The following is a 48,039-nucleotide window of genomic DNA, read 5'->3' as shown; positions in this document are numbered from 1 at the left end:
ACGGTCGCCCTGAAGTTCACCGGGACCGAGGACTCCTCGCTCCAGACCAGCTTCGTCGTGGACGACACCGCCCTGACGACGAGCTGACGCACCGCCGATCGGAGGACCCCGGCCGGAGCGACCCGGCCGGGGTCCCCGTGGATCCGGACGCCGTGGTGGAACGTCACATCCGTATCAGCACCGGATTCCGGGAAGGACGGTCAGCCATGCGCCGTACGACGCTCGTCCGCACGACGGCCGCCGCCGCGGCGGCCCTGATCCTCATGGGCTGCGGGGGCGAGGGCGGCGGGAAGGCGGGCGCCGGGAGCGGCGACTCGGCACCCTCGTCGGCCTCCACTCCCACCCCACCTGCCTCGTCCACCCCGCCCACCTCACCTGCCTCGCCCACACCACCGGCCCCGTCCACCTCCGGCGGCCCGGCCGGGTGCACCGAGGACGTACCGCTCACCGCCGCCGACAACGGCCGCACCGTCTGTCTGACCCGCGGTGGGCGGGTCCGGATCATGCTGGACGGCACCAAGGACCGCCCCTGGAAGCAGCTGGCCGTGCGCGGGGACACGCTCAAGGCCATCAACGCGGGCATCGTGCTGCTGCCCGGCGACGTGAACGCCGCCTACGAGGGCGTCGCGCCCGGCACCGAGACCCTCACCTCGTCCCGCCCGCTGTGCGCGAGCCCCGAACCGGGCCACGTGTCCTGCCTGGGCATCCAGGACTGGTCGGTCACCGTACGGGTGGAGTGAGGCCGGACGGGGGCCGGGCGCTCACCCGGCCAGATGGCGCACCTGGTCCCACAGAACGGGGTCGACCACACCCACCCGGCGCCGGAACTCGCCCACCGGGACCTGCCGCAGCTCGTCCGTCTCCAGGAAGCTGGGCCGGCCCCGGGCGTCCCCGACCGAGCCCGGCGGCAGCGGGATCACCCCGGCCCGCTCGTCGTGGTACTTGCTGGTGATCTTCGCGACCGTCACCCGGCCGCCGCGCACGGCCAGCACCAGGCACGGCCGGTCCTTGGTGCCCGGGCCCTGCTCGTAGGGCACGTTCGCCCACCAGATGTCCCCGGGCCTGGGCGCCGTCGCGCGCCCCGCCGGACGCTCCCTGCGGCCGGGCGGCCGGGTCCGTTCGCGCCGCGGCCGGTGGCCGCGCCCCCAGCCGTCGACGAGCGTGGCGATCAGCGCGAGCAGCACCACCGCCGCGAGCGCCAGCCACCAGGACGTGTCCATAGCGACGACGTTACCGGCGTGCGATCCCCGGCGCGCGCCCTCTCGCAAGCCTTCCGCGCCCCTGGTCCAGCCGAACCGGTGACACCACAGGTGAGTTCGCCCACAACGGCCCCTGGCGGAGGAGCGACCGGACCTTTTGCGCCTTACGCTCGACGGACCGCACGACCCCTGTCCACACCCCTTTTCCGACCCCTCTCACCACCTGTCCCATCCGTCCCTTCCGGATTCCCGCCAACGGAGGTTTCTGCTTCATGAAGCTCACCGTCGTCGGCTGCTCGGGGTCGTTCCCGTCCGCGGAATCGGCCTGTTCGAGCTACCTCGTCGAGGCCGACGGCTTCCGGCTGCTCCTCGACATGGGCAACGGCGCCCTGGGCGAGCTGCAGCGCCACTGCGGTCTCTACGACCTCGACGCGATCTTCCTCAGCCATCTGCACGCCGACCACTGCATCGACATGTGCGCGTACTTCGTGGCGCGCTACTACCGGCACGACGGCGGTCGCGCCGCCCCGCTCCCGGTCTACGGACCCGAGGGCACGGAGCACCGGCTGACCACCGCCTACGCCGACACCCCCACCGCCTCCTCCATGAGCGAGGTGTTCGACTTCCACACGGTCAAGCCGTCCACGTTCGAGATCGGCCCCTTCACCGTGCACACCGAGAAGGTGCGGCATCCGGTGGAGGCGTACGGCATCCGCGTGGAGCACGGCGGGAAGTCGCTGACGTACTCGGGGGACACGGGCGTCACCGACACGCTCGACGAACTGGCCCGGGACACCGATCTGTTCCTGTGCGAGGCCGCGTTCACCCACGGCAAGGAGAACATCCCCGACCTCCACCTCAACGGCCGTGAGGCCGGGGAGACGGCGTCCCGCGCGGGTGCCCGCCGACTGGTCCTCACCCACATCCCGCCGTGGACCGATCCGCAGGTCAACCTGGCCGACGCCCGTGAGGCGTACGCGGGTCCCGTGGAACTCGCGACGCCGAGGGTGACGTACGAGATCTGAGTCCGTACGGGGTTCAGGCCCGTACGCACAGAAAAGGCCCCGAAACCCAACAGGTTCCGGGGCCTTCGCCGTGCGGCAGGACCGCTGGGGCCCGGGGCTACTTGGACTCGGCCTTCAGCAGCTCCGCCAGTTCCTCGTCGGACTCGCGGCCCGGCGTCGGCAGGTTGAACCTGACGATGGCGAAGCGGAAGACGGCGTAGTAGACCACCGCGAAGCACAGGCCGACCAGGACCAGGCCCCATGGGTTGCTCGCGATGCCGAGGTTCAGACCGAAGTCGACCGCGCCCGCCGAGAAGCCGAAGCCGTCCTTCATGCCCAGCGCCCAGGTCAGGGCCAGCGAGACACCGGTGAGGACCGCGTGGATCGCGTACAGGACCGGGGCGATGAACATGAACGTGAACTCGATCGGCTCGGTCACACCGGTCACGAAGCTGGTCAGGGCGATGGAGAACATCATGCCGCCGACCGCCTTGCGGCGCTCCGGGCGGGCGCAGTGCACCATGGCGAGGCAGGCGGCCGGCAGGCCGAACATCATGATCGGGAAGAAGCCCGTCATGAACTGGCCCGCGGTCGGGTCGCCGGCCAGGAAGCGGGCGATGTCGCCGCTCTTGCCGTGGTACTCGCCGGCCTGGAACCAGGGGAACGAGTTCAGCAGGTGGTGCATGCCGATCGGGATGAGCGCGCGGTTGGCGACACCGAAGATGCCCGCGCCGACGGCGCCCGAACCCACCAGCCACTCACCGAAGTTGTGCAGCCCCGTGCCCAGGACCGGCCAGATGTAGCCGAAGACGATGCCGATGATCAGGCCCGCGAAGGCCGACAGGATCGGGACGAGGCGCCGGCCGCCGAAGAAGCCCGCCCAGTCGGGCAGCTTGGTGCGGTAGAAGCGCTGGTAGAGGAGGGCCACGACGAGGCCCATCACCACACCGCCGAGGACCTTGGCGTCCACGGGGGCGTTCACCATCTGCACCTTGCCGTCGACGACCGTGGCCACCTGCGGCAGGTTCTTGTCGGTGAAGGTGGCCAGCACGTTCTTGAAGACGAGGTAGCCGACCACCGCGGCGAGCGCCGTGGAGCCGTCCGACTTCTTCGCGTAGCCGATCGCGATGCCGACGGCGAACAGCAGCGCCATGTTGTCGAGGATCGCGTTGCCGCCGGCCGCCATGAACGAGGCGATCTTGGTGAGGAAGGCGGGGAACTCGGGGCGGCCGAGCATGTCGTTGTTGCCGAGGCGCACCAGGAGGGCGGCGGCGGGCAGCACCGCGACCGGCAGCATCAGGCTGCGGCCGATGCGCTGGAGCACCGCCATCACCGCGGCGCCCTTCTTCTTGTCGGCCGCGGGAGCGGCGCTGGCCGTGGTCACAACTTCCTCCTGGGGATGCCCCCGGCGGCGGCCGGGAGAGGGCAGGGCGCCGCCCGGGAACCGAGGAGGGGAACGCCTGCGTCGCTGGTCTACACCACTGAGTGGTGTAGACCTGTTGTACACGATGAAGGCGGCATAAGGAACCCGTGAATTCCGCCACCGGAACGCTACGCTCCGTGCTCCCGCGAGGGGGGCCGCGGCCTTCGTGGGGGTCGACGGGCGGGCGTCACGGCTTGGTGACGTCTTCCATCTCGGTCTCGCGTTCCCTTCCCGGTGTGTGTAGGTCGAAGCGGGTGATGGTGAAGCGGAAGACGGCGTAGTACACCGCCGCGAACACCAGCCCGATCGGCACGATCAGCCACGGCTTCGTCGCCAGGTTCCAGTTGATGACGTAGTCGATCAGCCCCGCCGAGAAGCTGAACCCGTCGTGCACCCCCAGCCCCCACGTCACCGCCATCGACACCCCCGTCAGCACCGCGTGCACCGCGTACAGCAGCGGCGCCACGAACAGGAACGAGTACTCCAGCGGCTCGGTGATCCCGGTGACGAACGACGTCAGCGCCACCGACAGCATCAGCCCGCCCACCTCCTTGCGGCGCTCCGGCCGCGCGGCGTGCGTGATGGCCAGCGCCGCGGCCGGCAGCGCGAACATCATGATCGGGAAGAACCCCGAGGTGAACTGCCCCGCGTCCGGGTCCCCCGCCAGGAACATGTTGATGTCGCCGTGCACCACCGACCCGTCCGGCCTCGTCCAACTCCCGAACTGGAACCAGATGGGCACGTTCAGGAACTGGTGCAGCCCCACCACCAGCAGCGCCCGGTTCGCCACCCCGAACACCCCCGCGCCCCACGCCCCGAGCCCGCTCATCCAGTCGCCGAAACCCTCCAGCGCGTCACCCACCGGCGGCCACACCCACAGACACAGCGCCGCGACCACGATCGCCACGAACGCCATGACGATCGGCACCAGCCGCCGCCCGTTGAAGAAGCCGAGCCAGTCCACCAGCCGGGTGCGGTGCAGCCGCGCCCAGCAGAACGCCGTCAGCAGCCCCAGCACGATCCCGCCGAACACCCCCGGGTTCTGGAACGTGAACGCCGTCACCGACCCGTCGCTCACCCGGCAGCCCACCTGCGGCACCGCCGTCGAACCCTCGGGACAGTCCTCGGGGAACTGGTGCAGCACGTTGTAGTAGACGAGGAACCCCGCCACCGCCGCCAGCGCCGTCGACCCGTCCGCCTTCCGCGCCATCCCGATCGCCACCCCGACGCAGAACAGCAGCGGCAGCCCCAGCGAACCGTCAAGCAGCGCACCGCCCGCACCCGTCATCACCCGCGAGACGTCCGTCCAGCCGAGGCCCTCGTCCCCGAACACGTCCGGCTGTCCCAGCCGGTTGAGGATGCCCGCCGCCGGCAGCACCGCGATGGGGAGCTGAAGGCTGCGGCCCATCTTCTGCAGTCCCTGGAACGCCGTGTTCCACCGGGCGCGTACCGGGGTGACCGTGCCGTCGGCGCTCATGGGCCTCCTCGCAGCCGCCCCGCCCGGAAGCGGGTTTGGCGACCGTCCGACGGCTGGTGTAGACCAGTTGGCGGACGGTTCCGCTGTCGTGATCGCCATCATTCGATACGTACGACATGACCGCTCGCGAAGATGGGCCAACTGTGGGTTACTGCGACAAAGCGGTTCGGATCAGGGAGAAGCACCATGGCCAGCAAGGCTGAGAAGATCGTCGCCGGACTCGGCGGCATCGACAACATCGAGGAGATCGAGGGCTGCATCACACGGCTGCGCACCGAGGTCGCCGACCCCTCGCTGATCGACGAGGCCGCCCTGAAGGCCGCGGGCGCCCACGGCGTCGTCAGGATGGGCACCGCCGTCCAGGTCGTCATCGGCACCGACGCCGACCCCATCGCCGGGGAGATCGAAGACATGATGTGAGCCCGGCCGCCCCGGGTCACGACGGGCCCTCCACCAAGCGTGTGGGGGGCCCACCCGTGCGGGTACCGGGCTTCACCCGCGGGGACCGCCGGACCTTGCCAGGGGACTAGGCTCGACGGCATGTCTCGCATCGACGGCCGCACCCCCGAACAGCTCCGCCCCGTCACCATCGAACGTGGCTGGAGCAAGCACGCCGAGGGCTCCGTCCTCGTCTCCTTCGGCGACACCAAGGTGTTCTGCACCGCATCCGTCACCGAGGGCGTGCCCCGCTGGCGCAAGGGCAGCGGCGAGGGCTGGGTCACCGCCGAGTACGCCATGCTGCCCCGCGCCACCAACACCCGCGGCGACCGCGAGTCCGTCAAGGGCAGGATCGGCGGCCGTACGCACGAGATCTCCCGTCTCATCGGCCGCTCGCTGCGCGCCGTCATCGACTACAAGGCCCTCGGCGAGAACACCGTCGTCCTCGACTGCGACGTCCTCCAGGCCGACGGCGGCACCCGCACCGCCGCCATCACCGGCGCGTACGTCGCCCTCGCCGACGCCGTCACCTGGGCCCAGGGCCGCAAGCTCATCCGGGCCGGCCGCCAGCCGCTCACCGGCACGGTCTCCGCGGTCTCGGTCGGCATCGTCGGCGGCATCCCGCTCCTCGACCTCTGCTACGAGGAGGACGTGCGCGCCGAGACCGACATGAACGTCGTCTGCACCGGCGACGGCCGCTTCGTCGAGGTGCAGGGCACCGCCGAGGCCGAGCCCTTCGCCCGCGCCGAACTCGACGCCCTGCTCGACCTCGCGGTGACCGGCTGCGCCGACCTCGCCGCGATCCAGCGCACGGCGCTCGAAGCCACGCTCGAAAAGTAAAGGGAAACCCAAAAGCGAGGCAACCCCGTCCGCCTCCCCGACGTCCCTAGGAGTACGGGCGCGCGGCCTACCCCCGCGCGCCCGGCCAGCCGTACACGGGGAGGGAACCCAGCCATGGCCGCGAGCCGACGCCGACGTCGGGCCCGTATCACCGCTTTCGCCGCCACCGCGGCGGCCGTCGCACTCACCGCCGGACTGACCGCCGGCTGCTCCGCCGTCGACAAGGCGCTCGACTGCGTCCAGACCGCCGACTCCATCGCCGACAGCGTCACCGATCTCCAGCAGGCCGTCGAGAACGCCGCCGCCGACCCCACGCGGACCGACGAATCCCTCACGTCGATAGAGAAGAACCTCGACAAGATCGGCGACCGCACGGACAACGCGGACGTCAACAAGGCGGTCGACGACCTGAGTCGGGCCGTCGGCAACGTCCGCACCGCCGTCCGCAACGGCGACGAGACCCCCGACATCAGCCCGGTGACGGACGCGGCAGGCGAACTCACCAAGGTCTGCACACCGTAGGACCACGGAGTGCGTTGCGGGGCCGCGAGGAACCGGCCACCGTCGGGGGATACTGGCCCCCATGACCCGCCTGATCCTCGCCACCCGTAACGCCGGGAAGATCGTCGAACTCCGCGCCATCCTCGCCGACGCGGGGCTGACGCATGAACTCGTGGGCGCGGACGCCTACCCGGAGGTGCCGGACGTCAAGGAGACGGGGGTGACGTTCGCCGAGAACGCCCTGCTCAAGGCGCACGCCCTTGCGCGGGCCACGGGACTTCCGGCGGTCGCCGACGACTCGGGGCTCTGTGTCGACGTCCTCGGCGGCGCCCCCGGCATCTTCTCCGCCCGCTGGTCCGGCCGGCACGGCGACGACCGGGCCAACCTGGAGCTGCTGCTGGCCCAGTTGGCCGACATCGACGACACCCACCGGGGCGCCCACTTCGCCTGCGCGGCGGCCCTCGCGCTGCCCGACGGCACGGAACGCGTGGTCGAGGGCCGACTGTCCGGCACCCTGCGCCACACCCCGTCCGGCACCAACGGCTTCGGCTACGACCCGGTGCTCCAGCCGGACGGCGAGACCCGCACCTGCGCGGAACTGACCCCCACCGAGAAGAACACCATCAGCCACCGAGGCAAGGCCTTCCGCGCCTTGGTACCGGTGGTACGAGAACTGCTGGGCTGACACTGCCAAGAAGCCCCACACCTTTGAATCGAAGGTGTGGGGCTCCTTTCATTTGTGCGCCCGGTCGGATTCGAACCGACAAACACGACCACCTAAAGATCGCCGCTCGGCCGTTGGCGTACGGGCGCTCGGACCGGAGACTACTTTACTGGCCTATGCCGTCCGCCGTCCGCCCCCTCGGCACCAGGTGCTGGTGACCGCATGACAGTTGGGGCACAGCAACCGCAGATTCTCGCGCCGGTCGTCACGCCAGTCCCCGTTGATGTGATCGACCTCCAGCGTCATGGGCTTGCCGAGCCACTCGGAACCGACACCGCACTGCGCGCACTGCTCGGACACGCCGACTTCGCGGAGCGCCCGGCGCAGCAGATGGGTCCTGGTGCGCTGTTCGCCGTCGTGCTGGATCAGGATGTCCTCGGCTCGCCTGACGCTGCTCGGCCCTGCCTTTCCTCGCCGATGGGCCTGCCCGAGGAAGTGGTCGGTCGGGAGACGCTCCTCCGCGATCCATTTCCTGAGGTCGGCACGTTGCCGGCCGTTGTCCGGGCGGCCCAGACGGCGAAGCACCTCCGCCACCGAAGCCGACTCGACCACTGCGTCACGTAGTTCGTCGGATGTGGGGCGGGGGAGTCTTCCGGCGGGACGGAAATGTGAGACGTCGATGCCGAAGTGGGCGAACCGCTTCGTGATGTATTGCCGGAGACGCCCGTACGGCCTGGTGCCGAAGAAGGCGATGACCTCGTCGATGTCGCGGCAGTGCGTGGCGGCTTCGGTCAACCGCTCTCGGGTGTACAGCACTCCGTTGCTCATGCGGCGCCACCCGCGGTCCGTCCCTTGCCGCGCCCTCGGTAAGTGTCCGTCGTCGAGTGGCAGTTGGGGCACAGCAGCCGCAGGTTCTCGATGCGGTTGTCCCGCCAGTCGCCGTTGACGTGGTCGACCTCCAGCGGGAGCGGGCTGCCCCGCCAGAACGGCTCCGTATCGCACAGGGCGCAGCGTTCCCTCATGCCTGAAGCCGTCATCGCCCACTTGAGCCGGTCGCTCGGGATGCGCCGGGCCCGGTCGGTGGGCTGCACCACCAGGAGCCCCTCGGGTGTCCGGGGGTGCCTGGGCCTGCCGCGCCGGGTCGGTACCTGGAAGTGGGACGTGTCGATGCCGTACGCCTTGATCCGTCGGCTGATGTGCGTGTGATGCCCACCGACCACCTCCAACCCCAGGAAGCGCAGCACCTCGCACACGTTCGTCGAGGCCGACACCGCCTCCTGGAGGATGTCCCGGGTCCACTTGACCTCGCGCTCGAAGTGCGACGTGTCCACTCCGAGCCTCCGCATGCGATTCCGTACGTACCGCCGCGTGGAACTCTTCGGATCCACCCCCAACCGTCGCAGCGCCTCCGACAACGTCCGCGCCTCCCGGGCCGCCGCCTCCAGTCGTTCCTTGCCGTACGCGCTGACTCCCACGTCGTGCCCCCTCCGTCCCGGCCGCGTGTTCGCCGCCTCGTACGGAGTAACGAACCGTTTATCGGACGGTCACGTCCGGAATGTGGAACGGCCCGCACCAGGTTCTCCCGGTGTGGGCCGTTCCGTCGGTGGGAGCGTGTTGTCAGATGCCGAGGTCCTTGATGATCTTGGCTACGTGGCCGGTCGCCTTGACGTTGTAGAGGGCGCGTTCGACCTTGCCCTGTTCGTCGACGATCACCGTGGAGCGGATGACCCCGACGACCGTCTTGCCGTACAGCTTCTTCTCGCCGTAGGCGCCGTACGCCTCCAGGACCGCCTTGTCCGGGTCGGCCAGCAGCGTGACCCGCAGGGACTCCTTGTCGCGGAACCTGGCCAGCTTCTCCGGCTTGTCGGGCGAGATGCCGACCACGTCGTAACCGGCGCCGGCCAGGACGTCGAGGTTGTCCGTGAAGTCGCACGCCTGCTTGGTGCAGCCCGGTGTGAGGGCCGCGGGGTAGAAGTACACGATCACCTTGCGGCCCTTGTGTTCCTCCAAGGTCACCTCGTTGCCGTCGGCGTCGGAGAGGCTGAAGGCGGGGGCCACGTCCCCGGGCTGGAGTCGCTCGCTCATCGCACTAGCGTAACGGGGGGTCCTGGCAGTGCGGCGGCGGCGAGAACTGACAGACTGTCCAGGAAAGGCACCCAAGACTTCGGAGGCGGTACGGTGGCGGACACGTCGGACACGTCGGACACCAGAACCCCGGCGCAGATCGAGGCGGACATCAGGCGCCGCCGCGAAGTGCTGGCCGAGACGCTCGACGAGATCGGGGTGCGGGTGCATCCGAAGACCATCGTCGGGGACGCGAAGGCGAAGGTCGCCGCCAATGTCGATCACACCCTGGGCAAGGCGTACGTCCAGGTCAACCGGGTGGTGACCGACGTAAGGGCGCAGTTCGTGGACGAGGAGGGGGCACCGCGCGTGGAGCGCATCGTGCCGGTCGCGCTCGTCGCCGTGGGCGTCGTCGGCCTGCTCCTGCTCGGCACCCGCCGCCGCGGGCGCTGAGACGCGCGGCACCCGGCGGCGTACGGACGCGGTGAAGGCAGGTAGGTTCGGGGTGTGAGCGCCAACAGAAACAGCACCCAGCACGACAAGCTCCCCATCCGGATGCTGCACGACCGGGTTCTCGTGCGGCAGGACACCAGCGAGGGCGAGCGGCGTTCGGGCGGCGGGATCCTGATTCCCGCGACGGCGGCCGTGGGCCGTCGGCTGGCCTGGGCCGAGGTCGTCGCGGTGGGGCAGAACGTGCGGACCGTGGAGCCGGGCGACCGGGTCCTGTACGACCCGGAGGACCGCGCCGAGGTCGAGGTGCGGGGCGTGGCCTACGTGCTCATGCGCGAGCGCGACCTGCACGCCGTGGCCGCGGACCGCTTCGAGGGGTCGGAGGACTCCACCGGCCTGTATCTCTGACGATCCGAGCAGCTGAACGGCCGAGGGGCCGGTGACCATGGTCACCGGCCCCTCGCCGTACGTCCGGGCGCGTCCCGTCACTCCCTGAACAGGGAGGGCTGCACGCCGCCTGGTCCGACCGTGCCGCCGGTGTTGCCGCCGGGCGTGCCCCCGCCCGTCGTGTCGCCGCCGTCGCCCGTGCCCCCGCCGGTGGTGCCCCCGGTCGTGCCGCCGCCGGTGGTCCCGCCGTCGGAGCCGCCGCCCGGGGTGCCGCCGGTGGTGCCGCCCCCGTCGGTCGGGCCGCCGCCGCCCGTGGGCCCGCCGTCCGTGGGTCCGGCGTCGGTCCCGCCGTTGTCCTGGCCCGCGTTCTGCCCCGCGGTGCCGTCGTCGCCGCCCTCGCCGCCGGTGGTGCCGCCGTCGTCCTGGCCGCCGTCGCCGGGCGCGGACGGGGTCTCGCGGACGGGCGGCTGGACGACGTCGGCGCCCGCCTGGAGTTCGAGGTCGAAGGAGCTGACCGGCTTGCCCTTCAGGGCGCCCTTGGTGAACTGCGCCCAGATCTGGGCCGGCGCCCCGCCGCCGTTGATGCGGTCGAGGCCCATCGCGCCGTAGAGGGACTTGTGCTTGGCGGTGACCGGGTCCTGGCCCATCACGGCGACCACGGTGGCGAGCTCGGGGGTGTAGCCCGCGAACCAGGCCGCCGTGTCCTCCTCGGCGGTGCCGGTCTTGCCGGCCGCGGGCCGCCCGGCGGCCTGCGCGGCGGTGGCGGTGCCGTTGTCGACGACGCTGCGCAGGACGGAGGTCGTGGTGTCGGCGGCCTCGCGGCTGACGGCCTGCTTGGTCTTCCGCCCGGGCAGCGCGATGTCCTCGGTGCTGTCCTTGGTGATCTTCTTCACGAGGGTGTAGGAGCCGTGCCGCCCGTGGTTGGCGAGCGTGGCGTACGCCTCCGCCATGTCCAGGACGCTGGCGGTGGCGGTGCCGAGCGCGATGGACGGGTAGGGGTTGAGGTCCCTGGTGTCGGAGGGGATGCCGAGGTCGACGGCGGTCTGCTTCACCTTGGCGGGGCCGACGTCGACGGCCATCTGCGCGTACACCGAGTTGACCGACAGGTCGGTGGCGTTGCGGACGGTGACGTCGCCGTACGACCGCTCGTCCTCGTTCTCCGGGGCGTACGCCCCGCCGTTCCAGCCCTGGACCGGCCGCTTGCTGGTGCCGTCGTAGTAGGTGTTCGGTGTGATGGCCTGACCCTCCTGGGTGGTCGAGTCGTTCTCCACCGCCGAGGTGAACACGAAGGGCTTGAACGTCGAGCCGACCTGGAAGTCGCCGCGGGTCGCGCCGTTGGTGTACTGCTGCACGTAGTCGATGCCGCCGTACATCGCGACGACCTCGCCGGTCTTCGGGTCGACGGAGGCGCCGCCCGCGCGGACGTAGGTGTCGACCTTGCGGTTCTTCTTGTCCAGCTTGGACATCAGCTGGTCGTCGACGGCCTTGACGAAGGCGTCCTGCTTGTTCTTCTGGAGCGTGGTGGTGATGCGGTAGCCGCCGGCCGCCAGCGCGTCGGAGTCGACGATGTCGTTGGTGACGAGGTAGTGCTTGACGGCCTCGACGAGGTAACCGCGCTGCCCGGACATGCCGGTCGAGAGGGTCTGCTCCTTCGGCATCGGGAACGTCATGCCCGAGCGCTTCGACGCGTCGAGCCAGCCCTCCTTGACCATGCCGTCCAGGACGTAGTTCCAGCGGGCGACCGCCGCGGACTTGTTCTCCGGGTGCGCGACGACGTCGTACTCGCTGGGCGCGTTGACGAGGGCGGCGAGGTAGGCGCCGCGGGCCGGGTCGAGGCCCTGGGCGTCCACGCCGTAGTACGCCTGGGCGGCGGCCTGGATGCCGTAGGCGTTGCGGCCGAAGTAGCTGGTGTTGAGGTAGCCCTCCAGGATCTTGTCCTTGGACTCGGTGCGGTCGAGCTTGACCGAGATGAAGAACTCCTTCACCTTGCGGGTGACGGTCTGCTCCTGGGCCAGGTAGTAGTTCTTCACGTACTGCTGGGTGATCGTCGACCCGGACTGCTTGCCCTTGCCGGTGGCCGTGTTCCAGCCGGCGCGCAGTATCGCCTTGGGGTCGATGGCCGACTCGGTGTAGAAGTCCCGGTCCTCGGCGGCCAGTACGGCGTGCTGGGCGTCCTTGGAGATCTGGGCGAGGGTGACGTTCTCGCGGTTGACCTCGCCGTCGCGGGCCAGTTGGCTGCCGTCGGCGTAGAGGTAGACGTTGCTCTGCTTGGTGGCGAACGCGTTGGCCGGCGGGATCTTCACCATGGAGTAGCCCAGGAAGAACAGGCCGATCACCAGCAGGACGACGACCACGAATCCCCCGAGGACCCACCGCCAGGTCGGGATCAGACGCCGCCATCCGGTGCGCGGGGGACGCTCGGGTCTGCCGCCCCCCTCGTCCGGTGCCGCCTCGGGCTCCCTCTGTGCCAGGCCCTCGGCAGGCTGCTGCGGCTGCGGCTCGTCGCTCATGTGGTGCACGGACTCCTGTTTTCGCCGCGTACGTTCCCGTACGCCCTCGTAACGCCTTCTGCGCCCCCTGTTGAAGACTCTCGCACCGGGCCTTCCGTTCCCGGATTCCGGCACGCTTCCGCAGGGAAAATGCGTGGCCCGCCGCGTTGCCCCGCCGCTAGGCTCCTGCGCTTCGGTGTCGAGCGGTGGAGGAGGCGATGGGCGTGGGCGCCGGACGGTTGTATCTGGCCGTCGCAGCAGGGAGTTTCCGACGATACGCGACGTATCGGGCGGCTACGGCGGCCGGGGTGTTCACCAACACGGTGTTCGGACTCATCCTCGTATACACCTATCTGGCCCTGTGGGACGAACGGCCGCACCTGGGTGGTTACGACCAGGCGCAGGCGGTCACCTACGTGTGGCTCGGACAGGCGCTCCTGTCGACGCTCGCGATCGGCGGCGGCGGAGTAGAGATCGAACTCATGGAGCGTATCCGAACCGGAGACGTGGCGATCGACCTGTACCGCCCTGCCGACCCCCAACTGTGGTGGCTGGCGGCCGACTTGGGGCGGGCCCTCTTCCAGCTCGCGGGCCGCGGCGTGGTGCCGTTCACGTTCGGCGCGCTGGTCTTCCCGGTGGCGCTGCCCGGGGACGCCGGGACCTGGGCGGCGGCGCTGGTCGCCGTGCTGCTCGCGATGGTGGTCGGCTTCGGGATCAGATACCTGGTGGCGCTGAGCGCGTTCTGGCTGCTGGACGGCGCGGGTGCGGCGCAGATCACCTGGTTCGCGGGGATGTTCTGCTCGGGGATGCTGCTGCCGCTGAACGTCTTCCCGGGCGCGCTCGGCGACGTCGTACGGGTCCTGCCCTGGTCCTCGCTGCTCCAGGCGCCCGCGGACGTCCTGCTCGGGCAGGCGGACCCGTTCGCCACCTACGCCTTCCAGGCCGGGTGGGCGGTGGTGCTGCTCGCGGCCGGGCGGCTGCTCCAGTCGGTGGCGACCCGGCGGGTGGTGGTCCAGGGTGGCTGAGCGGGGTGCGGTGCGCGACGGACTGCGCGCCTACCGGATGATCGCCGCCATGTGGATCCGCTCCACGATGGCCTACCGCGCCTCCTTCGTGATGACGGCGCTGGGCAACTTCGCGATGACCTTCCTGGACTTCGTCGCGATCATGCTGATGTTCTCGCGGGTCGACGCGCTGGGCGGCTACTCGCTGGGCGAGGTGGCCTTCCTGTACGGCGTCTCGGGCGTCGCGTTCGGGGTCGCCGACCTGTCCATCGGCTCGATGGACCGGCTGGGGAGCCGGGTCCGCGACGGCACGCTGGACACGCTGCTGGTGCGGCCCGCGCCGGTGCTCGCGCAGGTGGCCGCCGACCGGTTCGGGCTGCGCCGCCTCGGCCGGGTCGTCCAGGGCGCGCTGGTCCTCGGCTGGGCGCTGGCGACCGTCCCGGTGGCGTGGACGCCGGTGAAGCTGCTGCTGATGCCGGTGATGCTGGCCGCGGGCGCGGTCATCTTCGGCGCGGTGTTCGTGGGCGGGGCCGCGTTCCAGTTCGTGGCGCAGGACGCCTCCGAGGTGCAGAACGCGTTCACCTACGGCGGTACGACGATGCTCCAGTACCCGCCGACCGTGTTCGCGCGGGAGCTGGTGCGCGGGGTGACGTTCGTCCTGCCGCTGGCCTTCGTCAACTGGCTGCCCGCGGCGTACGTCCTGGGCCGGCCCCTGCCGCTCGGGCTGCCCGACTGGGTGGCGTTCGTGTCGCCGCTCGTGGCGGTGGTGTGCTGCGTCCCGGCGGGGCTGGCGTGGCGGGCGGGGCTGCGGTCCTATCGGAGCACGGGGAGCTGAGGGAGACGTACACGGACATGGAACGCACGGAACGGCCCGCCGCGGGGACGGACGGGCACTTCATCGAACTGGACGGCGTCGAGAAGGTCTTCGACGTGCGCCGCCGGGTGGGCCTGCTGAAGCGGGAGCGGCGGGAGGTGCGCGCGGTCGACTCGCTCTCGTTCACCGTGGCGCGCGGCGAGATGGTCGGCTACATCGGCCCCAACGGCGCCGGCAAGTCGACCACGATCAAGATGCTGACCGGCATCCTCATGCCGAGCGCGGGCCGGCTGCGGGTGGCGGGCATCGACCCGACCCGTGAGCGCGTCCGGCTCGCCCAGCGCATCGGGGTGGTGTTCGGGCAGCGCACGACCCTGTGGTGGGACCTGCCGCTGATCGACTCCTACCGGCTCGCGCACCGCATGTACCGCATCCCGGACGCCCATTACCGGGAGAACCTCGACCGCTGCGTCGAACTCCTGGAACTGGGCGACCTGTTGGACGTGCCGGTGCGCCAGCTCTCGCTCGGCCAGCGGATGCGCGGCGACATCGCGTCCGCGCTGCTGCACGATCCCGAGGTGCTCTACCTCGACGAGCCGACCATCGGCCTCGACGTCATGTCCAAGGCCAAGGTGCGGGAGTTCCTGCGGGAGTTGAACGCCGAACGCGGCACGACGGTCCTGCTGACCACGCACGACCTCCAGGACATCGAGCAGTTGTGCTCACGGGTCATGGTCATCGACCACGGGCGCCTGGTGTACGACGGCCCGCTCGCCGGGCTGCACGAGGCGGGCGAGAGCGAGCGGACCCTGGTGGTGGACCTGGAGCGGGAGCTGCCGCCGGTCCAGGTGCCCGGGGCGCGGGTGGTCCGGGTCGAGGGGCCGCGCCAGTGGCTGGCGTTCCCGGCGTCCGCCTCGGCGGCCCCGCTGGTGGCGCGGATCGCGGCGGAGTGCCCGCTGGTGGACCTCTCGGTGCGGGAGCCGGACATCGAGGCGGTGATCGCCCGGATGTACGCGGGGGAGGGCGGCCGGGCCGGGGCGGCCGAGGGGGCGGTCTCGTAGCCCTGGGCCGGGGGAGTCCGTAGGCTGCTCGGTATGACCGACGATGTCCCGGAACTGCGCGCCTCCGACGCCGACCGTGAGCGAGTCGCCGAGGTCCTGCGGGACGCCCTCGCGGAAGGGCGGCTCGACATGGAGGAGTTCGAGGAACGGCTGGACGCGACGTACAGGGCGCGGACCTACGGGGAGCTGGCACCCCTCACCCGGGACCTGCCCGGCGCGGGCGCGGTGGCCCCGCCGGTGGTGTCGCTGCGCAAGGACGCGGCGCCGGACGGGAGTTGGGCGAGCCGGATCGTCGGCGGTCCGGGCTCCTCGACCGGGGCGGTCGCCATCATGTCCGGGTTCCAGCGCAAGGGCCGCTGGACCGTGCCGCGCCGCTTCACCTGCTTCGCGTTCTGGGGCGGCGGGGACATCGACCTGCGCGAGGCGGACTTCGCGGAGCGCGAGGTCGAGATCAGCTGCATCGCGATCATGGGCGGTATGGAGATCACCGTGCCGCCCGGGGTCGAGGTCGTGGTGCGCGGCATCGGGATCATGGGCGGCTTCGACCAGAGCCAGGAGGGCGTACCGGGCGACCCCGGTGCCCCGCGGGTGATCGTGACCGGCTTCGCCTTCTGGGGCGGCGTCGGCGTGGAGCGCAAGATCACCCGGGCGGAACGCCAGCGCATCAAGGAGCAGCGCCGCCAGGAACGCCTGGACCGGCGTCAGGCGCGCCTCGACCGCCGTGAGGACCGCCGCCAGCTGACGGACCGCGACCGCGGCGGGCGCCGGTACGAGTGGGACGACCACCGCCGCAATTGGGACGAGGACCGCCGCCGCGAGCGCTGAGGGCCGGAGGCGGTGGCGTCCTGAGGGCCTGCGGCGGCGCTCTCCGCCGTCTACAGCTCCGCCTGGCCCGCGCCCTTCAGGTCGGTCAGGTCGAAGACCTCGGCCATGTGCCGGTAGCCCTTGTCGCTGGGGTGGAGGTGGTCGCCGGAGTCGTAGTCGGGGCGCAGCCGGCGCGGGGCGTACGGGTCGCGCAGGGCCCGGTCGAAGTCGACCACCGCGTCGAAGACCCGTCCGGCCCGGATCTCCGCGTTGACCTGCTGCCGGACGGCGTCCCTCTCCGGCGTGTACCCGCGGTGCCCCTGGAACGGCATCAGCGTGGCGCCGACGACCTCGAGACCGCGCGCGTGGCCCTGCCTGACCAGGGTGCGCAGCCCCTCGACGACGCGCTCCGGGTCGGCGTGGCGCGGGTTGCGCAGGATGTCGTTGACCCCGAGGTCGATCACGACCACCTTGACGTCGGTCCGGGACAGCACGTCCCGCCCGAAGCGGCCGAGCCCGCTCTGGTTGTCGGCCGGCCGCCCCGGCCCGTCGGTCAGCACCTGGTTCCCGCTGATGCCCTCGTTGACGACGCTGTAGCGCGGCAGGTCCGCGCCGTCCGCGAGCGCCGCGCGCAGCCGCGCCGACAGCACGTCCGGCCAGCGCCGGTTGGCGCCCACCGTGGAGGTGACCCCGTCCGTGATCGAGTCGCCGAACACCACGACCGTGCCGTCGGACTCGTTGCTCAGCACGTCCAGCGCCGTCAGATAGCGCCAGTACGGCGTCCGTTCGGTGAAGGCCGCGTCGCTCGTCTCCTCGGTCACGTCGCCCTGTCCGACGTACGACGTCTGCCGCGCGTGCTGGTGGTAGGTGACCGGGCCCGCCTCGGTGGGCGCGTACGTGGTGACCAGGACGTCCGCGGCGCGCGGGATCACCACGCGCACCGCGTCGCTCAGCACCTGCCCGCCGGCCGGCACCACGACCCGGCCGCTGCCGCCGAACGTCAGCCGGCGCATCGTGCCCGGCACCGCCCGCGCGGTGTCGGCACCGGCCGCCACCGCGATCGAGGCGTGCGTCACGGTCAGCGGGGACTGCCCGTAGAGGTTGGACAGGGTGATCCGGGCGCTCGTGCCGCCCACGCTGGTGTGCACGACGTTGCGCAGGGAGCGGCTGGCCGCGCCCAGCGCCTCGGTGCCGGGTTCGGCGCCGCCGGGGGACGTGGCCCAGGTGGCCACCCAGGTCCCGGTGGAGACGGGGGCGGCCGAGGAGTCCCGGTGGGGGCGCTGGGCGGCCGTACCGGCGCCGCGGGCGGTGCCGTCGTCGGCCGCCACCCCCAGGTAGATGGCCGTGGAAAGGCCCAGTATCAGGGCGACGATCGCGCTGAGCACGACATACCCGTGACGCCTGGTCATGCTGGCGTTGTTCTCCTCGGGCGAGGGGAGCCCGGGGCTCCGTCCGGTCGGCCCGTGATCCTTCAGGGCCCGGGGAGACATGACAGGACCCTGCCGAAACCCCCCTCGGAACAGACGCCGGGAACTCCTGTTCCGTTCCGGGAGTCGGTCAGGAAGGGACAATGTGTGCGGGATCACCGAACGGGTGGAGCAAATGGATCGTACGGATACGGCAACCGAGGGCGCCGCGGTCGGCGCCCCCACGCACCGCACCATGACCGCGTTCACCCCGGCCGACGAGGAGCGGCAGCGGGGCGTACGGCGCATGAAGCTGACGGCGACCGGGCTGCTGCTGTGCGTGGCGGTGGTGTACGTGCTCGCGAAGTGGGCGTCGAACGAGGGCGCCGGGGCCTGGGCGGCGTATGTCGCGGCCGCCGCCGAGGCCGGCATGGTCGGCGCGCTCGCCGACTGGTTCGCGGTCACGGCGCTCTTCCGCCACCCCCTCGGTCTGCCCATCCCGCACACCGCGATCATCCCCACCAAGAAAGATCGACTGGGCATCTCGCTGGGTGAGTTCGTGGGCGAGAACTTCCTCTCCCAGGACGTCGTACGGCAGCGGCTGCGCGCCGTCGGCATCGGCAGCCGGCTCGGCGCCTGGCTGGCGGAGCCGGAGCACGCGGACCGGGTGACGGCGGAGCTGGCGACGGCGCTCAGGGGCGCGCTGACCGTGCTGCGCGACTCGGACGTGCAGGCGGTGGTCGGCGAGGCCATCACCCGCCGTGCCGACGCCCAGGAGATCGCGCCCGGCATCGGCAAGATGCTGGAGCGGGTCGTCGCGGACGGCGGCCACAGACGGGTCGTCGACCTCGTGGTCGCCCGCGCCCACGACTGGCTGGTCCTGCACGACGAGCAGGTCATGGACGCCGTGCAGGGCGGCGCCCCCGGCTGGACCCCGCGGTTCGTGGACAAGAAGGTCGGCGAGCGCGTCTACAAGGAGTTGCTGCGCTTCGTCACCGAGATGCGGGACATGCCCTCCCACCCCGCGCGCGGCGCCCTCGACCGGTTCCTCGGCGACTTCGCCTCCGACCTCCAGTCCGACACCGACACCCGGGCGCGGGTGGAGCGGCTGAAGGGCGAGGTGCTGGGCCGCGGCGAGGTCCAGGACCTGATCGCGTCCGCGTGGACGGCCGTACGCTCCATGATCGTCTCGGCGGCCGAGGACGAGCGCAGCGAACTGCGGCTGCGGGTGCGGGCGGCGCTGCTGTCGCTGGGCGCGCGGATGGCGACCGAGCCCAAGGTGCAGGACAAGGTCGACAGCTGGGTCGAGGGCGCGGCCGTGCACGTCGTGACGACCTACCGCAAGGAGATCACCTCCCTGATCACCGACACCGTGGCCGGCTGGGACGCCGAGCACACCACCCGCAAGATCGAGGCCCACATCGGCCGCGACCTCCAGTTCATCCGTATCAACGGCACGGTGGTGGGGTCGCTGGCCGGGTTGCTGATCTACGCGGTGTCGCGGGGGCTCGGGGCGTGAGGCCGTCCGGCGGTTCCGGGGGTTTTGGGAGCTTTTGTGGCAATTGGGGTTGCTCCTGAGGTTTTGGGTTTTTGGGTGCCGTAGGGGTCAGGCGCCGGTGGTGGAGCCGGGGCGGACGATCATCAGGACGGTCACGGTCGCCCAGAGCAGGTTGAAGACGCCGGTGAACATGGCGAGCCGCACGGTGGCCTCACGTGTGCCGCCGCCCTCCACGAACGCGCTCTGCCCGGGCAGCATCAGCGCGCCCAGGACCACGGCGGCGAGCGCGGTGAGCACGATCGACACGATGAGCCAGGCGCTGCCCAGCACACCCATGCTGCTTGCCGTGGCGAACCCGAAGACCGGGACGGCGACGCCGATCACGGCGTACACCCGGCAGATCCGGTGCAGCAGTTCCACGGTCCCGGCCGCGCGGAGATCGTCGGGAGCGGCCAGCGCCCTGCGGGCGGCGGGCGGGAACATGCTGGCGGCGACGGTGACGGGTCCGACGGCCACGACGGCGGCCAGGACGTGCACGATGAGGAGGAACTTGGTCACGGGCCGACGCTAGGGGGGTGGGGCGGCGGGCAGAAGTGGCGGTACTGCCAGGAGGCAACGGATTCCCGCCAGGCTCCTGCTGGGCTTTTGACGGGCTCCCGCCGGGCTTTTTTGGCGGGTCCGAGCCGCAGGTGAGGGACGACGGGGACGACGGGGACGATGTGGTGGGGATGGTGGGGACGGTGGGGAGGACGTGGTTGGGACGACCTGGTTGGGACGACACGGTTGGGACGACGTGGTGGGGTTGGCGGGAACCGGTCGGGGGCGTACCTTCCTGCCATGCACACCGTGGCCGTACTGGCGCTGGACCGGGTCGTACCGTCCGACCTCTCCATCCCGATCGACACCTTCGGCGGGCTACGGCTGCCGGACGGCCGCGAGCCCTACCGGGTGCGGGTGTGCTCGCCGGCGGAGGAGGTGAGCGCGGGCGCGTTCACCGTGCGGGCGCCCTACGGCCTGGACGCGCTCGCCGAGGCCGACACCATCGTCCTGCCGGGCGTGGCGGACCCCACCGCCCCGCTGCCGCCCGAGGTGGCGGGGGCGCTGCGCGCGGCGGCGGCGAACGGGACGCGTATCGCGTCGGTCTGCGTGGGCGCGTTCGTCCTGGCGGCGACGGGCCTGCTGGACGGGCTGCGCGCCACGACGCACTGGGCCGCGGCGCGGGAACTGGCGGAGCGGTACCCGGCGATCACCGTCGACCCGAACGTCCTGTACGTCGACAACGGCCAGTTCCTCACCTCGGCCGGCGCCGCCGCGGCGATGGACATGTGCCTGCACGTCATCCGCAAGGACCACGGGTCGGCGGTGGCCGCGCACGCGGCGCGGATGTGTGTGATGCCGCTGGAACGGGAGGGTGGGCAGGCCCAGTTCATCGTCCACGACCTGCCTCCGGCCCCGGCCGGCGCGACCCTGGAGCCGCTGCTGGAGTGGCTGGAGGACAACTGCGACCGGGACTTCACGGTGGACGAGATCGCGGCCAGGGCGGGGATGAGCGCGCGCACCCTCAACCGCCGCTTCCGCGAGCAGACCGGGACGACGCCGGTGCAGTGGCTGCACCGGGCGAGGGTGCGGCGCGCGCAATACCTGCTGGAGACCACGGCCCACCCGGTCGAACGCATCGCCCACCAGTCCGGCTTCGGCTCCCCCACAGCCTTCCGAGACCGCTTCCGCAGGGTGGTCGGCACCAGCCCCCAGGCATACAGGCGTGCGTTTCGGGTGGGGGTGGGGTGACGGGGGGAGTTGGGGGTAGGGCCGACGGGGGGGATGGTGGGCGTGACCAGGGAGGTGGGGGTGTTGCCGGGGCGGGTCGCTGAGGCGCGTGGTCCGTGCGGGTGGGGTGCGCTGCGCCGCGGTGTTACGGGGGCGGGTTGCTCAGGCGCGGCGGTCGGCGACGGCGGGCCTGACGGAGTGGGCCGACAGGCCGGATCTGGTGGGCCGACCGGGTTGCCGACAGGTCGTCGGTGGGATTCGGCGGACCGGCCGGGTTCGGCTGGCCCACCGGACTCGGCGGGTCGGTTGGACCTGGCGCGTCGGCCGGGCCCAGGCGTGCCTGCTCAGCCGTGGCGGTCGGCGACGGCCCAGGAAGCCAGGGCGACGGCTCCGGCGACGCCGAATACGGACGGCCAGGCGCCGATCTTCTTGGCCAGAGGGTGGGACCCGGCGAAGGCGGCGACGTACACGGCGCCGAGTGCCCCCGCGGCGACCCCGCCGGCCTCCTTCCGCCACTGCTGAGCGGCGGCGGCCCCCGCCACGGCCAGCACGGCCCCACCGAGCGGCCGCTTCCCGGTCCACCGGGCGACGCCGTACCCGCCGACGAGCCCACCCGCGGCGATCACCGCACCGGGAACCCTGACCATCCCTGCCTCCTCAAGCCGAATCCCCCGAGGCTAACCCCACCCCGAACCCCGACCCGAACCTGAGCCGAGGCTTGTCAAGCCTGGCCGGGGGTGGGGCGTCCGAAGCCGTATCGGACGGCTAGGCCGCCTCCGAGGGCTGTGACTCCGAAGCCCAGTACTGAGGGGTTGATCCAGGAGGGAACGGCTCCGCTGTTGTACGACCCTCCGTCCCCGGTGTGGCACTCGAACGCGAGGGGGACGAAGGACACGGAGTACCCGACGACTCCGCCGGCCCGCTCCCGCCACCCCTCGCTCCGGCAGGGCCGCACCGGTGCGGAATCGGTTCCGCCGTCCTCGGCGTCCAGCACGGTGAGCAGCAGGGCGAGCAACCCGAGGCAGTAGAGCACCCCGGCAACGACCCCGGCCACCACGGCAAGCCCCCGCACCAACACCCACGGCCGCCGCAATCCCCCTGAGGCCCCGGCACTCATATGTGCTCCCACAACAACTCGGCGCTCACGTCGCCCCCTTGTGTTGCGCAGACCCTACCGTTGGCCGTGCGGGTCGTGGCGCGTTAGCCGCTCGTGATGGCTGCGGCGTACGACCACACATCGGCAGGCAAAGCGTGTTGGAGGTCCCATGTGATCGCCATGGGCTTGCTGCCCGTGTGGGTCGCATAGGTTGCTGGGCCCAGCAGCATCCAAGGCTCGGACTTACCGATACTGCTGCGCTTGTAGCGGCGCAGGAACAGCAGTACGTGGCTGCCTTGCTGAGCGTGCTGCTGGTAGCGCAACCCCGTGGGGGAGCCCGCAGGAGTGGTGCTCTGCGACTCCCAGTGGAATTGGGTGGGGCTGATCGCATAGTCCCGGTAGCGGACGGTGGGTGAGAAGTCCCGCTCGTTCTTCTCCAGCGTGATGAGCAACGCGTCGGTCTTCAGGTCCTCCACCCAGCGCACACCTTGACCGAAGTCCCGCGGCATCTGCCCGCCGAGCTGCGCTACCCCGAGGGCGGCAAGAATCTCCGAGCGGTTGTACGCGCTGTGCACCTTCAACGGGACGTGACCGAGGGGCCCTTCCAGGGAGAGGGGGAAGTGATCGGCTTTGTCGAGCACGTAGGACAGAACCTGCCGGAGTTCGTCGCGTACGGCCGTCCGCGTGCGCAGTGACGCGAGGCCCTGGCCGTAACTGGTGAAGCCACCTGCGTTGTCCCAAAGGTTGAAGAAGAGCATACGGGCGTAAGACTGATCCGCCGGGGACAGTTCGGCGTAGTCCGGTGCGTCGTCTTCCAGCAGCCGAAGGTACGCCTGGGCCCGTGCTGGATCGTCGACGTGTAGGAAGGCGTGGACGCGCTTGAGGAGGTCCGCTTCACCCTCGGGTGCCTCCTCCGCGAGGAAACCGGCCTTGCGGAGCACTTTGGTCCAGGAGTTGTCGCTCTTGTAGAGCTCGGTGATCTCCCGGCGGCTTTCGTGCAGGTAGGTGGCCAGGGCGGGGGCCTTGTAGACCCGGGCTTCCTTCGCCAGTGTGGTGATCGTGGCCTTGAGCTGTGTGCGGATGTTGTCCAGGACGAGGTCCTTGGACTTGCCTTCCAGGATGATCTGGCAGCCCGACGGCAGTTGGGGGAAGTCCCGCTCGATGGTGTCAACAAGGCGGTTGCGGGACAGGTTGGTCAGGGCCCGGAACTGCTCCTCGAAGCGGAACTCCGCACGGTGTTGACCAATGAAGTCGAGCACGGTGAGTACCGGCTTGTTCGGTGTACGACGCAGACCACGACCGAGTTGCTGAAGGAACACCGTCGCGCTGTTGGTCGGTCGCAGCAACAGCAAGGTGTCCACGTCGGGGATGTCCAGGCCCTCGTTGAACAGATCGACCGAGAAGATGACCTGGATCCGGCCGGCCTTGAGGTCCCCGAGTGTGCGCTCGCGCACAGCAGCAGGCGAGTCACTGTCGAGCGCCTCAGCCTGGAACCCCGCCTCTCGGAAGCACCGCGCCATGAAGTGCGCGTGTGCCTTGGTGACACAGAAACCGAGGGCACGCATCGCCGCCGGGTGGGAGATCTTGTCCTTGATCTGCTTGATGACGATGCGGGCCCGTGCGTGGTCACCGGTGTAGAGATTGCTCAGCTGGTTCCGGTCGTACGTCCCTGACTGCCAGCCGAGGTTGCTGAGATCAGTGCCGTCCGGGAGTCCGAAATAGTGGAAGGGGCAGAGCAGGTCGTTCTCAAGTGCCTCCCACAGTCGAAGTTCGGCGGCAATACGGCCGTCAAAGAATTCGTCCTGGACATTGTGGCCGTCCATGCGTTCGGGAGTTGCGGTGAGCCCCAGGAGCTCGGTGGGCTGGAAGTGTGCGATGACCCGTCGGTAGGTGTCCGCGGTGGCATGGTGGAACTCATCAATGACGATGACGTCGAACTGTTGCGGATCCAGCTGCTCAAGCCGCTGGAGGTTGAGGGACTGGACGCTGGCGAAGACGTGTTTCCAGGCCCTCGGTTCCTCGCCGCTGTGCAGGAGCTCGCCGAACGATGCGTCGTCTAGTACTTCACGGTAGGTCCTCAAAGACTGCTTCAAGATCTCCTTGCGGTGTGCGATGAACAGCAGCCGAGGTGTTGTCCCGCCGGGTTGATCACGCTGACTGCGCCGATCGCGGAGGTCCCGATAGTCCAGTGCGGCCATCACGGTTTTGCCGGTGCCCGTCGCGGCGACCAGCAGATTGTGATGGTGGCCGCGGATTTCCCGTTCAACGCGGAGACGTTCCAGCATGTCCTTCTGGTGCGGCAGGGCATGCACCGCAAGACCAGAGAGACTGATCTTGAGATCGCCCACCGGACCGCTGCCGCCCGCTTGAGCGAGCGCGTCCGTCAGACGCTGGCCATCGCGGTCAGGATCGTATGTCTCGAAGGCAGCATCAGCCCAGTAAGCGTCAAAGGTGGCCTCGAACTTGTCGAGGACGCGCGGAGTGGCGACCGATGACAGTCGTACGTTCCACTCCAGACCGTCAAGAAGCGCGGCTTTCGACAGGTTGGAGCTCCCGACGTAGGCCGTGTCGAAGCCGGTGTTGCGACGAAACAGCCACGCCTTGGCGTGGAGACGGGTGGATCTGGTCTCGTAGTTGACCTTTACCTCGGCACCGAACTCGCGAACCAGACGGTCCAAGGCGTGCCGATCGGTGGCGCCGATGTAGGTGGTGGTGATGACCCGGAGGGGAGCGCCACGGTCCTTTGCAGCGCGGAGCGAGTCCTCAAGGACCCTGATGCCATACCACTTCACAAAGGCGCACAACAGATCGATGCGGTCGGCCGTGGCCAGCTCGGCCCGCAACTCGGCGCCCAGACTGGGGTCATCGGGGGCGTTGGTGATCAGTGCTGCCTCGGACAGGGGAGTGAGCGGCCTGATCGCATAGACGCCGGGTGCTTCCTGCTCGGCGAGTGCCAGGAGTTGCCGGGGGCCGTCGGCAATCGTCGTCGTAGCCTCATCACCCTCAGGGTCGGGCACAGCGCTGACGAGTGCCTTCAGGACCTGATTGGCTACGGCCACCCGTTTGTCCTGGGGCAACTGGCTCAGCCGCTGCCCGACGACCTCACCGATGTGGCGGGCCAGGACGTGCGGTGATGATTCGGGGCTGACCTCACTGTGGATGGGCTTCCAGCCGGCCGCGCCCAGACGTTCGAGTTGGGTGTGAAGCCCCTCGGTGATCAGCTCCTCGTACAGCCCAGCCACCGGCTGAGTCGGATCCCCGGACTGATCCACGCTGGCCCCCTTGATCGTTCGTAGCGCCATGACCAGTTCTAACAGGAAGCACTGACAGCGGAGGGCAGAGCGCGAACAGGTCACACACGGGTGTTGATCAGTCAGCCCGCGAAACCCGAGTGACACAAGTGATCGAACTGCGTCACCATGGTGCGATGGCAGAGCGAGTAATCGGTCACATTGACGGTGTTGTCCCCGGGGAGGTCTTCGAGGGGCGTGCGGAAGTGAAGGCCCGCCACCTCCACGCCGACCTCAGGCGGGGTATCTCTCGGCTGAAGGACGCGGACGGGGTTTATGTGGCCGACGCCATCGTGCTCAACGGCGGCTACGTGGACGACGACGACCGCTGGTCCACGATCCAGTACACGGGTGCTTCCCCCGACGAGGAGAAGGGGGACGGAGGAACTCTCCTGAAGAGTCAGTCCTGGGAATACCGCGACAATGCGGCGCTGAAGCTCAGCTTTGAGCGCGGCTATCACATTCGCATCATCCGGGGACCGGGTGGTGACCCGCGATACTCGCTCGCCAAGAGGTACCGGTACGACGGTCTCTATAAGATCGTGGCGATTAGCGACGCAATCTCGAAGTCGCCGCCAACACCGGATGGTTCGCCGATTCAGATTTGCCAGTTCGACTTGGAGCGGCTGCCCGGACCCGAGCAGGAGTTGACCCAGGCCGAGCTCAAGATCGCAGAGGTCTTGGAGCACGAGGAGAAGTTCCCCACGACCCGCACCACTCGCATCCAGCGCATCGTGCGTGACACCGCAGCAGCACGGCGGATCAAGGAGCTGTACGACCACGAGTGCCAGATGTGCGGCACGCGTCTGGTCGGCCCGGACGGGAGGCCGTACAGCCAAGGCGCCCACATCAAGCCGCTGGGTGCACCGCACGGTGGCCCAGACGTTGAGCGCAACATCCTGTGCCTGTGCCCCAATTGCCATGTCATGTTGGACATGGGGGCGGTGGTGATCGAGGACGACTGGTCGATTGTGGTGCGGGCTGCGCTCTTTGGTGGCCGGCTGCGCGATCACCTCAAGGTGCACAGAAGTCACAAGGTGTACCCGGGCTACGTGCAGGACCATCGGCGGTACTGGGACGCTCGGGGCTAACCGAACGTCGGATAGCCCCGAGACCGGATTCTGTTGTCCTAGACCGGTGCCCCTCCGTGGCACCCCTCATACCCCCGCTCAGACCCGCACCAGCACCCCGCCCCCCGCTGTGGCGGCCACGTCTCCGCGCGGCCTCGGGCTGCCAGGGTCGTGGCGTACTGGGGGAGGAGTGTGGTGTCCGTCGGGGGTGTGGCCTCCGAGGCGGCGAAGGCCTCGTAGGACGGGACCGTCGCCGTGACGATGCCGAGGTTCGGGGTGCCGGAGGCGGCGAGTTCGCGCAGGGCCGACTCTATGGTCGTGAGGTGTTCCTCGTGGGAGGGGTACTCCGCCGACAGGGACGGGTACGACGACACCAGCTCCGCCAGCTCCGTCGTCGGCCAGTGCAGGACCGCCACCGGGAACGGGCGGGACAACGCCTCGCGGTAGGCGCCGAGTTCGGCGTGCAGGCGGGAGATCTCCGCCTCCAGCTCCGCCGGGTTGTCCGAGCCGAGGGACCACACCCGCTTGGGGTCGTGCAGCTCGTCCAGGGAGACCGAGGACGAGTGGAGGGTGTCCGCCAGGGTGTCCCACTCGTCGTGCGCCGCGCCCAGCATCCGCCGCACCCGGTGGCGGCCGAAGAGCAACGGGCGGGTGTTGTACGGGGGTTCGGGTACGTCCGTCAGCAGCAGCGTCGCGCCCTGCGTGAACGTGTCCTGCGCCGCCTCCAGTTCGTCGTGGGACTCCAGGGCCTCGGCGACGATCACCCAGGGGGCCGGGTCGCCGGGCGCGGAGGCGCGGACTCCGTCGATGATCGCGCGGGCCTCGGCCTCGTGGCCGTACTCCCAGAGGTTGGACGCCTTCAGCGCGCGTACCAGATGGGGGTGGTCCAGGGTGTCCTGGGCGGAGAGCAGACGGTCGTAGAGCGCGGTCGCGGCGGGGCGGTCGCCGGAGAGCTCCAGATGGGCCGCGGCCTGGAGGAGCAGGGCCTCGGCGTCCTCGGGATACAGGCCGGCGGTCCGCTCCAGGCGTGCCGCTTCGGCGGTGTGGTCGACGTTCTCGGCAGGCGTGTCGGGGCGCATGGGGGACACCGTACTGCCGGCCGCCCACAAAGGTGAGGGATGCCCCGGACGGCCGCCCGGCCACACCCTCCTGAGCCCGGCTCCCCGTCCTTCTGAGCCTGGCTCCCCGCCGCCTAAGCCTGGCTCCCCGCCCGCCGGGAAGCCACCGTCACCGCCGTCGCCCCCACGGCCGCCAGCGCCGCGGACAGGACCATCACCACGTTCGCGCCCCCGGCCAGACCTCCGGAGGACGACGTGGCGAGGGCTATCGTCAGCGCCACCCCCGCGCACGAGCCGATGTAGCGGAACGTCTGCTGGGCGCCGGAGCCCATCGCGGCGCGGGCCGGCGGGACGGACTCGACCGAGAGCAGGGGCAGCGCCGCGTTGAGCAGCCCGCTGCCGACGCCGCCGACGACCAGGCCCGGCATCAGCCGCGCCCAGGAGCCGGCGCCGAACGCGCCGAGCATCGTCAGCACACCCACCGCGTGCAGCAGGAAGCCGACGGCCAGTTGCAGCCGCGGACTGACCCGCCCGGCCAGCCGCTTGGCCTGGAGCGCCACCACGAACGCCAGCCCGGACCACAGCAGGGTCAGCCAGGCCGTGTTCATGGCGGACAGCCCGAGCGACTTCTGGAGCAGGGTCGGCAGCACGCTGAAGAACCCGATCACCGCGAACCCGGTGAACAGACCGCCCGCCGAGGACGCCAGGAAACCGGGGCTGCGGAACAGGGACAGGTCGATCATCGGGGTCGCGGTGCGCCGCTCCAGCAGTACGAACCCGGTGAGCAGCACCACCGCGGCCAGCAGCAACAGCCCCACCGGCGTCCGCAGCCATCCGTCGCGCCCCAGGGTGAGTGCGGCGACCAGGGCGACCAGCGCGAGTCCGAACGTCAGCGCCCCGGCGACGTCCGGACGGCCGCCCCTGGGCGAACGGGACTCCGAGAGCGCGCGGAAGCCCAGCACGGCGAGGACGAGGGCCGCCGCGCCGAGGACGCCGTACCCCGCCCGCCAGTCGGGCATCGCCCCGGCGACCAGGGGGCCGACCGCGATGCCGCCGCTGACGGACGCGCCCCAGACACCGGTGGCGTGCAGCCGTCCGCGCGGGTCGGGGAAGGCGGTCACCAGCAGGCCCAGGCTGCTCGCGAGGATCGCCGCGCTCGCGGCGCCCTGGGCGACACGGGCCAGGGTGAAGGCCCAGGTCGACGTGGTCACGCCGCCGAGCACGGTGGTGAGGCCGAGGGCCAGGGTGCCGGCCAGGAAGACACGGCGGCGCCCGTAGTCGTCGGCCAGGCTGCCGGCCACCAGGAGCAGCGCGGCGAGTCCGAGTGGGGTGCCGTTGATGAGCCACGCCTGCGCGGACAGCGGGGTGTGCAGGGCGGCCGCCGTGTCGGGGAGCGTGACCAGCGGGGCCGTGTACGTCATGAGGGCCACCGCCGTCGCGGCGCTGGTCAGGGCGAGGGTGGCCCGGGGGCGCGGGGGTGCCTCGGCGGTGGCCTCGGGGAGCCGCCGGGGAGCGTTCCCCGAGGCCACGGCCCCGCCCCGCACCTCGCCCGCCGTTCCGCCCCGTACCTCGCCCGCCGTTCCGGTCCGGACGTCGCCCGCCGCTCCGTCCCGGACGTCGCCCGCCGCTTCGTTCATCCCCTCGTTCACCGTTCCGTTCCGCACCTCGTCCGCCTGGAGAGTTCTTTCATTGAACCTACTCATGGGGGTACCCTAACATCGTCGGTTCAACGAATGAACCCACATCTGGGGAAGCGTCCAGAAGGCGCAGGAGGCGGAGGCCATGGCACTGGGCAGGGACTACGCGACGCAGCAGTGCTCGATCGCCAGCGCGCTGGAGGTGGTGGGCGAGCGGTGGACGATCCTCGTCATCCGCGACGCGTTCTACGGCGTCCGCCGCTACAACGACTTCCTCGCCCACCTCGGCATGCCGCGCGCCGTCCTCTCGGCCCGCCTGAGGACACTGACCGACGAGGGCATCCTGGAGAAGCGCCGCTACCAGGAGTCGCCGCCCAGGGACGAGTACGTCCTCACCGACCGCGGCGTCGCCCTGTGGCCCGTGGTGCACTCCCTCGCCGTCTGGGGCCGCGAGCAGCTCATGGACCACCGGCTGCGCCACGTGCGGCACGAGGCGTGCGGCACGGAACTCGGCCCCTACGGCCAGTGCCCGGAGTGCGGAACCGTCCCGGCGGTCACGGACGTTGTCATCACACCGGGTGCCGGACTCGACCGCGATCCGGCCGACCCGGTCAGCAGGGCGCTGCTGCGGCCGAAGAGGCTGCTGGAGCCCCTCGACACCGGCCACGCGCAGGGCGGGCACCGGGCACCATAGGCACGAGCGCGAGAGCGACGACACGGGCGGGAGGGGGAGAGGATGATCCGCGGGACGGGGACGATCGGCCGGCACACCGGCGCGCGGCCCCTCGTCGTCGCCGCCCTCCTGCTGTTCCTGGCGCAGCTCGCGCTCCTCGACACCGGCACGCTCACCACCGCCGTCGCCCTCGCCGCGACCGCCGCGGCCGGCTCCGCGCTCGTCGCCTGCTCCCTCGTCACCGCGCGCTGCGCCCCGGCCGTGCCGCCCACCCGCGTCCGCACGGCGATACGGGACCGGGCCCGCCGTACGGCCTTCCTGCCCCAGCGCGACCCCGACGCGCCCGGCCGCCGACGGCCCAGGGCCCCCGGCCGCGCCCTCCCGGCGACCACCGCGCAGGGCGTCCACCCCACACACACGTGACCCCGGGCCGTCCGGAGCCGCCGCGCACTGACGCGCGTCGGCCCTGAGCCGCCGCGCACGCACGCGCGCCGGCCCTGAACCGCGAGCCCCCTCACGCCCCCCGTGGACCCCGCGCGGGTCGTCATGCCGCCACGCACATCCCGTCCCGGCACGACGAGACCCACGGAGGGCTCACCCATGTCCGTTTTCGCCACCCTGGTCGAGCGACTCGCCGACCTGCTCCAACCCCTGTTCCACGCCTCCGCGGCCGCAGCCGCGATCATCCTGTTCACCGCGCTCGTACGGCTCCTGGTGCACCCGCTCTCCCGGGCCGCCGCGCGCGGACAGCGGGCCCAGGCCGCACTCAGGCCGAAGATCGCCGAACTGCGCGCGAAGCACGGCAAGGACACCGAGCGGTTCCAGAAGGCCCTCCTGGAACTGCACGCCGAGGAGAAGGTCTCCCCGCTCTCGGGCTGTCTGCCCGGCCTGCTCCAACTGCCCGCCTTCTTCCTCCTCTACCACCTCTTCTCCAGCACCTCCCTCGGCGGCGAGCCCAACTCCCTGCTCACGCACCGGCTGTTCACCGCGCCCCTCGGCGGCCGGTGGACCGACGCCCTCGCCGACGGCGGCGCGTTCGGGACGGCGGGGCTGGTGTACGCCGTGCTGTTCGCCGTCGTCGCGGCCGTCGCGAGCTTCACCTACGTCCGTACGAGGCGGACGGCCGCCGCGCAGCCGCTGCCGGCGGACGGGCAGCAACTGCCGGGACTCGCGGCGGTCGGCCGGGTCACGCCCTTCCTGTCGTTCCTCACCCTCGTCACCGTCGCCGTGGTGCCCCTCGCCGCCGCGCTCTACGTCGTCACCAGCACCACCTGGAGCGCGGTCGAACGGGCGGTGCTGTACCGCTGAGCGAAGGGGGCCGACGGAGCGCTACGGTCCAGTACGTGAACCGGGTATTGCGGACTGGACCCGGACCTTGGAGGATCAACCAGTCCTCCGATGGCTGCACACAATGGCCGCACCTATCGGCAGGCGTCGCGATCGAGGGAGAAAGTCATCATGAAGCTGCTGCGAGTCGGTACGACGGGGGCGGAGCGGCCCGCGCTGCTCGACGCCGGAGGAACCCTGCGCGACCTGTCGGGCGTCGTCGACGACATCGACGGGACCCTGCTCGCCGACGACGCCGCGCTCGCCCGGATCCGCGCCGCCGCGGAGTCCGGGGAACTGCCCGCGCTGGACGCGGAGTCGCGCGTCGGGCCGCCGCTGGCCCGCATCGGGAAGATCGTGTGCATCGGGCTGAACTACTACGACCACGCCCGTGAGACGGGCGCCGAGCCGCCCTCCGAGCCCGTGGTCTTCTTCAAGGCGCCCGACACGGTGGTGGGCCCCGAGGACACCGTGCTGGTGCCGCGCGGCTCCGCCAAGACCGACTGGGAGGTGGAGCTGGCCGTGGTCATCGGACGGACGGCCCGCTACGTCGAGTCGGCCGAGGCGGCGCTCACCCATGTCGCCGGGTACGCCGTCGCGCACGACGTGTCCGAGCGGGAGTTCCAGATCGAGCGGGGCGGGACCTGGGACAAGGGCAAGAACTGCGAGACGTTCAACCCGTTCGGGCCGTGGCTGGTGACGGCGGACGAGGTGCCCGACCCGCAGGCCCTGGGCCTCCGCCTCTGGGTCAACGGGGAGCTCAAGCAGGACGGCACGACCGCCGAGCAGATCTTCCCGGTGGGCGAGGTCGTGCGCTACGTCAGCCAGTTCATGACCCTCTACCCCGGGGACGTCATCAACACGGGCACGCCGGCCGGTGTCGCGCTGGGGCAGCCCGAGCCCAAGCCGTATCTGAGGGCCGGGGACGTCGTCGAGCTGGAGATCGACGGGCTCGGGCGGCAGCGGCAGGAGTTCAAGGACGCGTGAGTTTTTCGGCGGGGCGCCTGAGGGGCGGGGGGTGCGTTGCGTCGGCGAGTGCGGGCTCGTCGTGGCTTGTCGCGCAGTTCCCCGCGCCCCTTCGGGGCGCTGCTGCTCAGCTCAGTAGTGATGCCAGGTTGCGCCATGCCTGGCGCTGGAGGGTGTCCCTCGGGGTGCCGTCCACGATCTGGATGGCCACGTGGTCGGCGCCCGCCTCGTGGAAGGCGTTGATCCGGGTGCGGATGCGGTCCTCGTCGCCCCATGCGTACAGCGCGTCGATCAGCCGGTCGCTGCCGCCGCCGGACAGGTCGTCCTCCGTGAAGCCGAGGCGCAGGAAGTTGTTCGTGTAGTTCGGCAGCGTGAGGTACATCGCCAGGGCCTCCCGGGCCAGGGTGCGGGCGCGGCCCGGGTCGGTCTCCGGCACGACCTTGAACTCCGGTGCCAGCAGCGCCGATTCACCCAGGATCTCGCGGGCCTGCGCGGTGTGCTCCGGCGTCACCAGATACGGCACGACGCCCGCCGCCCGCTCCCGGGACAGCTCCAGGCTGCGCGGACCGAGCGCCGCCACGACCCGCCGGCCGACCGGCACCCCGCCCTTGTCGAGGCCGTCGAGGTAGGCGACCAGCGCCGAGTACGGACGCCGGTAGCCGGGGGCGAGCGGCGCGTGGCTCACCCCGAGGCCCAGCAGGAAGCGGCCGGGGTGCGCCGCCTCGACGTCGGCGAAGGCGGCGGCACTGGTCTCGGCGTCGTGGTCCCAGATGCTCTGGATGCTCGTGCCGACCACGAGCCGTGAGGTGCCTTCGAGCAGGGGCAGCGCGTTCCGGGGGGCGCTGCTGCCGCCGAGCCAGGCGGCGCCGAACCCGAGTTCCTCCAGTTCGGCGGCCGCCTCCGTGATCTCACCGCGCAGGTCCGGGTCCTCCGAGCGGAGCGCGACGCTCCAGACGCCGTACCGGCCGACCTGCTCCTTGACCTTCCGCGGGGCGGTTGTCGTGTCGCTCATCGATGGGTTCCCTCCGGGCGGGTGCCGTTCCAAGATCGCTGTCTGGTACGACAGTTCCAACCGGAGGGGGCGCCGGGATAGTCCCCGCGCCGTTCACGCGTCCAGGAAACTCTCCAGGGCCTCCACGACCAGCCGGTGGTCCTGGAGCTGGGGCAGCCCGGAGACGGTGACCGAGCCGATCACGCCCGCGCCGTCGACGTGGATCGGGAACGAGCCGCCGTGCGCCGCGTACACGTCGGGGTCGAGCCGCGAGGACTCCTCGAACGTGGTGCCCTTGGCCCGGAAACGGCTGCCGACCAGGTACGACGAGACGCCGTAGCGTTCCACCACCCGGCGTTTGCGGGCGATCCAGGCGTCGTTGTCCGGGGTGGAGCCCGGCAGGGCCGCGTGGAAGAGCTGCTGGCCGGCGCGGTGGATGTCGACGGCCACGGGCGCCTGGCGCTCGCGCGCCAGCTCCACGAGCAGCGAGCCGAGGGCCCACGCGTCCTCGTACGTGAACCGCGGCAGGACCAACCGGCGCTCCTGCGCCTCCAGTTCCTCGACGGTCGGGGTGATCTCAGGGGCCTGCTTCGGGGTGATCCGCGGGTGCTGCATCAGAGGGCCACCGCCACTCCGTCACGGGCGGACCGGCGGGCCGCCTCCAGGACGTCCAGCGCGTCCGCCGCCTCCAGGGCGGTCACCGGGTTGGGGCCCTCACCCCTGAGGGCGCGGGCCACGGCCGCGTAGAACGCCGGGTAGTCGCCGGGCAGGGTCGGTACGGGGGTGCCGCCGCCGGTGAGCGGGGACTCCCCGGCGCCGACGCGGCCCCACAGCTCCTCGGGCTCGGTGCCCCAGCCGGAGCCGGGCCGGCCGCCCTCGCGCAGCGCCGCCTCCTGCGGGTCCAGGCCGTGCTTCACATAGCCCGCGCGCGAGCCCAGGACGCGGAAGCGCGGGCCGAGCTGGGCGGCCGTCGAGGAGACGTGGAGGTGGGAGCGGACACCGTTCTCGTGGGTGAGCGCGAAGAACGTGTCGTCGTCGGCCGCGGCGCCGGACCGGCGGACGACGGACTCGGCGTACACCTGGGTCACGGGGCCGAAGAGGACCAGGGCCTGGTCGACGACGTGGCTGCCGAGGTCGTACAGCAGACCTCCGATCTCTGCCGGGTCGCCGGACTCGCGCCAGCCGCCCTTGAGCTGTGGGCGCCAGCGCTCGAAGCGGGACTCGAAGCGCCACACGTCGCCCAGCGCGCCGTCCGCGATCAGCTTGCGCAGGGTGAGGAAGTCGTTGTCCCAGCGGCGGTTCTGGAAGACCGACAGCAGCAGCCCGCGCTCGTCGGCGAGGGCCGCCAGCTTCCGCGCCTCGGCGGCCGTGCCGGCGATCGGCTTGTCGACCACCACCGGCAGGCCCGCCTCCAGCGCGGCCGTCGCCAGCGGGACGTGCGTCCTGTTCGGGGACGCGATGACGACGAGGTCCAGCTCGCCGGCGCGGTCGAGCAGCTCGTCCGGCCCGGCGGCCAGGGAGACGTCCGGGAACTCGGCGCGGGCCTGTTCCCGCCGCTCGGGGGCGGACGTGACGACCGTGTCGAGGGTCAGGCCCTCGGTCGCGGCGATCAGCGGGGCGTGGAACACGGAACCCGCGAGGCCGTAGCCGATCAGGCCCGTGCGGAGGGGTGTGCCAGTGGTACCAGTTGTCATGCGTCCCACTTTCGCAACGCTGTTGCCAAAGTGCAAGCGTCGGGGAGAATGGCGGGGTGAACAGCGTGGGTACGCAGGGCCGGGACGGGGTGCCGGGCACCAGGGGAGCGGCGGCGGGGCCGGGCGGGGCGAACCTGCTCGCGCTGCGCAGCCACAACACAGCGCTCGTGCTGGACCTGCTGCGCACCGCAGGGACCGAGGGGATCAGCAGGCTCGAACTCGCCGAGCGCACCGGGCTCACCCCGCAGGCCGTCAGCAAGATCACCGCCCGGCTGCGGGAGGAGGGGCTGGCGGCGGAGGCCGGGCGGCGGGCGTCGACCGGGGGCAAGCCGCGGACCGTGCTGCGGCTGGTGCCGGAGGCCGCGCACGCGGTGGGCGTCCATCTGGACCGGGACGAACTGCGGGCCGTGCTGGTCGACCTCGACGGGGCGGTGGTCGCCGAGGGGCGCGCCGACGTGGGGCTCGGGGCGGGGGCGGAGGCGGTCGTCGAGGGGGCGGCCCGGCAGGTGGAGGCGCTGCTGCCCGGGGCGCGCGGGGCGCTGCTCGGGGTGGGAGTGGCGCTGCCCGGACCGCTGGACCACGCGCGCGGGGTGCTGCGCCGGGTGACCGGGTTCCCCGAGTGGGAGGGGTTCCCCCTGCGGGACGCCCTCGCGGGGCGGCTGGGGGTGCCCGTGGTGGTGGACAAGGACACCAACGCTGCGGCGTTCGGGCTGGCCGTGGGCGGCGAGGACGTCTCGTTCGCGTATCTGCACCTCGGCACCGGGCTCGGTGCGGGGCTGGTGATCGGGGGGCGGGTGCACCGGGGGGCGCGGACCGGGGCGGGGGAGTTCGGGCACCAGGTGATCCAGCTGGACGGGCCGGTGTGCGAGTGCGGGAACCGGGGGTGCGTCGAGGCGCTGTGCCTCGGCGCGGTGGAGCGCGGGGACGTGCGGGAGGCGGCGCGGGTGCTTGGGGCGGGGGCCGCGAACCTGGTGGGGTTGCTGGACATCGATCTGGTGCTGCTCGGCGGGCGGACGATCGCCGCGGCGCCGGGGGAGTTCCTGGCGGGGGTCGGAGCGGTGCTGGGGGAGCGGGCCGAGCGGGAGCGCGGCGGGAGCGGGGACGCCGTGCCGGTGGGGATCGCCTTCGGCGGGGAGCGGGGGGTCGCGGTGGGGGCGGCGCAGTTGGTCGTGGGGCCGGTGTTCGGACGCGGGGAGGTGCGGCTGCCCGTGGCGGCGGGGCGGGGCTGATCGGGGGTTTTTGGGATCCGGCGCGGAGATTTGCCGGGAGGGTGGGTGTCCCGCCTGGATGGTTATGGCGGTATGAGAGGTTTTTCTGCCTTATTGGCTTCATCGGCTTCGTTGTCTCTCTCGTTGCCCCTCGCGCTCGCCGGGACCGCCCACGCCGCCGGCTCTCCCAGCTGCGCCGCGGAGGGCGACCTGGAGTTCCCGCTGACCGCCCGGATCCGGGGCGGACCGGAGTCGTACGTGGCCGGGGGCGGGTTCCGCACGTGGTTCGTCGACCTCAGGAACACCACCGACCGCTCCTGCGCCGACGTGCACCCGGTGGTCGTCCTCGTGGACGCGGAGCGGTCCCTCACCCCGGCCCAGGCCCGACTGGAGTTCTACGACGGCTCCCAACCGCGTTCCGTCGGCTTCGAGACCACCGACGAGCACGAACTCGTCGGTGTGTTCGAGGCGGACGGGTTCGACGGGTTCACGGTGGCGCCCGGCGGGACGGTCAGCGTGCGGATCAGGCTGGCGGTCACCTCCGACGCCGTGCCCAACGACGTCACCGCCGGCGCGGCCGTCGTCCAGCGGCACGAGGACGGCGAGGACGGCGACTGGGTCGGGCAGTCGAACGACTACCGGTTCCGGGTGGAGGGGCCCGACGGGGAACGGCGCGAGGAGGAGCCCGGTGAGGAGCCGGACGGGACGACGGACGAGGAGACGGCCGGCGGGACGGACCGGGAGACGCAAGGGGAAGCACAAGGGGAAGCACAAGGGGAAACAGAAGGAGAAAGGGAAGGGGGGACGGGCGAGGGCGACGGCACGGGCCGTACGTCCCCGGACGACGGCGGCGGTCCCGCCTCCCGGGCGCCGGCCGACGGCAGCGGCACCGGACCGCCCGCCTCGGCCCCCTCGGGGACCGGCCCACCGACGGCCACCACCGCCCCCGACGCCACCACCGCGTCCGAACTTCCCTACGCCGCCGGGGCCGCGGAGCCGGGTGACGGCGCCGACGAACTCGCGAGCACCGGTTCCGGCGTCGTGTACACCGCCGCGGCCGTCGCCGTGCTCGCCGTCGGCGGCGGCGCGTACACGGTGGCCCGCAGACGACGCTGAACCCTGCCGGGCGGCGCCGGCCACGTCCTCGACCGGGTGGCCCCGTGGCCCGGTGGCCGAACTCCCCTCGCTGGTCAGGGGGTTCGGGAGGGGCGCGGACCGGCGCGCGCGGGGGCGCCCGTCCGCGCCGTGAACGCGGCGTTCCCCAAGATCGGACCTGTGTCTAGGCTGGGGCCGACGCAGCAGCGCGTACGGCAGGAGACGGCAGATGTCAGATCGCAAGCCCATCGATTCGTGGCTCACCGACATGGACGGTGTGCTCATCCACGAGGGCGTTCCCATCCCCGGCGCCGACGCCTTCCTCAAGAAGCTGCGCGAGTCGGGCCGGCCCTTCCTGGTGCTCACCAACAACTCGATGTACACCCCGCGCGACCTGCACGCACGGCTGCACCGGATGGGCCTGGAGGTGCCGGTCGAGAACATCTGGACCTCGGCGCTTGCCACCGCCAAGTTCCTGGACGACCAGCGGCCCGGCGGCAGCGCCTATGTGATCGGCGAGGCGGGCCTGACCACCGCGCTGCACGACATCGGGTACATCCTCACCGACCAGGACCCCGACTACGTGGTCCTCGGTGAGACCCGCACCTACTCCTTCGAGGCCATGACCAAGGCCGTACGGCTGATCCAGGGCGGCGCCCGCTTCATCGCCACCAACCCGGACGAGACCGGCCCCTCCACCGAGGGCCCGTTGCCCGCCACCGGTGCCGTCGCCGCCCTGATCACCAAGGCCACCGGCAAGAGCCCGTACTTCGCGGGCAAGCCCAACCCGCTCATGATGCGCACGGGCCTGAACGCCATAGGCGCGCACTCCGAGAGCAGCGCGATGATCGGCGACCGCATGGACACCGACGTGCTGGCCGGCATGGAGGCGGGGATGCAGACCTTCCTCGTGCTCACCGGACTGACCCGGCCCGAGCAGGTCGAGGACTTCCCGTTCCGGCCGTCCAGGATCGTCGACTCGATCGCCGACCTCGTCGAGCGGATCTGACCCGGCGGATCCGGCCGGTCGGGACGATCACGGCTGAAACCCGTCGCCACCCGATCGGAGCAGTGACCGGCCCTCCGAGGATGCGGCGGCGGACCCGGCGCGGGAGCCTCCAGATGTCTGGAGGTTCACGATGGGCTCACTACGCCTCACTCTCTGCACGGGAATCCTGGTCGTCGGCGCGTTCGTCCCGACCGCGCACGCGGCCGACGGAGACGGCGTCCGGCTGACCCCGTCGTCCCCCGCCCCCGACAGCGACGTCGCCCTGCGTGTCAGCGGCTGCGCCTCGGGGACGGGGACGGCGGTCTCCGACGCCTTCGCCCGCGACACCGCCCTCGCGGGCACGGGCGGCACGCTCCGCGGCGAGGGCCGGATCGGGCCCCTGGTCCCGCCGGGTTCCTACGACGTCGTCGTCACCTGCGGCGACACCCGGCTCATCCGCACGGTGACGATCGCCGGCACCGAGCAGGCGGTCAGCTCCCTGGGAGAACAGGTCGCCCCGGTGCCCGCGGGCGGCGGCGGCATGGCGGCGCACTTCGCGTCCGTCGACCTGGGCTCCGACGGGCCGGGTGCCGCGCACGCGGTCACCGGGCTCGTCCTGGCCGGTCTCGCCGCGCTCGCCGTGGGGCTGCTGCCCCGGGCCCGCCGCGGCCGTGGCCGCCGCTGACCGCACCGGCACCTGGCCCGGTCGACGACCCGCTCCCCCAGCGGCCGCCGACCGGGCTGGTCCTCGACCGCGCGCGCCCGGGCTGCGGGAGTAACCCGGCGACCGGCGCGGGAGGCTTGGAGGCACGGTGGGTGAACACATCGGCCGGGGGCTGGGGCCGTCAGGGAGACTCTAGTGCCCCGGCAGGCGACGTTCGCCCGGGCAGACGTCGCCCGCCGGGGCACTGGAACGTGAGGGGCGCCCGGTTCCAGAGGTGGTGGACGTCGGGTTCCCGACCGCTCGCACTCCGTCATCACCGCAGGTCATCCGCTTCAGTTCGCGGGTCCGCCTGCCCCGCCCCGCAACTCCGTGTCGTCCAGGGTGCGTTCGAGGACGGCCCGTGCGACCAGGTCGACCGGCGTCCGGTGCCGGCGCGCGTACCGCCGCAGCACCCCGAACGCCTCGTCCGCGCCGACGCCCCAGCGCTCCGCGAGCATGCCCTTGGCCTGCTCGATCCGCACCCTGCTGGACAGCGCCTGCTGCAACTGCCCGGCCAGCGCGCGGTGTTGGTCGAACGCGCGCTGATTGTGCAGCCCGAGGGCCGCCGCGTCCGCGAGGACCTGCGCCAGCCGCAGCTCCGTCTCACCCGCCCAGACCGCCCAGACCGCCCCGCCCGCCCCGCCGTGACCGCCGTCGCCGCGGTGGCTGTCGCTGTGGTCGCCGTCGCCGTCGTCGTGGTCGTCGTCGTCCGGCGCGAACACGTTGAGCGCGCCGAGCAGGGTCTCGTGCCGGCGCAGCGGGACCGCGTACGTCACCGCGACGCCATGGGCCAGTGCCCGCGCGGTGAACTCCGGCCAGCGGGCGGTCTCGTGGGCCGCGCGGACCGACACAGGCGGCACCGGACGGCCGGAGCCGCAACTGTCCGCGCACGGCCCGCCGTGGCGCTGCGCCGCCAGCAGGTCGAGCGCGACCGCCTCCCGGCGGCTGCTCCCGGCCGGCGTCACCGTCCGCCCACCGCCGACCAGCATGACCCCGGCCGCCCGCGCGGACAGCAACTCCACGCAGTGGTCCGCGAGACGCTGGAGGTGGCGCCCGGTGTCGAAGCCCTCGGTGAGGGTGTCCGCGGCCTCCACCAGGGCCGCCGCCAGCCGTGTCTCCCGCTCGGTGTGGTGCATGACCGCGCACTCCCCCTTGCCGTCCGCCGCCGCGTCGAGGCTTCCGTACGCGCCCCTTTCCCCTCACGCGCCACGCCGTAACGACCCGTCGGCGAGGCCCGCCGGACCGGGGTGGGCGGCCCGGCGGATGTGCCACGATGACCCCTCGGACGAGTGCCCGCACCGGGGGAGGGCACGGGTGCTTCCAGGGGGGAGTCGCATGGACGTCGGCAGGGGTTCCCTGTCCTCGGCACGGGTGCGGGCGTCCGCCGCCGCGCTGGGGGCCGCACTGCTGGTCGCCGGCTGCTCGGCGGCCGACGACCGGGACCGGACGGGCGCAGGGATCGCCCAACGGCCCAAGGACACCGACCCGTTCTGGGTGAACCCGGACGGCAGCGCGGCCCGGCAGGTCGCCGCGTACGAGGAGGACGGCGCCGACGCGGACGCCGACCGCGTGCGGAGGATCGCCGAACAGCCCATGGGGGAGTGGATCCGGCCGGAGGACCCCGAGCGGCAGGCGCGCGAACTCACCCGCGCCGCCGCGGAGGCGGACCGCACCCCCGTGCTCGTGCTCTACAACATTCCGCACCGCGACTGCGGACAGTACTCGCGCGGCGGAGCCGCCGACGGCGCCGCCTACCGGGCCTGGATCGACGGCGTCGCCCGCGGCATCGGCGACCGCCCGGCCACCGTCGTCCTGGAACCGGACGCCGTGCCGCACCTGGTGGACGGCTGCGCTCCGGAGGAGGTCCACGAGGAGCGCTACGACCTCGTCGAGGGCGCCGTCACCACGCTCACGTCCCTGAAGAACACGGCGGTGTACGTCGACGCGGGCAACGCCGGCTGGATCAGCCCCGACCGGATGGCCGGACCCCTGCGGCGGGCCGGCGTCGAGCGGGCGGACGGGTTCGCGGTCAACGTGTCCAACTTCCACTCCACCGAGCGGTCCCTCGCGTACGGCAGGGAACTCTCGGCGAAGGTGGGCGGCAAGCACTTCGTCGTGGACACCGGCCGCAACGGCAACGGCCCCTACACCCAGGGCGATCCGGCGCAACGCTGGTGCAATCCGCCGGGCCGCGCCCTGGGCGAGCCCCCGACGACCAGGACGGCCGACCCCCTCGCCGACGCCTATCTGTGGGTCAAGCGCCCCGGCGAGTCGGACGGCGAGTGCCGGGGCGGCCCGAAGGCGGGCGAGTGGTGGCCGTCCTACGCCCTGGACCTGGCAGGGGCGTCGACTCCCCGGGGAGCGTGAGGGCGGGAGGCGCTACGGCACCCTCACCCACCGCGCCTTCGACGGCGTGCCCCGGTCGTCGGTCACGAACAGCATGTACCACCCCGACTGCACCAAGTTCCGGTTCTTCGGCACGGTCACCGTCACCTCGCCGCCCGACGTGGTGACGTCCAGGGCGACGGACCGCTGGTCGACGTCCGTGACATGGGTGGACGCGCTCGGCCGTATCAGCCGCGCCTTCCTGATCGCCGACGCGTCCCGGGACGTGAAGGTCGCGGACGCGCCCCGCGCGATCGTCGCCGGACCGCCCGACAGCGACGGCCGCGAACCCCGGTACAGATAGGGGGGCGTGTAGATCTCGACGCGCTGCTCGAACGTCCCCGGCTTGGTGTTCGCCGCGTCCGCGTACAGCGGGTCGGAGCCGAAGAACATCACCCGGCCGTCGGGCAGCAGGATCGACCCGGAGTGGTAGTTGCGCCCCACCAGCGGGTCGGCCACCCTCGTGAAGCTGTTGCCGTCGGGGTGGTAGAGGCGGGCCTGGAGGACGTCGGAGTAGCCGCGCCCCCGGTAGTCCCGCGAACCGCCCGACACGAGCACGGTGTCGTCGGGCAGGATCGAGGACTGCGGATAGCGCGTGCCCTGCTCCAGCGACGGCCCGTCCGTGAACCTCGGCTCGGCCGCCTTGAGGTCGACCAGCCGGGTGCGCCTGCTGGACGACGGGGACTCACCGACGCCGCCCCCGCCGATCACCAGGTACTTCTCGTCCTGCGCCGGTGGCAGCAGCACGGTCCCCGAGGTCTCCATCAGCTTCGCGTCGCCGAGCCCCGGCACCTTGGTGAACCTGTTGGTGGCGACGTCCCAGACGCCCGGGTCACGGCCGACGTCGTCGGGGCCGTAGCCCGCGTTGGAGCCCGAGTAGAAGACCTTCCCGTTCTGCATCAGGAACAGCGCCGGGTACGTCGGGAACTGCCGGGCCTTCGGCGTGTACGTCCACTTCCCGGTCTCCGGGTCGAAGACCTCGTTCTTGCCGGGGACCAACTGCCCGATGTCGTCCAGGCCGGAGACGCTGAGGACCCGCCCGTCGGACAGCGTCGTCAGCGTCGGGTACCAGCGGGCCTCGTTCATCGGATCGACCTTGACGTACCGCTCGGCGACCGGATCGAACTCGAACGCGTCCCGGATGCCCTGGAAGTCCTTCTTGTCGAGCGCCAGCTTCTGCGCCACGCCGTACGTGTTGCGCGCGGCGGCGCCCGACAGGCCCCGCACCCGGTAGTTGTCCTGGGTGCCCGTCTCGTACGCGCGGCCGCTCCTGCGCGCCTCCACGTAGATCCGGCCGAGCCCCGGGTCGTTGCGCAGGAAGGCGCCGGTGACCGGGTCGAAGACCTTCTTCGCGCGCGGCACGAGGACGGGGTCCTTCGACACGAACGTGCGGGCGTTCACCTTGCCGGTGAACTCGGTCCCCGCGGGCAGGGTGATCGGCTCGTCCGGGTTCTCGTTGTGCACCACCATCAGCCCGCCGGCCTTGGTGACGTCGCCCTTGAGCTTCTCGTACCGCTTGGTGCCGCCCGCGATCAGCAGGTTGCCGTCGCCGAGCTGGGTGTGCCCGGTGCAGAACAGGTCGCTCGGTGTGGGCACCTTCTTGATCGTGCCCTTCACCGGGTCCCAGAGCCGGGTGTCGAACCTCTTCGCGTCGAAGTTCGCCTGGTTGTTGCCCGATCCCGCGACGAGCAGCACCTTGCCGGTGCGCAGCAGCGCCGCGTGGATGGTGTGCTGGCGGTACTCCTCGGGGAACTCGACGATCTCCCAGCGGCCGTTCGCCGCCTTGTACTCGGGCCTGTCGATCTTGTACTCGTGGTACTTCGCGGTCCCGAAGCGGTACAGCCAGGGTCCGTTCATCCCGGCCAGCGCGACGAACACCGCGGTTCCCGTCAGCAGCCGACGCGCGCGGCGCCGTCCGGCACGGTCCTTCATTCCTGGCGTTCCCCTCGTCCACCCATGACGATGCGCATGGTCGGCTCGTCCGTGTACGGCTGCCGCGGCGGGGCGTGCGGCGTGGGCACGGCGTCCCGCGGTCCCGGTTCCGCCGCCGGGGCGGAGGCGGCCTTCCGCTCCTGGCGCAGCGTGTACCGCCAGGCGAGGACCGGTGCGGCGGTGATCAGCATGGCGAAGACCGCCCAGGTGATCATCGCGGGGTGCGCATGGCCGAGGGCGAAACCGGCGACGAGCGAGCCGCCGAAGACCAGGACGAAGAACCAGTGGATGCGGAACGTCCCGAACAGCGTGTCGGGGCTGGCCGATTCGCCCTTGGGCGTCACCACGAACCCGCTCTTGCGCCGCAACACCGCGTCCATCAGCGAACGGGCGTAGACGGGCGCCGACAGCGCGGACATCACCATGCCCGCGACCCCGCCCGACCCCTCCGGCTCGTGCGGGGAGACGTTGTGCCGCCGGTTCCAGACGTAGAGGCCGATCTGGAGGGCGGAGGCGTTGCCGTAGAGCATCAGCCACACCGTCGGGTCGATGTTCACGCCGGAGGCGCCGAGCCCCAGGAACAGCGCACAACTCAGCGCCGCCAGGATCCAGTTGAGGGCCGACATCGGATAGAAGACGATCATCAGGGTGTAGTTGAGGAGCTTGCCGGGCGGCAGCGAGAAGAAGCCCTTCCAGTACTGTTTGAGGATCGTCTCGTACGTCCCGCGCGACCAGCGCAGCTGCTGGGTGAAGAAGTCCGTCCAGGCGTTCGGGCCCTCGCCGACCGCGAGCACGTCCGGCGTGTAGACCGAGCGCCACTTGCGGCCGGTCGCCGGGTTGGTGGCCCGGTGCATCTCGAAGCCGGTGGCCATGTCCTCGGTGATCGAGTCGTACAACCCGCCGATCTGCCGGATCGCCCTGATCCGCACGGCATTGGAGGTGCCGACGAACATCGGGGCGCCGTAGCGGTTGCCGGCCCGCTGGATCAGCGCGTGGAAGAGGAACTGCTGCGACTCGGCGGCCTTGGTGACGAGGGAGTCGTAGTTGCCGTACACCTGCGGGCCGATGACGAAGCCGACGTCCGGGTCCCGGAAGTAACCGAGCATCCGCTCCAGGTAGTTGGGCAGCGGGACGTGGTCGGTGTCGACGGAGGCGAAGAAGTCGTAGCGGTCGCCGTGGGCGTCCAGCCAGGCGTTGTAGTTGCCGTGCTTGGTCTTCGCGCGGTGCGGGCCCCCGGGCTGGTTCCACCGGGCCACGCCCTTGCGGGAGAAGTGGTGGACGCCGAGGCGGGCGCAGACCTCCTTGACCGCCGGGTCGTCGCCCTCGTCGAGCAGCCACACGTGCAACTCGCCCCGGTGACGCAGCCGTACGGCCGCCTCCAGGGTCCGGGTGACCATCTCCAGGGGTTCCTTGCCCGGCACGAAGGAGGTGAGGAAGGCGACCCGGGTGCCGGTCTCGGGGACCACGGGGACCGGGTCGCGGGCGACGAGCGTGGCGTGCGCGTTGGACAGGACGTTCACGCAGCGGAAGAACTCGATCAGGCCGATCGAGACGAGCATGACGCCGTCGAGCGCCGGCAGGAAGTCGTAGGCGGGGTCGTCGCGTTCGGTCCAGTGGTCGGGCTGGAGCAGCCAGCCGAGCAGGACCAGCGACAGCAGGGGTGCGGCGCCCAGCATGAGCGCCGCGCGTATCCGGTGCGGCTCCTGGGACAGCAGCGAGCGGTACTGCACCCGGTACGGCCGGTCGGGCGCGGGCTCGGTGAGGGGGCCCGCGAGCCGGCTGTAGTGCTCGTAGTCGTACTTCGGCAGGCTCCTCCTGATCCTGCGGAACGTTCCCGTGCGGCTCAGGCGGTGCGCGGGCACCCGGAGCTGCGCGGTCTGTGACGGGTCGAATTCCGGCCGGGCACCGGTCGGCGTCGACGTCATGAATCATTCCCCCCGCACGCTTGGTCGGCGCGTGCTGTCGGTGCGTCCGCCCGGTCGGTCCCCCGAGTCCTTCACAGGCGTGTTGACAGTGGGTCGTGGTCACCACGTTCCGCACACCTTATAGACAGGGAACGGCGTCCTCCCGGTTGCGCGGGGGCTTCCTCCGCGTCATCCGGGACACTAAGTGATCACATGACGTGAAACCCGGTATTCACCGGTCATACCGTTTCATTGTGGCGTTTGCAGGGATCTCCGGGCCCGGTCGCGACGGACGGCGACAGCCGTGCGCGGATGTGGCCGAAGTGGTCCCTTATGGCCGCCTCGGCCCGTATGGAATCGCCGGAGCGCACCGCGTCCAGGATCTCCCGGTGTTGGAGACAGGTGACCCGCGGATCCTGCCGTACGTCGACGAGATCCTGCTGGACGCGGTGGAAGGCGTCCCAGAACGCCTCCAGGACCTCGCTCAGCAACGCGTTGTCCAGGCCCCGGTAGAGGGTGGCGTGAAAGGCGCGGTCGGTCTCGGCGAGACCGGTGCCGCGGGCCGCCTGGTCCTCCATGCGCTCGACGAGTTCGGTGAGTTCGGTCACATCTCGCTCGGGGAGTCGTCCGGCGAGCCGGGAGACGAGCCCCGTCTCCACCGCCTCGCGCAGTTCGAGCAGCTGCACCAGGGAGTCCTCGCCGCGGTAGTGCCCGGCGACCGTGCGGAAGGCGAGGCCCTCGACCATGGGGGCGAGGGACATCGGGCCGACGTAGGTGCCGAAGCCGTGCCGGATCTCCACGATGCCCATGGCCTGGAGCGCTTTCAGTGCCTCGCGCACGGAGTTCCGGCTGGCGCCGAGGAAGCGCATCAGCTCGGGCTCGGTCGGCAGCAGGGCCCCGGAGGGCAGTCGCCGGTCGACGATGAGCTTCTTGATCCGCTCTTGAAGGTCTCGGGCCGCCATGGCCAGAGCGTATCCGGCCAATCGGGCGGAGGACCTGCTTCCGGCCGCCAGCTTCCTGCTCAGGGCCGTGCGGAAACAGAGACGGCGAGATGGTTCGCGTTTCCGCGAACCCGCCTCGCCATCGTCATCGTGCGCCGCCAGGGACTCGAACCCCGGACCCGCTGATTAAGAGTCAGCTGCTCTAACCAACTGAGCTAGCGGCGCCTGCTGACATCGAGAACTCTACCCGACCTCCGGGGGTGCTCCCGACCGCCGGTCACCGGGGCGAGGCCCGTGCGACGGGTGCCGTACATCATTCGGACCGTCAACATGCGCGCCGCGAAGACAGTTGAGAAACTGATCAATGTGCACAGACGCGGACATTTCAACCCGGAATGTGAGGGGGATCGCATGGCGACTCCGGTGTTCGAGGAATTCGATCCGGTGAGCGACTGTGACTGCCCCGGATGTGTCCACTGGCGCCGGGTGAGCCCCCGCTCGCTGCCCGGCCGGTTCGGCGGCCACCCCGCCGCGAGCCGCGCCCTGGTCGTGGCCGCCGCCACGTCCGCCGCCCTCGGCGCGGGCCACGCGGCCCCCGCCCTCGCCGCCGCCCCGTCCGTCTCCGAGCGGCCCGGCGTCCCGGTGGACCCGGAACCCGACACCCCGCAGGGCACCAAGGCCCCGCTGCACGGCCCCGGCGGCAAGCCCGCCACCTCGGCCCCCCTGCCCACCGCCACCCGCACGGAGATCATCAACCGGGCCAAGGCCTGGATCACCGCGCAGGTGCCGTACAGCATGTCCGCCTACTGGTCCGACGGTTACCGCCAGGACTGCTCGGGCTTCGTCTCGATGGCCTGGGGGCTGCCGGGCAACGAGTGGACGGGCAGCCTCGCGCAGTTCGGCGTGAAGATCACCAAGGCGGAGCTCCAGCCCGGCGACATCCTGCTGTTCCACAACCCGGCCAACCCCTCCAACGGCTCCCACGTGGTGATCTTCGGCGGCTGGACCGACTACACGCACACCTACTACACCGCCTACGAGCAGACGCCCCCGCACACCCGCAAGCAGTCCACGCCGTACGCCTACTGGAGCCACTCCGACAAGTACGTCCCCTACCGCTACAAGGGGGTGGCGTCCGGTACGTCGGGTGCGCAGCCGGCGGCCGGCACCAAGGCGGGCCCCTTCCCGGGCGCGGGCTACTTCGGTCCGGGCGCGGACAACAAGTACGTCACCCGGCTCGGGGAGATGCTGATCGCGCGCGGCGCCGGGCCGTACTACGCCCAGGGCCCCGGCCCGCGCTGGTCGGACGCCGACCGGCGGGCGACCCAGGCGTTCCAGAAGGCCCAGGGCTGGACGGGCGCGGACGCCGACGGCCTGCCAGGACCCGGCACCTGGGACCTGCTGAGCGCCGGCCGGGGCAAGGACATCCCGTCCGGCCCGGCCGCCCCGGCCTCGCACGGCGTCCCCGGCTACCCGGGCCGCGGCATGTTCCGCCCCGGCGCGGCCAACGACTACGTCACCCGGTTGGGCAAGCAGCTGGTGAAGAAGGGGTACGGCCGCTTCTACGCCACCGGTCCGGGACCGCGCTGGGGCGAGGCGGACCGGCGGGCCGTCGAGGCGTTCCAGCGCGCCCAGGGCTGGCGCGGCGGCGCGGCCGACGGCTACCCCGGCCCCGAGACCTGGCGGCGGCTGTTCGTCTAGGGCGTGTTTCGAAAGTGGCGCCGTCCGCCCGGAGGGCGGGGCCCGCGGCGTCTGGTGCGTGCAATCGCAAGGCGGAGGATCGCCCTCGTAC

46 protein-coding genes and 2 tRNA genes are annotated in these 48,039 nt (G+C 71.4%); 25 read left to right on the top strand and 23 right to left on the bottom strand.

From position 1 onward, the window contains the following. Window positions 1–206 precede the first annotated feature (206 nt). Complete coding sequence (locus AB0F77_RS38670; protein WP_361958131.1) at window positions 207–740, top strand: hypothetical protein; 534 nt, start codon at window positions 207–209, stop codon at window positions 738–740. Window positions 741–761: 21 nt separating this feature from the next. Here AB0F77_RS38670 and AB0F77_RS38665 read toward each other — a convergent pair whose 3' ends face one another. Then, entirely contained in the window at window positions 762–1,220 is a 459-nt protein-coding gene (locus tag AB0F77_RS38665) for a type II toxin-antitoxin system PemK/MazF family toxin (protein WP_361958128.1), read from the bottom strand. 251 nt (window positions 1,221–1,471) lie between these two features. Here AB0F77_RS38665 and AB0F77_RS38660 point away from each other — a divergent pair, with 251 nt between their 5' ends. Beyond that, window positions 1,472–2,224, top strand: coding sequence for an MBL fold metallo-hydrolase (locus AB0F77_RS38660; protein ID WP_361958125.1), 753 nt, complete (start codon window positions 1,472–1,474; stop codon window positions 2,222–2,224). Window positions 2,225–2,321: 97 nt separating this feature from the next. On the opposite strand, the gene AB0F77_RS38655 is transcribed toward AB0F77_RS38660, so the two are convergent. Together AB0F77_RS38655 and AB0F77_RS38650 are read right to left on the bottom strand one after the other, a co-directional pair. Further along, complete coding sequence (locus tag AB0F77_RS38655) at window positions 2,322–3,587, bottom strand: PTS transporter subunit EIIC (protein WP_361958122.1); 1,266 nt, start codon at window positions 3,585–3,587, stop codon at window positions 2,322–2,324. Window positions 3,588–3,813: 226 nt separating this feature from the next. Further along, window positions 3,814–5,103 carry a PTS transporter subunit EIIC gene (locus AB0F77_RS38650; protein WP_361958119.1) on the bottom strand — a complete coding sequence of 430 codons (1,290 nt, stop codon included), beginning with the start codon at window positions 5,101–5,103 and terminating at the stop codon, window positions 3,814–3,816. Between the two features lie 186 nt (window positions 5,104–5,289). Here AB0F77_RS38650 and AB0F77_RS38645 point away from each other — a divergent pair, with 186 nt between their 5' ends. From AB0F77_RS38645 to rdgB, 4 genes are all read left to right on the top strand, one after another. Further along, complete coding sequence (locus tag AB0F77_RS38645; protein ID WP_361958116.1) at window positions 5,290–5,523, top strand: PTS glucose/sucrose transporter subunit IIB; 234 nt, start codon at window positions 5,290–5,292, stop codon at window positions 5,521–5,523. 120 nt (window positions 5,524–5,643) lie between these two features. Next, window positions 5,644–6,381: a ribonuclease PH gene (gene rph, locus AB0F77_RS38640; protein WP_361958113.1), complete on the top strand. Its 738-nt coding sequence runs from the start codon at window positions 5,644–5,646 to the stop codon at window positions 6,379–6,381. Between the two features lie 114 nt (window positions 6,382–6,495). Then, on the top strand, window positions 6,496–6,903 hold the full coding sequence (locus AB0F77_RS38635) for a hypothetical protein (RefSeq protein ID WP_361958110.1): 408 nt from the start codon (window positions 6,496–6,498) through the stop codon (window positions 6,901–6,903). A gap of 61 nt (window positions 6,904–6,964) precedes the next feature. Further along, window positions 6,965–7,567 (top strand): RdgB/HAM1 family non-canonical purine NTP pyrophosphatase, encoded by a 603-nt coding sequence (gene rdgB, locus AB0F77_RS38630; protein ID WP_361958107.1) that lies wholly within the window; start codon window positions 6,965–6,967, stop codon window positions 7,565–7,567. A gap of 55 nt (window positions 7,568–7,622) precedes the next feature. Here rdgB and AB0F77_RS38625 read toward each other — a convergent pair. From AB0F77_RS38625 to bcp, 4 genes are all read right to left on the bottom strand, one after another. Next, window positions 7,623–7,695, bottom strand: a tRNA-Leu gene (locus AB0F77_RS38625). A 25-nt stretch (window positions 7,696–7,720) separates the two neighbouring features. Further along, window positions 7,721–8,374, bottom strand: coding sequence for an HNH endonuclease (locus AB0F77_RS38620; RefSeq protein ID WP_361958104.1), 654 nt, complete (start codon window positions 8,372–8,374; stop codon window positions 7,721–7,723). Next, window positions 8,371–9,021, bottom strand: coding sequence for an HNH endonuclease signature motif containing protein (locus AB0F77_RS38615; RefSeq protein ID WP_361958101.1), 651 nt, complete (start codon window positions 9,019–9,021; stop codon window positions 8,371–8,373). The genes AB0F77_RS38620 and AB0F77_RS38615 overlap by 4 nt, the downstream gene beginning before the upstream one ends. A 142-nt stretch (window positions 9,022–9,163) precedes the next feature. Next, entirely contained in the window at window positions 9,164–9,631 is a 468-nt protein-coding gene (bcp, locus tag AB0F77_RS38610) for a thioredoxin-dependent thiol peroxidase (protein ID WP_361958098.1), read from the bottom strand. 93 nt (window positions 9,632–9,724) lie between these two features. Between bcp and AB0F77_RS38605 the strand changes: the two genes are divergently transcribed. Together AB0F77_RS38605 and AB0F77_RS38600 are read left to right on the top strand one after the other, a co-directional pair. Further along, the gene (locus AB0F77_RS38605) at window positions 9,725–10,063 is read left to right on the top strand and encodes a DUF3618 domain-containing protein (protein ID WP_361958095.1); all 339 of its coding nucleotides are present in this window, start codon (window positions 9,725–9,727) and stop codon (window positions 10,061–10,063) included. 54 nt (window positions 10,064–10,117) lie between these two features. Beyond that, window positions 10,118–10,468: a co-chaperone GroES gene (locus tag AB0F77_RS38600; protein ID WP_361958092.1), complete on the top strand. Its 351-nt coding sequence runs from the start codon at window positions 10,118–10,120 to the stop codon at window positions 10,466–10,468. Between the two features lie 77 nt (window positions 10,469–10,545). Here the strand turns inward: AB0F77_RS38600 and AB0F77_RS38595 are convergent, their stop codons facing one another. Then, window positions 10,546–12,957: a transglycosylase domain-containing protein gene (locus AB0F77_RS38595; protein ID WP_361958089.1), complete on the bottom strand. Its 2,412-nt coding sequence runs from the start codon at window positions 12,955–12,957 to the stop codon at window positions 10,546–10,548. Window positions 12,958–13,154: 197 nt separating this feature from the next. On the opposite strand from AB0F77_RS38595, the gene AB0F77_RS38590 reads away from it, so the two are divergent. Genes AB0F77_RS38590 through AB0F77_RS38575 form a run of 4 tightly spaced genes read left to right on the top strand, consistent with a single transcriptional unit; the run spans window position 13,155 to window position 16,640 of the window. After that, window positions 13,155–13,961 (top strand): ABC-2 family transporter protein, encoded by an 807-nt coding sequence (locus AB0F77_RS38590; protein WP_361958086.1) that lies wholly within the window; start codon window positions 13,155–13,157, stop codon window positions 13,959–13,961. Continuing rightward, on the top strand, window positions 13,954–14,775 hold the full coding sequence (locus tag AB0F77_RS38585) for an ABC transporter permease (RefSeq protein ID WP_361958083.1): 822 nt from the start codon (window positions 13,954–13,956) through the stop codon (window positions 14,773–14,775). Before AB0F77_RS38590 ends, AB0F77_RS38585 begins: the two co-directional genes overlap by 8 nt. Before the next feature lie 17 nt (window positions 14,776–14,792). Further along, a complete protein-coding gene (locus AB0F77_RS38580) occupies window positions 14,793–15,815 on the top strand; it encodes an ATP-binding cassette domain-containing protein (protein WP_361958080.1) in 1,023 nt (340 codons plus the stop codon). A gap of 33 nt (window positions 15,816–15,848) precedes the next feature. Further along, entirely contained in the window at window positions 15,849–16,640 is a 792-nt protein-coding gene (locus tag AB0F77_RS38575) for a DUF1707 domain-containing protein (RefSeq protein WP_361958077.1), read from the top strand. Window positions 16,641–16,690: 50 nt separating this feature from the next. Here AB0F77_RS38575 and AB0F77_RS38570 read toward each other — a convergent pair whose 3' ends face one another. Next, the gene (locus AB0F77_RS38570) at window positions 16,691–18,028 is read right to left on the bottom strand and encodes an SGNH/GDSL hydrolase family protein (RefSeq protein WP_361958074.1); all 1,338 of its coding nucleotides are present in this window, start codon (window positions 18,026–18,028) and stop codon (window positions 16,691–16,693) included. Between the two features lie 163 nt (window positions 18,029–18,191). Between AB0F77_RS38570 and AB0F77_RS38565 the strand changes: the two genes are divergently transcribed. Further along, window positions 18,192–19,544, top strand: coding sequence for a DUF445 domain-containing protein (locus tag AB0F77_RS38565; protein ID WP_361958071.1), 1,353 nt, complete (start codon window positions 18,192–18,194; stop codon window positions 19,542–19,544). Window positions 19,545–19,631: 87 nt separating this feature from the next. Here the strand turns inward: AB0F77_RS38565 and AB0F77_RS38560 are convergent, their stop codons facing one another. Beyond that, window positions 19,632–20,081, bottom strand: a complete 450-nt coding sequence (locus AB0F77_RS38560) for a hypothetical protein (RefSeq protein WP_361958068.1) — start codon at window positions 20,079–20,081, stop codon at window positions 19,632–19,634. Window positions 20,082–20,360: 279 nt separating this feature from the next. On the opposite strand from AB0F77_RS38560, the gene AB0F77_RS38555 reads away from it, so the two are divergent. Next, window positions 20,361–21,311 (top strand): helix-turn-helix domain-containing protein, encoded by a 951-nt coding sequence (locus AB0F77_RS38555; protein ID WP_361958065.1) that lies wholly within the window; start codon window positions 20,361–20,363, stop codon window positions 21,309–21,311. Between the two features lie 323 nt (window positions 21,312–21,634). Here AB0F77_RS38555 and AB0F77_RS38550 read toward each other — a convergent pair whose 3' ends face one another. The 3 genes from AB0F77_RS38550 to AB0F77_RS38540 form a co-directional block, all read right to left on the bottom strand. Next, window positions 21,635–21,937 carry a hypothetical protein gene (locus AB0F77_RS38550; RefSeq protein ID WP_361958062.1) on the bottom strand — a complete coding sequence of 101 codons (303 nt, stop codon included), beginning with the start codon at window positions 21,935–21,937 and terminating at the stop codon, window positions 21,635–21,637. A gap of 74 nt (window positions 21,938–22,011) precedes the next feature. Then, on the bottom strand, window positions 22,012–22,344 hold the full coding sequence (locus AB0F77_RS38545; RefSeq protein WP_361958059.1) for a hypothetical protein: 333 nt from the start codon (window positions 22,342–22,344) through the stop codon (window positions 22,012–22,014). Window positions 22,345–22,490: 146 nt separating this feature from the next. Beyond that, the gene (locus AB0F77_RS38540; protein ID WP_361958056.1) at window positions 22,491–25,688 is read right to left on the bottom strand and encodes a DUF3427 domain-containing protein; all 3,198 of its coding nucleotides are present in this window, start codon (window positions 25,686–25,688) and stop codon (window positions 22,491–22,493) included. 98 nt (window positions 25,689–25,786) lie between these two features. Between AB0F77_RS38540 and AB0F77_RS38535 the strand changes: the two genes are divergently transcribed. Beyond that, entirely contained in the window at window positions 25,787–26,767 is a 981-nt protein-coding gene (locus tag AB0F77_RS38535) for a YDG/SRA domain-containing protein (RefSeq protein ID WP_361958053.1), read from the top strand. A 38-nt stretch (window positions 26,768–26,805) separates the two neighbouring features. On the opposite strand, the gene AB0F77_RS38530 is transcribed toward AB0F77_RS38535, so the two are convergent. Both AB0F77_RS38530 and AB0F77_RS38525 read right to left on the bottom strand, forming a co-directional pair. Next, entirely contained in the window at window positions 26,806–27,825 is a 1,020-nt protein-coding gene (locus AB0F77_RS38530; protein ID WP_361958050.1) for a hypothetical protein, read from the bottom strand. A 113-nt stretch (window positions 27,826–27,938) separates the two neighbouring features. Next, the gene (locus AB0F77_RS38525) at window positions 27,939–29,507 is read right to left on the bottom strand and encodes an MFS transporter (protein WP_361958047.1); all 1,569 of its coding nucleotides are present in this window, start codon (window positions 29,505–29,507) and stop codon (window positions 27,939–27,941) included. Between the two features lie 79 nt (window positions 29,508–29,586). Between AB0F77_RS38525 and AB0F77_RS38520 the strand changes: the two genes are divergently transcribed. The 4 genes from AB0F77_RS38520 (at window position 29,587) to AB0F77_RS38505 (ending at window position 32,427) form a co-directional block, all read left to right on the top strand. Further along, on the top strand, window positions 29,587–30,135 hold the full coding sequence (locus tag AB0F77_RS38520) for a helix-turn-helix domain-containing protein (protein WP_361958044.1): 549 nt from the start codon (window positions 29,587–29,589) through the stop codon (window positions 30,133–30,135). A gap of 42 nt (window positions 30,136–30,177) precedes the next feature. Further along, window positions 30,178–30,537 (top strand): DUF6412 domain-containing protein, encoded by a 360-nt coding sequence (locus AB0F77_RS38515; RefSeq protein WP_361958041.1) that lies wholly within the window; start codon window positions 30,178–30,180, stop codon window positions 30,535–30,537. 177 nt (window positions 30,538–30,714) lie between these two features. Then, window positions 30,715–31,422 carry a membrane protein insertase YidC gene (gene yidC, locus AB0F77_RS38510; RefSeq protein WP_361958038.1) on the top strand — a complete coding sequence of 236 codons (708 nt, stop codon included), beginning with the start codon at window positions 30,715–30,717 and terminating at the stop codon, window positions 31,420–31,422. A gap of 150 nt (window positions 31,423–31,572) precedes the next feature. Beyond that, a complete protein-coding gene (locus tag AB0F77_RS38505) occupies window positions 31,573–32,427 on the top strand; it encodes a fumarylacetoacetate hydrolase family protein (RefSeq protein WP_361958035.1) in 855 nt (284 codons plus the stop codon). Window positions 32,428–32,533: 106 nt separating this feature from the next. On the opposite strand, the gene AB0F77_RS38500 is transcribed toward AB0F77_RS38505, so the two are convergent. The 3 genes from AB0F77_RS38500 to AB0F77_RS38490 form a co-directional block, all read right to left on the bottom strand. Continuing rightward, complete coding sequence (locus AB0F77_RS38500; RefSeq protein WP_361958032.1) at window positions 32,534–33,418, bottom strand: LLM class F420-dependent oxidoreductase; 885 nt, start codon at window positions 33,416–33,418, stop codon at window positions 32,534–32,536. 93 nt (window positions 33,419–33,511) lie between these two features. Beyond that, window positions 33,512–34,012: a heme-degrading domain-containing protein gene (locus AB0F77_RS38495; protein ID WP_361958029.1), complete on the bottom strand. Its 501-nt coding sequence runs from the start codon at window positions 34,010–34,012 to the stop codon at window positions 33,512–33,514. Then, entirely contained in the window at window positions 34,012–35,091 is a 1,080-nt protein-coding gene (locus AB0F77_RS38490) for a Gfo/Idh/MocA family oxidoreductase (protein WP_361958027.1), read from the bottom strand. The genes AB0F77_RS38495 and AB0F77_RS38490 overlap by 1 nt, the downstream gene beginning before the upstream one ends. A 65-nt stretch (window positions 35,092–35,156) precedes the next feature. Here AB0F77_RS38490 and AB0F77_RS38485 point away from each other — a divergent pair, with 65 nt between their 5' ends. The 4 genes from AB0F77_RS38485 (at window position 35,157) to AB0F77_RS38470 (ending at window position 39,067) form a co-directional block, all read left to right on the top strand. Continuing rightward, window positions 35,157–36,320 carry an ROK family transcriptional regulator gene (locus AB0F77_RS38485; RefSeq protein WP_361958134.1) on the top strand — a complete coding sequence of 388 codons (1,164 nt, stop codon included), beginning with the start codon at window positions 35,157–35,159 and terminating at the stop codon, window positions 36,318–36,320. Between the two features lie 123 nt (window positions 36,321–36,443). After that, window positions 36,444–37,415 carry a hypothetical protein gene (locus AB0F77_RS38480; RefSeq protein ID WP_361958024.1) on the top strand — a complete coding sequence of 324 codons (972 nt, stop codon included), beginning with the start codon at window positions 36,444–36,446 and terminating at the stop codon, window positions 37,413–37,415. A gap of 208 nt (window positions 37,416–37,623) precedes the next feature. After that, entirely contained in the window at window positions 37,624–38,403 is a 780-nt protein-coding gene (locus AB0F77_RS38475; protein WP_361958021.1) for an HAD-IIA family hydrolase, read from the top strand. A gap of 130 nt (window positions 38,404–38,533) precedes the next feature. Further along, window positions 38,534–39,067: a hypothetical protein gene (locus tag AB0F77_RS38470; RefSeq protein WP_361958018.1), complete on the top strand. Its 534-nt coding sequence runs from the start codon at window positions 38,534–38,536 to the stop codon at window positions 39,065–39,067. A gap of 311 nt (window positions 39,068–39,378) precedes the next feature. On the opposite strand, the gene AB0F77_RS38465 is transcribed toward AB0F77_RS38470, so the two are convergent. Continuing rightward, a complete protein-coding gene (locus tag AB0F77_RS38465) occupies window positions 39,379–40,221 on the bottom strand; it encodes an ANTAR domain-containing protein (RefSeq protein WP_361958015.1) in 843 nt (280 codons plus the stop codon). 199 nt (window positions 40,222–40,420) lie between these two features. On the opposite strand from AB0F77_RS38465, the gene AB0F77_RS38460 reads away from it, so the two are divergent. Further along, complete coding sequence (locus AB0F77_RS38460; protein ID WP_361958012.1) at window positions 40,421–41,452, top strand: glycoside hydrolase family 6 protein; 1,032 nt, start codon at window positions 40,421–40,423, stop codon at window positions 41,450–41,452. Window positions 41,453–41,464: 12 nt separating this feature from the next. Here the strand turns inward: AB0F77_RS38460 and AB0F77_RS38455 are convergent, their stop codons facing one another. The 4 genes from AB0F77_RS38455 to AB0F77_RS38440 all read right to left on the bottom strand — a co-directional run bounded on the left by AB0F77_RS38455 (window position 41,465) and on the right by AB0F77_RS38440 (window position 46,472). Next, complete coding sequence (locus tag AB0F77_RS38455; protein ID WP_361958009.1) at window positions 41,465–43,402, bottom strand: kelch motif-containing protein; 1,938 nt, start codon at window positions 43,400–43,402, stop codon at window positions 41,465–41,467. Continuing rightward, window positions 43,399–45,327, bottom strand: coding sequence for a glycosyltransferase family 2 protein (locus AB0F77_RS38450; RefSeq protein ID WP_361958006.1), 1,929 nt, complete (start codon window positions 45,325–45,327; stop codon window positions 43,399–43,401). Before AB0F77_RS38450 ends, AB0F77_RS38455 begins: the two co-directional genes overlap by 4 nt. Before the next feature lie 218 nt (window positions 45,328–45,545). Further along, window positions 45,546–46,268: a FadR/GntR family transcriptional regulator gene (locus tag AB0F77_RS38445; protein ID WP_361958003.1), complete on the bottom strand. Its 723-nt coding sequence runs from the start codon at window positions 46,266–46,268 to the stop codon at window positions 45,546–45,548. A gap of 130 nt (window positions 46,269–46,398) precedes the next feature. Next, window positions 46,399–46,472, bottom strand: a tRNA-Lys gene (locus AB0F77_RS38440). Window positions 46,473–46,658: 186 nt separating this feature from the next. Here AB0F77_RS38440 and AB0F77_RS38435 point away from each other — a divergent pair. Beyond that, window positions 46,659–47,948, top strand: a complete 1,290-nt coding sequence (locus tag AB0F77_RS38435) for a peptidoglycan-binding protein (protein WP_361958000.1) — start codon at window positions 46,659–46,661, stop codon at window positions 47,946–47,948. Window positions 47,949–48,039: the final 91 nt, after the last annotated feature.

The sequence above is a fragment of the Streptomyces sp. NPDC026672 genome (assembly GCF_040638185.1).
GTDB lineage: Bacteria > Actinomycetota > Actinomycetes > Streptomycetales > Streptomycetaceae > Streptomyces.
Note: the sequence above shows the minus strand (reverse complement) of the source record. Positions and strands in the feature narration are given on the sequence as shown.

Bases quoted from the DNA above. Each gene is read 5' to 3' on its own strand.
- AB0F77_RS38520 (WP_361958044.1), top strand. From the start codon at position 29,587: ATGGCACTGGGCAGGGACTACGCGACGCAGCAGTGCTCGATCGCCAGC.
- AB0F77_RS38490 (WP_361958027.1), bottom strand. From the start codon at position 35,091: ATGACAACTGGTACCACTGGCACACCCCTCCGCACGGGCCTGATCGGC.
- AB0F77_RS38505 (WP_361958035.1), top strand. From the start codon at position 31,573: ATGAAGCTGCTGCGAGTCGGTACGACGGGGGCGGAGCGGCCCGCGCTG.
- AB0F77_RS38445 (WP_361958003.1), bottom strand. From the start codon at position 46,268: ATGGCGGCCCGAGACCTTCAAGAGCGGATCAAGAAGCTCATCGTCGAC.
- yidC (WP_361958038.1), top strand. From the start codon at position 30,715: ATGTCCGTTTTCGCCACCCTGGTCGAGCGACTCGCCGACCTGCTCCAA.
- AB0F77_RS38635 (WP_361958110.1), top strand. From the start codon at position 6,496: ATGGCCGCGAGCCGACGCCGACGTCGGGCCCGTATCACCGCTTTCGCC.
- rdgB (WP_361958107.1), top strand. From the start codon at position 6,965: ATGACCCGCCTGATCCTCGCCACCCGTAACGCCGGGAAGATCGTCGAA.
- AB0F77_RS38645 (WP_361958116.1), top strand. From the start codon at position 5,290: ATGGCCAGCAAGGCTGAGAAGATCGTCGCCGGACTCGGCGGCATCGAC.
- AB0F77_RS38570 (WP_361958074.1), bottom strand. From the start codon at position 18,028: ATGACCAGGCGTCACGGGTATGTCGTGCTCAGCGCGATCGTCGCCCTG.
- AB0F77_RS38515 (WP_361958041.1), top strand. From the start codon at position 30,178: ATGATCCGCGGGACGGGGACGATCGGCCGGCACACCGGCGCGCGGCCC.
- bcp (WP_361958098.1), bottom strand. From the start codon at position 9,631: ATGAGCGAGCGACTCCAGCCCGGGGACGTGGCCCCCGCCTTCAGCCTC.
- AB0F77_RS38575 (WP_361958077.1), top strand. From the start codon at position 15,849: ATGACCGACGATGTCCCGGAACTGCGCGCCTCCGACGCCGACCGTGAG.
- AB0F77_RS38465 (WP_361958015.1), bottom strand. From the start codon at position 40,221: ATGCACCACACCGAGCGGGAGACACGGCTGGCGGCGGCCCTGGTGGAG.
- AB0F77_RS38595 (WP_361958089.1), bottom strand. From the start codon at position 12,957: ATGAGCGACGAGCCGCAGCCGCAGCAGCCTGCCGAGGGCCTGGCACAG.
- AB0F77_RS38460 (WP_361958012.1), top strand. From the start codon at position 40,421: ATGGACGTCGGCAGGGGTTCCCTGTCCTCGGCACGGGTGCGGGCGTCC.
- AB0F77_RS38550 (WP_361958062.1), bottom strand. From the start codon at position 21,937: ATGGTCAGGGTTCCCGGTGCGGTGATCGCCGCGGGTGGGCTCGTCGGC.
- AB0F77_RS38555 (WP_361958065.1), top strand. From the start codon at position 20,361: ATGCACACCGTGGCCGTACTGGCGCTGGACCGGGTCGTACCGTCCGAC.
- rph (WP_361958113.1), top strand. From the start codon at position 5,644: ATGTCTCGCATCGACGGCCGCACCCCCGAACAGCTCCGCCCCGTCACC.
- AB0F77_RS38455 (WP_361958009.1), bottom strand. From the start codon at position 43,402: ATGAAGGACCGTGCCGGACGGCGCCGCGCGCGTCGGCTGCTGACGGGA.
- AB0F77_RS38530 (WP_361958050.1), bottom strand. From the start codon at position 27,825: ATGCGCCCCGACACGCCTGCCGAGAACGTCGACCACACCGCCGAAGCG.
- AB0F77_RS38590 (WP_361958086.1), top strand. From the start codon at position 13,155: ATGGGCGTGGGCGCCGGACGGTTGTATCTGGCCGTCGCAGCAGGGAGT.
- AB0F77_RS38500 (WP_361958032.1), bottom strand. From the start codon at position 33,418: ATGAGCGACACGACAACCGCCCCGCGGAAGGTCAAGGAGCAGGTCGGC.
- AB0F77_RS38580 (WP_361958080.1), top strand. From the start codon at position 14,793: ATGGAACGCACGGAACGGCCCGCCGCGGGGACGGACGGGCACTTCATC.
- AB0F77_RS38470 (WP_361958018.1), top strand. From the start codon at position 38,534: ATGGGCTCACTACGCCTCACTCTCTGCACGGGAATCCTGGTCGTCGGC.
- AB0F77_RS38660 (WP_361958125.1), top strand. From the start codon at position 1,472: ATGAAGCTCACCGTCGTCGGCTGCTCGGGGTCGTTCCCGTCCGCGGAA.
- AB0F77_RS38620 (WP_361958104.1), bottom strand. From the start codon at position 8,374: ATGAGCAACGGAGTGCTGTACACCCGAGAGCGGTTGACCGAAGCCGCC.
- AB0F77_RS38495 (WP_361958029.1), bottom strand. From the start codon at position 34,012: ATGCAGCACCCGCGGATCACCCCGAAGCAGGCCCCTGAGATCACCCCG.
- AB0F77_RS38650 (WP_361958119.1), bottom strand. From the start codon at position 5,103: ATGAGCGCCGACGGCACGGTCACCCCGGTACGCGCCCGGTGGAACACG.
- AB0F77_RS38540 (WP_361958056.1), bottom strand. From the start codon at position 25,688: ATGGCGCTACGAACGATCAAGGGGGCCAGCGTGGATCAGTCCGGGGAT.
- AB0F77_RS38450 (WP_361958006.1), bottom strand. From the start codon at position 45,327: ATGACGTCGACGCCGACCGGTGCCCGGCCGGAATTCGACCCGTCACAG.
- AB0F77_RS38670 (WP_361958131.1), top strand. From the start codon at position 207: ATGCGCCGTACGACGCTCGTCCGCACGACGGCCGCCGCCGCGGCGGCC.
- AB0F77_RS38665 (WP_361958128.1), bottom strand. From the start codon at position 1,220: ATGGACACGTCCTGGTGGCTGGCGCTCGCGGCGGTGGTGCTGCTCGCG.
- AB0F77_RS38525 (WP_361958047.1), bottom strand. From the start codon at position 29,507: ATGAGTAGGTTCAATGAAAGAACTCTCCAGGCGGACGAGGTGCGGAAC.
- AB0F77_RS38475 (WP_361958021.1), top strand. From the start codon at position 37,624: ATGTCAGATCGCAAGCCCATCGATTCGTGGCTCACCGACATGGACGGT.
- AB0F77_RS38435 (WP_361958000.1), top strand. From the start codon at position 46,659: ATGGCGACTCCGGTGTTCGAGGAATTCGATCCGGTGAGCGACTGTGAC.